This is a genomic window from Streptomyces sp. DSM 118878, assembly GCF_052936595.1.
In genome coordinates this window covers 2039689-2096430 of the sequence record NZ_CP193622.1, presented here as the reverse complement: position 1 = coordinate 2096430, position 56742 = coordinate 2039689, and the positions used below count along the sequence as shown (strand labels likewise).

The 56742-nt window shown below is 71.6% G+C and carries 55 protein-coding genes and 1 pseudogene (2 of these 56 cut by a window edge); 45 read left to right on the top strand and 11 right to left on the bottom strand.

Annotated elements, in window-relative coordinates; genetic code table 11:
* From dop to prcA, 5 genes and pseudogenes are all read left to right on the top strand, one after another.
* On the top strand, positions 1-83 hold the final stretch of the coding sequence (dop, locus tag ACRAKF_RS09000; RefSeq protein ID WP_447036404.1) for a depupylase/deamidase Dop. Its footprint begins 1429 nt before the window's first position; only the last 83 of its 1512 coding nucleotides appear in the window; its start codon lies off the left edge, out of view; its stop codon occupies positions 81-83.
* Positions 84-206: 123 nt separating this feature from the next.
* Positions 207-425 (top strand): ubiquitin-like protein Pup, encoded by a 219-nt coding sequence (locus ACRAKF_RS08995; protein ID WP_447036403.1) that lies wholly within the window; start codon positions 207-209, stop codon positions 423-425.
* Between the two features lie 76 nt (positions 426-501).
* A pseudogene (locus ACRAKF_RS08990) lies at positions 502-939 on the top strand (endonuclease VII domain-containing protein); the annotation flags it as partial.
* Entirely contained in the window at positions 891-1739 is an 849-nt protein-coding gene (prcB, locus tag ACRAKF_RS08985; RefSeq protein ID WP_447036402.1) for a proteasome subunit beta, read from the top strand. The pseudogene ACRAKF_RS08990 and the gene prcB, both read left to right, overlap by 49 nt.
* A 49-nt stretch (positions 1740-1788) precedes the next feature.
* The gene (prcA, locus tag ACRAKF_RS08980; RefSeq protein ID WP_447036401.1) at positions 1789-2556 is read left to right on the top strand and encodes a proteasome subunit alpha; all 768 of its coding nucleotides are present in this window, start codon (positions 1789-1791) and stop codon (positions 2554-2556) included.
* A 71-nt stretch (positions 2557-2627) separates the two neighbouring features.
* Here prcA and ACRAKF_RS08975 read toward each other — a convergent pair whose 3' ends face one another.
* Positions 2628-3653: a LacI family DNA-binding transcriptional regulator gene (locus tag ACRAKF_RS08975; protein ID WP_447036400.1), complete on the bottom strand. Its 1026-nt coding sequence runs from the start codon at positions 3651-3653 to the stop codon at positions 2628-2630.
* A 130-nt stretch (positions 3654-3783) separates the two neighbouring features.
* Here ACRAKF_RS08975 and ACRAKF_RS08970 point away from each other — a divergent pair, with 130 nt between their 5' ends.
* The 16 genes from ACRAKF_RS08970 to ACRAKF_RS08895 all read left to right on the top strand — a co-directional run bounded on the left by ACRAKF_RS08970 (position 3784) and on the right by ACRAKF_RS08895 (position 20014).
* On the top strand, positions 3784-5043 hold the full coding sequence (locus ACRAKF_RS08970) for an MFS transporter (RefSeq protein WP_447036399.1): 1260 nt from the start codon (positions 3784-3786) through the stop codon (positions 5041-5043).
* Positions 5044-5052: 9 nt separating this feature from the next.
* Complete coding sequence (pafA, locus tag ACRAKF_RS08965; protein ID WP_447036398.1) at positions 5053-6414, top strand: Pup--protein ligase; 1362 nt, start codon at positions 5053-5055, stop codon at positions 6412-6414.
* A gap of 150 nt (positions 6415-6564) precedes the next feature.
* Positions 6565-7563 carry an FKBP-type peptidyl-prolyl cis-trans isomerase gene (locus tag ACRAKF_RS08960; RefSeq protein WP_447036397.1) on the top strand — a complete coding sequence of 333 codons (999 nt, stop codon included), beginning with the start codon at positions 6565-6567 and terminating at the stop codon, positions 7561-7563.
* Between the two features lie 58 nt (positions 7564-7621).
* On the top strand, positions 7622-7996 hold the full coding sequence (locus ACRAKF_RS08955) for an FKBP-type peptidyl-prolyl cis-trans isomerase (RefSeq protein ID WP_447036396.1): 375 nt from the start codon (positions 7622-7624) through the stop codon (positions 7994-7996).
* 214 nt (positions 7997-8210) lie between these two features.
* Positions 8211-9164 (top strand): helix-turn-helix transcriptional regulator, encoded by a 954-nt coding sequence (locus ACRAKF_RS08950; protein WP_447036395.1) that lies wholly within the window; start codon positions 8211-8213, stop codon positions 9162-9164.
* Positions 9165-9179: 15 nt separating this feature from the next.
* Positions 9180-10172, top strand: coding sequence for a helix-turn-helix transcriptional regulator (locus ACRAKF_RS08945; protein ID WP_447036394.1), 993 nt, complete (start codon positions 9180-9182; stop codon positions 10170-10172).
* 11 nt (positions 10173-10183) lie between these two features.
* On the top strand, positions 10184-10444 hold the full coding sequence (locus tag ACRAKF_RS08940; protein WP_447041882.1) for a hypothetical protein: 261 nt from the start codon (positions 10184-10186) through the stop codon (positions 10442-10444).
* A gap of 9 nt (positions 10445-10453) precedes the next feature.
* The gene (locus ACRAKF_RS08935; RefSeq protein ID WP_447036393.1) at positions 10454-10651 is read left to right on the top strand and encodes a hypothetical protein; all 198 of its coding nucleotides are present in this window, start codon (positions 10454-10456) and stop codon (positions 10649-10651) included.
* Between the two features lie 205 nt (positions 10652-10856).
* Entirely contained in the window at positions 10857-11141 is a 285-nt protein-coding gene (gene tatA, locus ACRAKF_RS08930; RefSeq protein WP_062780053.1) for a Sec-independent protein translocase subunit TatA, read from the top strand.
* Positions 11142-11230: 89 nt separating this feature from the next.
* Positions 11231-12124 (top strand): twin-arginine translocase subunit TatC, encoded by an 894-nt coding sequence (gene tatC, locus ACRAKF_RS08925; protein WP_447041881.1) that lies wholly within the window; start codon positions 11231-11233, stop codon positions 12122-12124.
* Positions 12125-12218: 94 nt separating this feature from the next.
* On the top strand, positions 12219-15029 hold the full coding sequence (locus ACRAKF_RS08920) for a DEAD/DEAH box helicase (protein WP_447036392.1): 2811 nt from the start codon (positions 12219-12221) through the stop codon (positions 15027-15029).
* A gap of 383 nt (positions 15030-15412) precedes the next feature.
* Positions 15413-17056, top strand: coding sequence for an ATP-binding protein (locus ACRAKF_RS08915; protein ID WP_447036391.1), 1644 nt, complete (start codon positions 15413-15415; stop codon positions 17054-17056).
* Positions 17053-17460 (top strand): roadblock/LC7 domain-containing protein, encoded by a 408-nt coding sequence (locus ACRAKF_RS08910; RefSeq protein WP_447036390.1) that lies wholly within the window; start codon positions 17053-17055, stop codon positions 17458-17460. Before ACRAKF_RS08915 ends, ACRAKF_RS08910 begins: the two co-directional genes overlap by 4 nt.
* Positions 17457-17867, top strand: a complete 411-nt coding sequence (locus ACRAKF_RS08905; protein WP_447036389.1) for a DUF742 domain-containing protein — start codon at positions 17457-17459, stop codon at positions 17865-17867. The genes ACRAKF_RS08910 and ACRAKF_RS08905 overlap by 4 nt, the downstream gene beginning before the upstream one ends.
* The gene (locus tag ACRAKF_RS08900) at positions 17848-18462 is read left to right on the top strand and encodes a GTP-binding protein (RefSeq protein WP_447036388.1); all 615 of its coding nucleotides are present in this window, start codon (positions 17848-17850) and stop codon (positions 18460-18462) included. Before ACRAKF_RS08905 ends, ACRAKF_RS08900 begins: the two co-directional genes overlap by 20 nt.
* Before the next feature lie 37 nt (positions 18463-18499).
* Entirely contained in the window at positions 18500-20014 is a 1515-nt protein-coding gene (locus ACRAKF_RS08895; protein ID WP_447036387.1) for a cytochrome P450, read from the top strand.
* On the opposite strand, the gene ACRAKF_RS08890 is transcribed toward ACRAKF_RS08895, so the two are convergent.
* Positions 20008-20970: an RluA family pseudouridine synthase gene (locus tag ACRAKF_RS08890; protein WP_447036386.1), complete on the bottom strand. Its 963-nt coding sequence runs from the start codon at positions 20968-20970 to the stop codon at positions 20008-20010. The genes ACRAKF_RS08895 and ACRAKF_RS08890 overlap by 7 nt on opposite strands.
* A gap of 100 nt (positions 20971-21070) precedes the next feature.
* On the opposite strand from ACRAKF_RS08890, the gene ACRAKF_RS08885 reads away from it, so the two are divergent.
* Positions 21071-21664, top strand: a complete 594-nt coding sequence (locus ACRAKF_RS08885) for a GNAT family N-acetyltransferase (protein WP_447036385.1) — start codon at positions 21071-21073, stop codon at positions 21662-21664.
* Between the two features lie 170 nt (positions 21665-21834).
* Here the strand turns inward: ACRAKF_RS08885 and ACRAKF_RS08880 are convergent, their stop codons facing one another.
* On the bottom strand, positions 21835-22671 hold the full coding sequence (locus ACRAKF_RS08880; protein WP_447036384.1) for a siderophore-interacting protein: 837 nt from the start codon (positions 22669-22671) through the stop codon (positions 21835-21837).
* A gap of 50 nt (positions 22672-22721) precedes the next feature.
* Positions 22722-23660 (bottom strand): 5'-3' exonuclease, encoded by a 939-nt coding sequence (locus ACRAKF_RS08875; RefSeq protein WP_447036383.1) that lies wholly within the window; start codon positions 23658-23660, stop codon positions 22722-22724.
* A 269-nt stretch (positions 23661-23929) separates the two neighbouring features.
* On the opposite strand from ACRAKF_RS08875, the gene ACRAKF_RS08870 reads away from it, so the two are divergent.
* The 5 genes from ACRAKF_RS08870 (at position 23930) to ACRAKF_RS08850 (ending at position 30284) form a co-directional block, all read left to right on the top strand.
* A complete protein-coding gene (locus tag ACRAKF_RS08870; RefSeq protein WP_447036382.1) occupies positions 23930-25063 on the top strand; it encodes a quaternary amine ABC transporter ATP-binding protein in 1134 nt (377 codons plus the stop codon).
* Positions 25056-27665: an ABC transporter permease/substrate binding protein gene (locus ACRAKF_RS08865; protein WP_447036381.1), complete on the top strand. Its 2610-nt coding sequence runs from the start codon at positions 25056-25058 to the stop codon at positions 27663-27665. Before ACRAKF_RS08870 ends, ACRAKF_RS08865 begins: the two co-directional genes overlap by 8 nt.
* A gap of 152 nt (positions 27666-27817) precedes the next feature.
* A complete protein-coding gene (locus tag ACRAKF_RS08860; RefSeq protein WP_447036380.1) occupies positions 27818-28822 on the top strand; it encodes a hypothetical protein in 1005 nt (334 codons plus the stop codon).
* 150 nt (positions 28823-28972) lie between these two features.
* Positions 28973-29548: a helix-turn-helix domain-containing protein gene (locus ACRAKF_RS08855; protein ID WP_447036379.1), complete on the top strand. Its 576-nt coding sequence runs from the start codon at positions 28973-28975 to the stop codon at positions 29546-29548.
* A complete protein-coding gene (locus ACRAKF_RS08850) occupies positions 29535-30284 on the top strand; it encodes a helical backbone metal receptor (RefSeq protein WP_447036378.1) in 750 nt (249 codons plus the stop codon). Before ACRAKF_RS08855 ends, ACRAKF_RS08850 begins: the two co-directional genes overlap by 14 nt.
* Here the strand turns inward: ACRAKF_RS08850 and ACRAKF_RS08845 are convergent.
* Positions 30211-31395, bottom strand: a complete 1185-nt coding sequence (locus ACRAKF_RS08845) for a TDT family transporter (RefSeq protein ID WP_447036377.1) — start codon at positions 31393-31395, stop codon at positions 30211-30213. The two genes, ACRAKF_RS08850 and ACRAKF_RS08845, sit on opposite strands and share 74 nt — an antisense overlap.
* Positions 31396-31465: 70 nt before the next feature.
* Here ACRAKF_RS08845 and ACRAKF_RS08840 point away from each other — a divergent pair, with 70 nt between their 5' ends.
* Entirely contained in the window at positions 31466-32431 is a 966-nt protein-coding gene (locus ACRAKF_RS08840) for a LysR family transcriptional regulator (RefSeq protein WP_447036376.1), read from the top strand.
* 21 nt (positions 32432-32452) lie between these two features.
* On the opposite strand, the gene ACRAKF_RS08835 is transcribed toward ACRAKF_RS08840, so the two are convergent.
* The 4 genes from ACRAKF_RS08835 to ACRAKF_RS08820 form a co-directional block, all read right to left on the bottom strand.
* Positions 32453-32920 (bottom strand): DNA-binding protein, encoded by a 468-nt coding sequence (locus tag ACRAKF_RS08835; protein WP_447036375.1) that lies wholly within the window; start codon positions 32918-32920, stop codon positions 32453-32455.
* Between the two features lie 114 nt (positions 32921-33034).
* Positions 33035-33718: a gamma-glutamyl-gamma-aminobutyrate hydrolase family protein gene (locus tag ACRAKF_RS08830; protein ID WP_447036374.1), complete on the bottom strand. Its 684-nt coding sequence runs from the start codon at positions 33716-33718 to the stop codon at positions 33035-33037.
* 71 nt (positions 33719-33789) lie between these two features.
* Positions 33790-35250 carry an ethanolamine permease gene (gene eat, locus ACRAKF_RS08825; protein ID WP_447036373.1) on the bottom strand — a complete coding sequence of 487 codons (1461 nt, stop codon included), beginning with the start codon at positions 35248-35250 and terminating at the stop codon, positions 33790-33792.
* A 122-nt stretch (positions 35251-35372) separates the two neighbouring features.
* The gene (locus tag ACRAKF_RS08820; RefSeq protein WP_447036372.1) at positions 35373-36146 is read right to left on the bottom strand and encodes a FadR/GntR family transcriptional regulator; all 774 of its coding nucleotides are present in this window, start codon (positions 36144-36146) and stop codon (positions 35373-35375) included.
* 75 nt (positions 36147-36221) lie between these two features.
* Between ACRAKF_RS08820 and ACRAKF_RS08815 the strand changes: the two genes are divergently transcribed.
* The 6 genes from ACRAKF_RS08815 to ACRAKF_RS08790 all read left to right on the top strand — a co-directional run bounded on the left by ACRAKF_RS08815 (position 36222) and on the right by ACRAKF_RS08790 (position 42367).
* A complete protein-coding gene (locus ACRAKF_RS08815; RefSeq protein ID WP_447036371.1) occupies positions 36222-37592 on the top strand; it encodes a glutamine synthetase family protein in 1371 nt (456 codons plus the stop codon).
* Positions 37593-37599: 7 nt separating this feature from the next.
* Complete coding sequence (locus tag ACRAKF_RS08810) at positions 37600-38967, top strand: aldehyde dehydrogenase family protein (protein ID WP_447036370.1); 1368 nt, start codon at positions 37600-37602, stop codon at positions 38965-38967.
* Between the two features lie 6 nt (positions 38968-38973).
* A complete protein-coding gene (locus tag ACRAKF_RS08805; protein ID WP_447036369.1) occupies positions 38974-39753 on the top strand; it encodes a 3-oxoacyl-ACP reductase in 780 nt (259 codons plus the stop codon).
* Positions 39754-39844: 91 nt separating this feature from the next.
* Complete coding sequence (locus ACRAKF_RS08800) at positions 39845-40111, top strand: hypothetical protein (RefSeq protein ID WP_447036368.1); 267 nt, start codon at positions 39845-39847, stop codon at positions 40109-40111.
* Positions 40084-41382, top strand: a complete 1299-nt coding sequence (locus ACRAKF_RS08795; RefSeq protein WP_447036367.1) for a haloacid dehalogenase-like hydrolase — start codon at positions 40084-40086, stop codon at positions 41380-41382. Before ACRAKF_RS08800 ends, ACRAKF_RS08795 begins: the two co-directional genes overlap by 28 nt.
* Before the next feature lie 28 nt (positions 41383-41410).
* A complete protein-coding gene (locus ACRAKF_RS08790) occupies positions 41411-42367 on the top strand; it encodes a DUF2510 domain-containing protein (protein WP_447036366.1) in 957 nt (318 codons plus the stop codon).
* Between the two features lie 22 nt (positions 42368-42389).
* Here the strand turns inward: ACRAKF_RS08790 and ACRAKF_RS08785 are convergent, their stop codons facing one another.
* On the bottom strand, positions 42390-43592 hold the full coding sequence (locus ACRAKF_RS08785) for an amino acid deaminase/aldolase (protein ID WP_447036365.1): 1203 nt from the start codon (positions 43590-43592) through the stop codon (positions 42390-42392).
* A 170-nt stretch (positions 43593-43762) separates the two neighbouring features.
* On the opposite strand from ACRAKF_RS08785, the gene ACRAKF_RS08780 reads away from it, so the two are divergent.
* The 3 genes from ACRAKF_RS08780 to ACRAKF_RS08770 are packed head-to-tail and all read left to right on the top strand — an operon-like array spanning position 43763 to position 47570.
* The gene (locus tag ACRAKF_RS08780) at positions 43763-45550 is read left to right on the top strand and encodes a hypothetical protein (RefSeq protein WP_447036364.1); all 1788 of its coding nucleotides are present in this window, start codon (positions 43763-43765) and stop codon (positions 45548-45550) included.
* Positions 45551-45552: 2 nt separating this feature from the next.
* Positions 45553-46824, top strand: coding sequence for a type VII secretion-associated serine protease mycosin (gene mycP / locus ACRAKF_RS08775; protein ID WP_447041880.1), 1272 nt, complete (start codon positions 45553-45555; stop codon positions 46822-46824).
* Positions 46825-46835: 11 nt separating this feature from the next.
* Positions 46836-47570 (top strand): SseB family protein, encoded by a 735-nt coding sequence (locus ACRAKF_RS08770; RefSeq protein ID WP_447036363.1) that lies wholly within the window; start codon positions 46836-46838, stop codon positions 47568-47570.
* Between the two features lie 42 nt (positions 47571-47612).
* Here the strand turns inward: ACRAKF_RS08770 and ACRAKF_RS08765 are convergent, their stop codons facing one another.
* Positions 47613-47990, bottom strand: coding sequence for a DUF1844 domain-containing protein (locus ACRAKF_RS08765; RefSeq protein ID WP_447036362.1), 378 nt, complete (start codon positions 47988-47990; stop codon positions 47613-47615).
* Positions 47991-48384: 394 nt separating this feature from the next.
* On the opposite strand from ACRAKF_RS08765, the gene infC reads away from it, so the two are divergent.
* The 8 genes from infC to ACRAKF_RS08725 form a co-directional block, all read left to right on the top strand.
* Positions 48385-49050, top strand: a complete 666-nt coding sequence (gene infC, locus ACRAKF_RS08760) for a translation initiation factor IF-3 (RefSeq protein ID WP_447041879.1) — start codon at positions 48385-48387, stop codon at positions 49048-49050.
* Between the two features lie 108 nt (positions 49051-49158).
* Positions 49159-49353: a 50S ribosomal protein L35 gene (gene rpmI, locus ACRAKF_RS08755; RefSeq protein ID WP_007829094.1), complete on the top strand. Its 195-nt coding sequence runs from the start codon at positions 49159-49161 to the stop codon at positions 49351-49353.
* Positions 49354-49450: 97 nt separating this feature from the next.
* The gene (rplT, locus tag ACRAKF_RS08750; protein ID WP_447036361.1) at positions 49451-49837 is read left to right on the top strand and encodes a 50S ribosomal protein L20; all 387 of its coding nucleotides are present in this window, start codon (positions 49451-49453) and stop codon (positions 49835-49837) included.
* Between the two features lie 178 nt (positions 49838-50015).
* Complete coding sequence (locus tag ACRAKF_RS08745; RefSeq protein ID WP_447036360.1) at positions 50016-50861, top strand: TrmH family RNA methyltransferase; 846 nt, start codon at positions 50016-50018, stop codon at positions 50859-50861.
* A 155-nt stretch (positions 50862-51016) separates the two neighbouring features.
* Complete coding sequence (locus ACRAKF_RS08740; protein WP_447036359.1) at positions 51017-52159, top strand: ATP-binding protein; 1143 nt, start codon at positions 51017-51019, stop codon at positions 52157-52159.
* A gap of 149 nt (positions 52160-52308) precedes the next feature.
* A complete protein-coding gene (pheS, locus tag ACRAKF_RS08735; protein ID WP_447036358.1) occupies positions 52309-53469 on the top strand; it encodes a phenylalanine--tRNA ligase subunit alpha in 1161 nt (386 codons plus the stop codon).
* Positions 53469-55979: a phenylalanine--tRNA ligase subunit beta gene (gene pheT, locus ACRAKF_RS08730; protein ID WP_447036357.1), complete on the top strand. Its 2511-nt coding sequence runs from the start codon at positions 53469-53471 to the stop codon at positions 55977-55979. The genes pheS and pheT overlap by 1 nt, the downstream gene beginning before the upstream one ends.
* Before the next feature lie 192 nt (positions 55980-56171).
* Positions 56172-56742 carry the 5' portion of a PP2C family protein-serine/threonine phosphatase gene (locus ACRAKF_RS08725; protein WP_447036356.1) on the top strand. It continues 515 nt past the right edge of the window, so the window shows 571 of its 1086 coding nt (coding positions 1-571); it begins with the start codon at positions 56172-56174; its stop codon lies beyond the right edge, outside the window.

Below are 56742 nucleotides of genomic sequence, written 5' to 3'. Positions count from 1 at the left end.
GCGGCACCAGGAACCACGTCAAGGAGCTCTTGGACCGCTGCCGCTCGGCGGAGGATCTGGTTCGGGTCCTTTCCGGCGGCTAAAGGTCATCGACGAGGGAATCACAGAGGTGGGTCCCGTACGTTGCACCAAGTGCGGGGCCGATGTCGGACCCGGATTGTAGGGTCTGATCAAGAACGTCTAACCGAGCGAGCGGGGTGAGGTAGATGGCGACCAAGGACACCGGCGGCGGACAGCAGAAGGCGACGCGCAACACCGAGGAGACCGAGGAGCAGGCGCCGGAGGCGCAGGGCTCCGAGGACCTCAAGGAGCGCCAGGAGAAGCTCAACGACGACGTGGACTCCGTTCTGGACGAGATCGACGACGTCTTGGAGGAAAATGCCGAGGACTTTGTCCGGAGTTTCGTGCAAAAGGGCGGACAGTGACGAATGTCCGAAGTGGGCATCGGGAAGAAGTGCTCCGCTTGTCAGCAGACTCTTCCTGTCCGCGCCTCCGCGGCGAACAGCTCGCGGGAAGGTAGACGTTCCCGAGGGGCGCAAGCTCTGCCGCACGTGCGGCGAGGTCACACCTCATGCCGAGTGGCACCGCAATGGAACCGCCTCGGATGGCCTGTCGACGCGCTGCAAGGCGTGCCGGGCCATCCAGGGGCGGGAGGGGCACCTGAAGCGCCAATACGGCATGACCGAAGCCGAGCGCGACGAGGTGATCGCCTCCCCAACGGGGCTCTGCGTGATCTGTCTCAGTGCCCCCGCAGTCCATGTGGATCACTGCCACGAAACGGGTAGGGTCCGTGGCGTACTGTGCTTCAACTGCAATTCGGCCATCGGCAAGTTGGGAGACGATCCCGACACAGTTCGTCGGGCTGCTGCCGCCTATTTGGAGGGATCCTCGTGGAAGCCAACACTCGTAGCACCGGGCGTCTGCCAGCTGCCTTCCTGACGCCCGGTTCGTCGTCCTTCATGGATTTCCTGACCGAGCATCAGCCCGAGATCCTGCCGGGTAACCGTCAACTGCCGCCCCTCCAGGGCGCGATCGAGGCGCCGCACGGCACGACCATCGTGGCCGTCACGTTCCCCGGCGGCGTGGTCCTCGCCGGTGACCGGCGGGCGACGATGGGCAACATGATCGCGCAGCGCGACATCGAGAAGGTCTTCCCGGCCGACGAGTATTCGGCGGTGGGCGTCGCCGGCACGGCGGGCCTGGCCGTCGAGATGGTGAAGCTCTTCCAGCTGGAGCTGGAGCACTTCGAGAAGGTGGAGGGCGCCACGCTCTCCCTGGAGGGCAAGGCGAACCGGCTCTCCACGATGATCCGGGGCAACCTCGCCATGGCCATGCAGGGCCTGGCCGTGGTGCCGATCTTCGCGGGGTACGACGTGGACCGCGAGAAGGGCCGCATCTTCTCGTACGACGTCACGGGTGGCCGCTCCGAGGAGCACGTCGGGTACGCGGCGACCGGTTCCGGTTCGGTCTTCGCCCGCGGCGCCATGAAGAAGCTGTACCACGGTGGTCTGACCGAGGACCAGGCGACGACTCTGGTGATCCAGGCGCTGTATGACGCCGCGGACGACGACTCGGCGACCGGCGGCCCCGATGTGGGGCGGCGGATCTATCCCATCGTCACGGTCATCACCGACGACGGTTTCCGCAGGCTGACGGACGACGAGTCCGCGGCGATCGCGCGTTCGATCCTGGAGAGGCGGCTGGAACAGCCCGACGGCCCGCGTGCCGCGCTGCTCTGACCGTCCCGAATTCGCCGCCAGCAGTTTTTGACAGAAAGGGACGGATCCGGTGTCGACGCCGTTCTATGTATCACCTCAGCAGCAGATGGCCGACCGTGCGGAATACGCCCGGAAGGGCATCGCGCGCGGCCGCAGCCTGGTCGTACTGCAATTCACCGATGGCATCGTGTTCGTCGGCGAGAACCCGTCCCGGGCGCTGCACAAGTTCAGTGAGATCTATGACCGCATCGGTTTCGCGGCCGCCGGCAAGTACAACGAGTACGAGAACCTGCGTATCGGTGGTGTCCGGTACGCCGACCTTCGCGGCTACACCTACGACCGCGACGACGTGACGGCGCGTGGTCTGGCGAACGTGTACGCGCAGACGCTGGGCACGATCTTCTCCAGCGCCGCCGAGAAGCCCTACGAGGTGGAGCTGGTCGTCGCCGAGGTGGGTGTCACCCGCGAGGGCGACCAGATCTACCGCCTGCCGCACGACGGTTCCATCGTGGACGAGCACGGTTCACTGGCCGTCGGCGGTAACGCCGAGCAGATCAGCACGTATCTGGACCAGCACCACAGCGACAGCATGACGCTGGCCGAGGCGCTCAAGCTCGCGGTGCGCGCGCTGTCGCGGGACACCAACGGCAGTGAGCGGGAGATTCCCGCCGAGCGCCTCGAGGTGGCGGTGCTCGACCGGACGCGGCCGCAGCAGCGGAAGTTCAAGCGGATCGTGGGACGGCAGTTGTCCCGCCTCCTTGACGAGGGCGGTTCGACGGACGCCCCGTCCGACACGGAGCCCGAGGCCGAGCCCGAGACGGAGGCCGACGGCGAGTAGTCCGTCCCGCGTGCGCCCCGTGCTCCCGGCAGTCCGCCGGGGGCGCGGGGCGTTCGTGCGTGCGGGGCCGGTCAGCGGGCGGGCCCTGTCGAGTCCCGTACGACGAGTTCGACGGCCAGGGGTGTGGAGTCGGGGGTGCGTCCTTCGAGGACGGCGACGAGGGACTCCATGCCGCGCTCACCGAAGTGTTCGGCGGGCAGGCGGACGGTGGTGAGTTCCGGTTCGACGGCGGTGGCGAGGGTGAGGTCGTCGAAGCCGGTCACGGAGAGGTCTTCGGGGACGCGCAGCCCGAGCCGCCGGGCCGCTTTGCAGACGCCGGCGGCGAGGAAGTCGTCGTCGCAGATGACCGCGGTGGGCCGGGGCCCGGGCGCGGCCAGGGCGGTCTCCGCGGCGGTGCGGGCGGCGTCGACGGTCAGGGGCGCGGCCACGCGCCGCAGCGCGGTGCCGGTGCCGCTGAGGGCCGTGGCGAGGGCGTCGGCGCGTACGTCGAAGGTCCAGGAGTCGATGTCGGCGGCGAGGTGCAGGAAGTCGCGGTGGCCGAGGGCCAGCAGGTGCCGGGTCACGCGGCGCATGCCGTCGGCGAGGTCGAGGTTGACGGTGGCGGCGCCGAGGCTGCGGGCGGGGTCGCTGTCGAGCATGACCAGGGGCAGGTCGTCGCCGCGGATGGCGGCGAGCGCGTGGGAGGCCATGGAGGAGGCGAGGACGCCGTCCAGTGAGGCCCGCGCGGAGTCGAAGGGGTCGCGGGCGGGTCCTGTGCCGTCGGGGGAGAGGTAGAGGACGACACCGAAGCCGTGCCGGGCGGCGACGCGGGCGGCCCCGGTGTGGACGTGGGCGAAGAACTCGTTGGTGAGGGCGGGGACGACGAGCAGCGCGGTCCTGGTTCTGCCGAGGCGGAGGTTGCGGGCGGCGAGGTTGGGCCGGTAACCGAGCTCGCGTGCGGTGGCGCGGACGCGTTCGGCGGTCGCCTCGGCGACGCGGCCGTGCCATTTGTCGCCGAGCACCAGGGAGACGGTCGCCTGTGAGACACCGGCCACACGTGCGACGTCGCGGCTGGTGGGCGGCCGGGGGCCCCCGGTCTCCTGTTGTGGCCCGGCCACGGTTACCTCCCAGATCGTGGTCCGCGGGCGGGCATGCGGTGGCCCCGTGGACAGCGCTCATGGTACGTATGGCGCTCGAAGTTATACGTAAAACCCCGGCCGTGGCGGCGTGGGGGAAGGGCAGGCGGACATGGCTGCGGGATATGCGGAGATCCTCCGGACGCGGTATGCGACACGGCTGCTCGCCGGGACGCTGGTGGGCCGGCTGCCCAACGCCACGGCGGCGATCGCGATCGTGCTGTTCATCCGCGCGGAGGGCGGCAGCTACAGCCTGGCCGGGGCGCTGGCCGCGGTGTACGGCGTGGCCAACGCGGTGGGGCAGCCGCTGCTGGGCCGGCTCGTGGACCTGCACGGCCAGCCGCGCGTGCAGCTTCCCGCGGCCCTGCTCTCCGCGCTCGGCATGGCGGCCTTCGCCTTCACCGGGCCCGACCGGCTGGCCCTTGCGTACGTCTCGGTGGGCGCCGCGGGGCTGTTCACGCCGCCCCTGGAGGGCGGCCTGCGGGCGCTGTGGCCGAGCGTCCTCGGCAAGGAGGAGCGGATCCACACCGCGTACGCGATGGACGCCATCGCCCAGGAGGTGATGTTCACCGTCGGCCCGCTGCTCGTGACCGGCTGCGTGGCTCTCTGGTCGGAGCAGGCCGCGCTGCTCGTCGTGAACGCGATCGGCGTGCTGGGCGCCCTCTCCGTGGTGATGTCCCAGCCGTCACGCGCGTGGCGCTCGGCGCCCCGCGAGGCGCACTGGCTGGGGGCGCTGCGCTCGCCCGGGCTCCTCGCGCTCCTCGGCGCGTTCCTCTTCATCGGCATGGCGCTCGGCTCCATCACCGTCGCCGGAGTGTCGTACGCGGACGGGCACGGCGGTGACGCGGTCTACGGCTGGATGATGGCGGCGCTCGGTCTCGGCGCGCTGATCGGCGGCTCGGTGTACGGCGCCCGGCAGTGGCACGGCGTCCCGGAGCGGCGGCTGAGCGTCCTGGTGGCTCTTCTCGCGGTCTGCTACGTGCCGTTGACGCTGGTGCCGGGCGCGCTCGCCATGACGGCGCTGACCGCGCTGGCGGGGGTCTTCCTCGCGCCCGCGCTCGCCTGCGCGTTCATCATCGTGGACCGGCACGCCCCGCGGGGCACGGTCACCGAGGCGTTCTCGTGGCTCGTCACGACGTTCACGGTCGGCGCCTCGCTGGGCACGGCCGCCGCGGGTCCCGTGGTCGAGTGGGGCGGGACGGCAGGGGGGTTCGCGGTGCCGGGACTCGCTGGTGGAGCGGCTCTCGTGGTTTTGCTGGCCACCGCGCGGGTAATGGTGACACCCGGGGAAACGGGGGTCGTTGCGGGTTCATCGGAAAATGATCGAAACGGTGCCGTCGAACCCGGTTTCAGTGCCGGGCATCAGGCGTAATGTTCAGTCATGGACCGCCGCATTTTCGGGCTGGAGAACGAGTACGGCGTCACGTGCACGTTCAGGGGACAGCGCCGGCTGTCGCCTGACGAGGTGGCGCGCTACCTCTTCCGCCGTGTTGTGTCATGGGGCCGCAGCAGCAACGTCTTTCTGCGGAACGGCGCCCGCCTCTATCTTGACGTGGGATCACATCCGGAATACGCAACACCCGAATGTGACAACGTGACCGAGCTGGTCACCCACGACAAAGCCGGCGAGCGCATTCTGGAAGGCTTGCTCGTCGACGCAGAACGTCGCCTTCACGAGGAGGGAATCGCGGGCGACGTCTATCTCTTCAAGAACAACACCGACTCGGCCGGAAACTCCTACGGGTGCCACGAGAACTACCTGGTGGCCCGGCACGGAGAGTTCTCGCGGCTCGCGGACATCCTCATCCCGTTCCTCGTCACCCGCCAGCTCCTGTGCGGCGCGGGGAAGGTGCTGCAGACTCCGCGCGGCGCCGTGTACTGCGTGAGCCAGCGCGCCGAGCACATCTGGGAGGGCGTGTCCTCCGCGACCACCCGATCCCGTCCGATCATCAACACCCGCGACGAGCCGCACGCGGACGCCGAGCGCTACCGCAGGCTGCACGTCATCGTCGGTGACTCCAACATGTCCGAGACGACCATGCTCCTCAAGGTCGGCGCCACCGACCTGGTGCTGCGCATGATCGAGGCGGGCACGGTCATGCGGGACCTGACGCTGGAGAACCCGATCAGGGCCATCCGCGAGGTCAGTCACGACATCACGGGCCGCCGCAAGGTGCGTCTGGCCAGCGGCCGCGAGGCGTCCGCCCTCGAAGTGCAGCGCGAGTACTACGAGAAGGCGGTGGACTTCGTCGACCGCCGCGGCATCCGCACCGGCACCGTCGAGCAAGTGCTCGAACTGTGGGGGCGGACGCTGGACGCGATCGAGGCCGAGGACCTCGACCGCATCGACACCGAGATCGACTGGGTCATGAAGTACAAGCTCATCGAGCGGTACCGCGCCAAGCACAACATGACCATGTCGCATCCGCGGGTCGCGCAGATAGACCTCGCCTACCACGACATCCACCGCCGTCGCGGGCTCTACTACCTCCTGGAGAAGAAGGGCCAAGCCGCCCGCATCTGCAACGACATGAAGATCTTCGAGGGCAAGTCGGTGCCCCCGCAGACCACCCGCGCGCGGCTGCGCGGCGACTTCATCCGGCGCGCCCAGGAGCAGCGCCGCGACTTCACGGTCGACTGGGTGCACCTCAAGCTCAACGACCAGGCACAGCGCACGGTGTTGTGCAAGGACCCCTTCCGGTCGGTCGACGACCGTGTGGAGAAGCTGATCGCCGGTATGTGACCCCGGCCCGCCGGGATGTGACCCCGGTGAGGCCAGTGGCGTTGTGGGAACGCAACGCGGGCGCCGTACGTTCCTCGTACGGCGCCCTTCTCACGCCGTAGAGTTGCGCGCACGACAATCCACAAGATCGACCGATACGAGGCCCCCACCGTGCGCCGACGCTCCCTCCTCCTTGCCGTCCCGGCCGGCCTGCTCACGCTCGCAGGCTGTGGTGACGACAAGCCCGACAAGGCCAAGCCCAAGACCAGCGAAGCCCCGACCAACTCGCCGTCGGCCGCCCCGAAGGCGAAGATCGTGGGCGGGCCCGTGCCCGAGATCACCAAGGGCGACAAGTTCGGCAAGAAGCCGACCGTCGCCAAGGGCTCCGGCAAGCCGTCCTCCGACCTCGCGGTCAAGACCCTGATCGAGGGCAAGGGCAAGGAGGTCGCCAAGGGGGACTATCTCCAGGCGCACTACCTCGGCCAGATCTGGGCGACGGCCAAGGTCTTCGACAACTCCTACGACCGGGGCAACCCCACGGTCTTCCCGATCGGCGTCGGCCAGGTCATCCCGGGCTGGGACCAGAGCCTCGTCGGCAAGAAGCTCGACAGCCGCATCGAGCTCGCCATCCCGCCGGAGCTGGGCTATGGCAAGCAGGGCAACAAGGAGGCGGGCATCAAGGGCTCGGACACCCTCGTGTTCGTCGTCGACCTCGTGGACACCTTCAACGCCAAGAGCTCGTCGAAGGGCAAGGAGGTCGCCCAGTCCAACAAGGACCTGCCGAAGGTCGGCACGGACACGGACGGCAAGGCCCCCTCGATCGACATCCCGAAGACCGACGCGCCGGGGAAGCTCGTCTCCTCGTACATCCTCGAGGGCGACGGCGACGTGATCAAGGAGACCGACAGTCTCCTGTGCCAGTACAAGGGCGTGCTCTGGGAGGACGGCAAGGAGTTCGACTCCTCGTACAAGCGCAAGCAGCTCGCCCAGTTCCAGCTCGCGCAGGTCGTCAAGGGCTGGGCGCAGGGTCTGACCGGCAAGAAGATCGGCAGCCGCGTCCTCATCGTCATCCCCCCGAAGCTGGGCTATGGCGACAAGCCGCCGCAGGGCAGCTCCATCAAGAAGGACTCCACCCTCGTCTTCACCGTGGACATCCTCGCGAAGTCGTGAGCTCCCGGGGATGTAAGACTGTCCGCGCTGACTTTCCGTACCAAGCAGGAGCATTTTCGTGAGCATTGAAAAGCCCGAGGTCGACTTCCCGGGCGGCGAGCCGCCGACCGAACTGCAGAGCAGGGACATCTGGGAGGGCGACGGCCCGGTCGCCAAGGCCGGCGACTTCGTCAAGGTCCACTACGTGGGCGTGGCCTTCAGCACGGGCGAGGAGTTCGACGCGAGCTGGAACCGCGGCAACCCGCTGGAGTTCCAGCTCGGTGCCGGTCAGGTCATCTCCGGCTGGGACCAGGGCGTGCAGGGCATGAAGGTCGGCGGCCGTCGTGAGCTGATCATCCCCGCCCACCTCGCGTACGGCGACCGCGGCGCCGGTGGCGGCCGCATCGCCCCGGGCGAGACGCTGATCTTCGTCTGCGACCTCGTCGCGGTCTGAGGCCCGGATGACCGGGTCGCGGGCCTTTCGTCCCGCGACCCGGCCCGCGACCCGCCCCGCGCGTCGCGTCCGCCGAGGGCCCATGCTGTCCGGCATGGGCCCTCGGCTTTTGCCGCGACACCCCGGGGCGGTACGGTCATCGGTCGGAAGCATTGTGTGCTCGTCAGCGTTGTGTGTTCGAGAAGCATGTGTGTAAGGCCGAGAAAGGGCGTCAATGGCCATTGCCAAGGCCGAGCGGCTGATGAATCTGGCGTTGTGCCTGCTCGGGACGCGTAGGCCGCTGAGCAAGCGTGAGCTGCGCGAGTCCATCGAGGCCTACCTCGAAGCGGGCTCGGACGACTCCTTCAACCGGATGTTCGAGCGGGACAAGGACGATCTGCGCGAGCTCGGCCTGGTCATCGAGACCGTGGAGAACCTCGACGGTGACGTCGGTTACCTCGCACGGCGCGACAGCAACCGCCTGCCGCCCATCACCCTCGACGCCGAGGAGGCCGCCGCTCTCGGCCTCGCCGCCAAGGTCTGGCAGCAGGCCCGCCTCGCCGGAGCCGCCAGCGGCGCCCTGCAGAAGCTGCGCGCCGCCGGGCTGCCCGAGGAGATGGACCCGTACGGGGCGCACAGCGCCCTGGAGCCCCGCATCCCCGCGCACGAGGCGTCCTTCGAGCCGCTGATGCTCGCCTGCCGCGACCGCCGCCCCGTCGTCTTCGACTACCGCAAGGCCACCGCCGCGCGTCCCGAGCAGCGGCACGTCGAGCCGTGGGCGCTCGAGTGCTGGCGCGGCCACTGGTACCTCGCGGGCTGGGACCGCGACCGGGGCGCCGAGCGCGTCTTCCGGCTCTCGCGGATCACCGGCAAGGTCCGCGCCCGCGCGGGCAAGTACACCGTCGACGTCCCCGACGTCGTCACGGTGCGTGAGACCGTGGCGAGCTGGGCGGGGGAGTCCGCCGACCGCACGGCCCGCATCAGGCTCCGCGCGGAGGCCGGCTATCCGCTGCGGGCCAAGGCGGGCTCGCTGCGGGAACTGGGCGACGGATGGGACGAGTTGGAGATTCCGTACGGGCACGGGCTCGACGCCTGGCTGGTGGAGTTCGGGCCCGACGTGGTGGTCCTCGAGCCCGCCGAGCTGCGGGCCGACGTCATGGACCGGCTGCGCGCCGTGGCCAAGGGCTGAGGGGACGGAAGACCAATGGCCTCGAACGCCATCGACCAGACACGACGGATGCTGTCGCTCGTCACCTATCTGCGCGAGCGGCCCGGCGCGCACGTGGAGGACGTCGCCCGCGCCTTCGGCATCACCCCCGACGAACTGATCTCCGACCTCGACGTGCTGCCCCTGTGCGGCACCAGCTTCCGCGGCGGCGACCTGCTGGACATCGACACCGACGGCGACCGCATCTGGTGGCACAACCCCGACGACGTCGCCGCCCCGCTGCGGCTCGCCGCCGACGAGGCGACCGCGCTGCTGGTGGCCGCCCGCGCGGTGGCCACCCTGCCCGGCCTGCGCGAGAGCGACCGCCTCGCGCTGCTGCGCGCCACCGCGAAGCTGGAGACCGCGGCCGGTGAGACGGCGGGCGCCAGCGCCCGGCTCTCGGTGACCTTCGAGTCCGAGGGCGGCGTCTTCGCCGACGTCGACCGGGCCATCTCCGAGCGGCGCAGGCTCTGGATCCGCTACTACTCACCGGCCCGCGACGAGCTGACCGAGCGCGAGATCGACCCGATCCGCCTGGTCAGCGTCGGCCACACGTACGTGGAGGCGTGGTGCCGCCGCTCCGAGGCGCGCCGCACCTTCCGCCTCGACCGCGTCGCCGAGATCAAGATCCTCGACGAGCCGTCCGCGCCGCCCGAGGTCGAGCTCCGCGATCTCTCCGAGGCGCTCGTGCAGCCCGCCGCCGAGGACCCCGAGGTCGTCGTCGAGGTCGGCCCCGGCGGCCGCTGGGTCGCGGAGTACTACCCGCACGACAGTGCGGACGAGCTGCCCGACGGTGGCCTCCGCATCACCCTGCGCACCCCCGACCCCACGTCACTGCGCCGGCTCGCGCTGCGGCTCGGCGGGGACGGGCGGATCGTCTCCCCCGTACAGCTCGCGGACAGCGCACGGCAGGCCGCGCGGGAAGCCCTCGCGGCCTACGATGAGCAGCCGTACGCGCAGGCATATGAACGGCAGGAGCAAGGGCGTTGAGCACACCGACCATGTCCGGGCTGCCGGGAGTGCCGGCCCAGGCCAGGCCCGCTCCCGTCCTCTTCACGGCCGCCTGCCCGGACTGCCGCGCCCGCTTCGAGCTCTCCGCGGGGGCGCTGCGCCTGGTGATCGGCGCCAGTGACCGCACCACCTTCTACTCCTTCACCTGCCCCGAGTGCGGGGTGTCGGCCCGCAGGCCGGCGGGCGAGCGCATCGTCGAACTGCTCACCGGCGGCGGGGTGCGGACTCTGCGTCTGCACTCGACCGTCTAGGCTCGGCGCATGTTCTGGGCGATGCTCGCGATCGCGGCGGGCTTCTTGGGCCTCGCCGTCCTCGGCGTACTGGCGGTCAAGGTGTTCGTGGAGGCGCAGCGCCTCGCGCACCAGGTGAACCGGACCACACAGCGGATCAACCGGGCGGCCGAGGACCTGGAGAAGGCCGCGGCGGCAGTGGCGCGTGCGGGTGAGGGGACTCCGTAGCATCCGCGGCCTGTCACCTGCCGGAGGTGGGCGGGTACGCTGCGATGACGGCCCGGATCGAGGCGGGGGGCCGTACTCGGAGTATGCGCGGGGATTGCCGAGCGTTTACCCCGGGGGGTTACGATCGCTGCCAGCGTGGAGATCGGATGTATGTCCGGTCTACGCGTACCAGACTCCTGTCGCCTCGGTGAAGAAGGTATTAGCTATGGGTAGGCTCGGCCCCACCGAGATCGTTCTCATCCTCGTCATTGTCGTGCTGCTGTTCGGCGCCAAGAAGCTGCCGGACATGGCGCGCTCCCTCGGCAAGTCCGCCCGCATCCTCAAGAGCGAGGCCAAGGCGATGAAGTCCGAGAGCAAGACCGACGACGCCGCTCCGGCCGACCCCCCGAGCGACCCCGCCGTCCAGAAGCGCACGATCCAGGCTGCCCCCGGCGACGTGACCAGCTCCCGCCCGGTCACCGAGCCGACCGACCGTACGACGCAGCGCTGATCCAAGGCCGGCACAGGCCGGCCTGCCGCACGAGATGAGGACGTGGGTTGCTCAAGTCTGCCCGCAAGGACAAGGACCCCGAGGGGCGGATGCCCCTCGGGGAGCATCTGCGCGAGCTCCGCAACCGGCTCGCGAAGGGCATGTTGGCGATCACGGTCGTGTCGATCGTGGCGGCTTTCTTCAGCCAGCAGCTGATGGAGTTCCTGGCTGATCCGGTGCCCCGCTGCAAGCCGGGCATGGACCCGACCGGCGGCCATTGCGCGAGGGTGACGTTCAACGACCTGCTGTCACCCTTCACCACCACGGTGAAGGTCAGCCTCATGGTCGGCATCATCGTGTCCAGCCCGGTGTGGCTGTACCAGCTGTGGGCCTTCGTCGCGCCCGGCCTGCACAAGCACGAGCGGAAGTACACCTACTGGTTCGTCGCTGCCGCCGTGCCGCTCTTCTTCGGGGGCGCCTGGCTGGCGTACACGATCCTGCCGATCAGCATGCGTGTCCTGATCAGCATCACGCCCGACCAGGCCGAGAACCTCCTCGCGATGGACAAGATCCTCGACTTCACCGTCAGGATGGTCCTCGTCTTCGGCGCCTCCTTCGAGATGCCGCTGCTCCTCGTGATGCTCAACATGACCGGCATGGTGACCGGGCGCCGCATGCTCACCTGGTGGCGCGGCGTGGTCATGGGTGTCTTCGTCTTCGGCGCGGTGGCGACCCCGACCACGGACCCCGTCGGCATGATCGCCCTCGCCGGGCCGATCGTCCTCCTCTACTTCCTCGCGGTCGGCATCTCCTTCCTGAACGACAGGCGCCGACGCCGCAACAACCCCGACGCCGGACTCGACGACGACGAGGCGTCCGACCTCGACCTCACGCCCGAGGCCGTCGGAGACGTCGAGGCCGTCTCGACGCCGAAGGCGCTGCCCGAGCAGGCGAGCACGGGACGGTCGGACCAGCGGGTGAACGGTTTCGATGACGTGACCTGACGTGACCTGACGCGACCCGTCGATCCCACCGCGGGCCGCGGCCCCCGATAATGATCGTCCGTTGTCAGTGGTGGCCGGTAGTCTCGAAAGCACGATGACAGAGGACCTCTCACCGGCCGAGCGGTATGCGGCAGCGCGCAAGCGCGCTGTCGAGCAGGCCACCGCACTCGCGTCCTTCCGCGAGATGTACGAATTCGGCCTCGACCCCTTCCAGATCGAGGCCTGCAAGGCGCTGGAGGCGGGCAAGGGCGTGCTCGTGGCCGCCCCCACGGGGTCGGGCAAGACGATCGTCGGCGAGTTCGCCGTGCACCTCGCCCTGGGCCAGGGCAGGAAGTGTTTCTACACCACGCCCATCAAGGCGCTCTCCAACCAGAAGTACGCCGACCTCGCCAGGCGGTACGGCGCGGACAAGGTCGGCCTCCTCACCGGCGACAACAGCGTCAACTCCGACGCGCCGGTGGTCGTCATGACCACCGAGGTCCTGCGGAACATGCTCTATTCGGGCTCGCAGGCGCTGGTCAACCTCGGCTATGTGGTCATGGACGAGGTGCACTACCTCTCCGACCGCTTCCGCGGCGCCGTCTGGGAGGAAGTGATCATCCACCTCCAGGAGTCGGTCACGCTCGTCTCCCTGTCGGCCACGGTGTCGAACGCCGAGGAGTTCGGCGACTGGCTCGACACCGTGCGCGGCGACACCGAGGTGATCGTCTCCGAGCACCGGCCCGTGCCGCTCTTCCAGCACGTGCTCGCCGGGCGCCGGATGTACGACCTCTTCGAGGAGGGCGAGGGCCGCAAGAAGGCGGTCAACCCCGACCTGACCCGCATGGCCCGCCTTGAGGCCACCCGCTCGTACAACCCGCGCGACCGCCGCAAGGGCAAGATGATCCGCGAGGCCGACCGCGAGCGGGAGCGCAGACAGCGGTCGCGGGTCTGGACGCCGGGCCGCCCCGAGGTCATCGAGCGGCTCGACTCCGAGGGCCTGCTGCCCGCGATCACGTTCATCTTCAGCCGCGCGGCCTGCGAGGCGGCGGTCCAGCAGTGTCTGTACGCGGGACTGCGGCTGAACGACGACGAGGCCCGGATGAAGGTCCGCGAGATCGTCGAGGAGCGCACGGCCTCGATCCCGCACGAGGACCTCCACGTCCTCGGGTACTACGAATGGCTGGAGGGCCTGGAGCGCGGCATCGCCGCGCACCACGCGGGCATGCTGCCCACCTTCAAGGAGGTCGTGGAGGAGTTGTTCGTGCGCGGCCTCGTGAAGGCCGTCTTCGCCACCGAGACCCTCGCCCTCGGCATCAACATGCCCGCGCGCAGCGTGGTGCTCGAAAAGCTCGTGAAGTGGAACGGCGAGCAGCACGCCGACATCACCCCCGGCGAGTACACCCAACTGACCGGCCGGGCCGGGCGCCGCGGCATCGACGTCGAGGGCCACGCGGTGGTGCTCTGGCAGCGCGCCATGAACCCGGACCACCTGGCCGGACTCGCGGGCACGCGCACGTATCCGCTGCGGTCCAGCTTCAAGCCGTCGTACAACATGGCGGTGAACCTCGTGGAGCAGTTCGGGCGGCACCGCTCGCGCGAGCTGCTCGAAACGTCCTTCGCACAGTTCCAGGCGGACAAGTCGGTCGTCGGGATCTCCCGCCAGGTCCAGAAGAACGAGGAGGGCCTGGAGGGCTACAAGGCCTCCATGACCTGCCACCTGGGCGACTTCGAGGAGTACGCGCGGCTGCGCCGGGAGCTCAAGGACCGGGAGAACGAGCTGGCCAAGCAGGGCGCGGTCCAGCGCAGGGCCGCGGCTGCCGCCTCCCTGGAGAAGCTCAAGCCGGGGGACGTCATCCACGTACCCACGGGGAAGTACGCGGGGCTCGCGCTCGTCCTCGACCCGGGGCTGCCCGCCGGGCGGGCCAACGGCCACCGCGGCTTCGACCACGTCGACGGGCCGCGCCCGCTGGTGCTCACCGCCGAGCGGCAGGTCAAGCGGCTGGCGGCCATGGACTTCCCGGTGCCGGTCGAGGCCCTGGAGCGGATGCGCGTCCCGAAGTCGTTCAACGCCCGCTCGCCGCAGTCCCGCCGTGACCTGGCGTCCGCGCTGCGCACCAAGGCCGGGCACATCGTTCCCGACCGGCACCGCAAGGGCCGCGCGGCGGCCGCCGACGACCAGGAGATCGCACGGCTGCGCACGGAGCTGCGCGCGCACCCCTGCCACGGCTGCGACGAGCGCGAGGACCACGCGCGCTGGGCCGAGCGGTATCAGCGCCTCATGCGCGACACCACGCAGCTGGAGCGCCGTATCGAGGGGCGGACGAACACCATCGCCCGCACCTTTGACCGCATCGTCGCCCTGCTCAGCGAGCTGGACTACCTGCGGGGCGACGAGGTCACGGAGCACGGGAAGCGCCTCGCCCGGCTCTATGGGGAGCTCGACCTGCTGGCCAGCGAATGCCTGCGCGCCGGAGTGTGGGAGGGGCTCGGCCCCGCCGAACTGGCGGCGTGCGTCTCGGCGTTGGTGTACGAGTCGCGGGTCGGCGACGACGCGCTCGCGCCCAAGGTGCCGTCCGGCGCGGCGAAGGCGGCGCTGGGGGAGATGGTGCGGATCTGGGGCCGGCTCGACGCCCTGGAGGAAGAGTTCAAGATCAGCCAGACGGAGGGCGTCGGCCAGCGCGAGCCGGACCTGGGCTTCGCCTGGGCCGTGTTCATGTGGGCGAACGGCAAGGGTCTCGACGAGGTGCTGCGCGAGGCGGAGATGCCGGCCGGTGACTTCGTGCGCTGGTGCAAGCAGGTCATCGACGTCCTCGGCCAGATCTCCGCGGCGGCCCCGCGCGGGGGAAGCACGGTGGCGAAGAACGCCCGCAAGGCGGTGGACCAGGTGCTGCGCGGAGTCGTGGCGTACAGCTCGGTCGGCTGACGGCTGACGGCTGACGGCTGACGGCAGTCACTGTTGCCCGTCGGGTGCCCTGATCAAGGGGGCGCCCGGCGGGCATCGCTGTTTCCGGGATCGTTACGCCATGCGTTCGAATGATCGCCATGCGTGTAAATGGGCGAGTGTATGCCGTCACCCGCGGCCGTCGCAGAGGGTTGTCAAATATTACTTCGTGCTGTTTTCGGCGCACTAAGCTCGCCCGGAGCGCGGCGAGTTCACACGAGTTGCGGCAGATTCGCGCGCTTGTTCCCGAAACGTTCGATAGTTCGCTCGACTCCCCTGGCGTCAACCGCGTACTTCCCGTACATACCCGTACTTTCCCGTACTTTCCCGACCCTTTCCCCAAGACGAGTGTTCAGAGGGCATACATGGTGAGTGTTCAATCGCCTCCCGGTGGCCGAGAAATCCCTTACGCCCGCGCCCTGTTGCTGCCCGCCATGCTGATGGCCGCGGCGACCGGAGCCGCCGTCGCCGCCGTGACGGAACCCGCCCGGCACGCCGTCATCTGGTGCGGCGCCGTCGCGACCCTCCTGGTCGTCCTGGTCGGCGCGGAAGTCGTGCGGCGCGGCCGCACCATCAGGGGGCAGCGCGCGCAGTACGCACAGCGGCTCGCCCACCTGGAGCGGCGCATCGCGGCCCACGACGCCGACACCGTACGCCTGGGCCGGGACATCCTGCCCGAGGCGCTCTGGCGGCTCCGGCAGAACGAACCGCCCGCCGAAGTGATCCGCAACGTCGTCGACAACGACGAGACGCTCCGTGATCTGCCCGACGTGCAGCGCCAGTTGCTCCGCAACGTTCTGGAGACCCTGGACTACGAGGGGGCGTTGCGCGACTCCGCACAGCGCGCCTTCGTGAACATCGCGCGCCGCGTCCAGTCGATCGTCCACCAGCAGGCCGCGGAACTGCGCGAGATGGAGGAGTTCCACGGCCGCAACCCCGAGGTCTTCGACGACCTGCTCCGCATCGACCACGGCACCGCCCTGATCGGCCGCCTCGCCGACTCCATCTCGGTGCTCGGCGGCGCCCGGCCCGGCCGCCAGTGGCCCAAGCCCGTACCGCTGTACAGCGTGTTGCGCGGCGCGATGTCCCGCATCCTCGACTACCCCCGCATCGAGCTGCACTCGATCGCCAAGGTCGCGATCCACGGCACGTCCGTCGAGCCGCTGATCCACGCCTGCGCCGAGCTGCTCGACAACGCGACGCGGTACTCGCCGCCGCAGACCAAGGTGCACGTCACCGCCGTCGAGGTGCAGACCGGCATCGCCGTGGAGATCGAGGACGGCGGCGTCAGCCTCAGCGAGGAGGCCCGCGAACGTGCCGAGAACATGCTGGCGCAGGCGCAGGCCGGCTTCGACCTCAACGACCTGGGTGACAGCCCGCGCCTCGGCATGGCCGTCGTGGGCCGCCTGTCGCGGATGTACAACATGCAGATCTCCCTGCGGCAGTCCGCCTACGGCGGCGTCCGCGCGGTGCTCATCGTGCCGCACGAGATGATCACCACGGGCCCGGCGCCCGGACTCGCCCACGGCATCGGCGCCTCCGCGGTGCCCCGCGTGGACGACAGCGGCAACCTCATCGAGGAGCCCGAGCGCAACATCCGCCGCAAGAAGCCCCGCGTCGTCACCGCGGGCCCGCCGCTGCGTTCACCGCTCACCGCGGCCATGGAGGACGAGGTCCCCGAGGTCACCGAGTGGACGGAGGGCGGCCTGCCGCAGCGCCGCAGCCGCGTCACGATGTCGCTCAGCGAGCGGTACGCCATGGAGGCCGAGGCCCAGCGCGCCGCCGAGGCCCACGCCGCCGCCACGGCGTCCCCGGCGGTCCCCGCGCAGAAGAAGGAAGAGCGCGAGCCCGGCCTGTGGGTCGAGGCGTTCATGAAGGGCATCAAGGGGGACCCCGCCGCTCCCGGCCAGGAACCGCCGCAGGGCACCGATCCATCGCAGGGGCCCGACCCTGCGCAGGAATCCCACCGGAACAACCACGGCATCGCCGACGAGGGGGGCTGGCAGTGATCCAGCAGCGCGCCAATTTCGACTGGATGCTGAAGGAGCTGGCCGACGGCGTCCCGCAGACCCGGCAGATCGTCGTCCTCTCCGCGGACGGCCTGCGCATCGCACGCTACGGCGGCGACCCCGACGCGGCCGACCGCATCGCCGCCGCCTGCGCGGGGCTCCAGAGCCTGGCCGCCGCCGTGGCCACCGAGATCCCGCACAGCGACGGCGGCATGAAGATGGTCATCATCGAGATCGACGGCGGCTACTTCTACCTGATGGCCGCGGGCGCGGGCGCGTATCTCGCCGTGCTCGCCGACCAGACCGTCGACGCGGGCCTCGTCGCCAACCGCATGCGCGACCTCGTCGTACGGATCGGGGCCCATCTGACGAGCCCGCCACGCCGCGACGGGCAGGCCGTATGACTCCTCCGCAAGGACCTCCGCACGGCCCCTCCCGCGGGGAGGAGCCGGGAGGAGAGGCACCCCCTCAACGTGAGCGCCGCGATCCGAGCAACCCCGAACGGCTGTACGTCCTGACGGGTGAGGACTCCGAGCGGGCCCCCCTCGACCTCGTCACGCTCATCGTGGCGCGGGGCGAGGCGGCCCCGACGGCGCAGCCCGAACACTCCGCGGTGCTGCGGCTGTGCACGACCCCGATCTCCGTCGCCGAACTGTCGGCCTACCTGGCGCTGCCGTTCAGCGTCGTGACCGTCGTCCTGACGGAGCTCCTCGGGTCCGAGCTCGTCCAGGCGCGCGCCCCCATCGTGCGATCCGCGCTGCCCGACCGATCCCTTCTCGAAGCGGTGATGCATGGACTTCAAAAGCTCTGACACGATCACCGGCCCCCGCAGCGAGGACGTCCTTCCGCACACGGCCACGGCCGCGGTCAAGGTCGTGATCGTCGGCGGCTTCGGGGTCGGCAAGACCACGATGGTCGGCTCGGTGAGCGAGATCCGCCCGCTGACCACCGAGGAGACGATGACCCAGGCGGGCATCGGCGTCGACGACAACTACGGCTCGGAGAGCAAGACGGCGACCACCGTCGCCATGGACTTCGGCCGGATCAGCATCTCCGAGGAACTGGTCCTCTACCTCTTCGGCACCCCGGGTCAGGAGCGCTTCTGGTTCCTGTGGAACGGGCTCTTCGAAGGCGCGCTCGGCGCGGTCGTGCTCGTCGACACTCGCCGCCTCGAAGTCAGCTTCGACGTGATCGGCCGCCTGGAGGAGCGCGGCGTGCCGTTCGTCGTCGCCGTCAACGACTTCCCCGACGCGCCCCACCACGGCATCGAGACCCTGCGCAGGGCCCTCGACCTGGAGCCGCAGGTGCCGATCATGCCGTGTGACGCGCGCCGCAGGGAGTCGAGCAGGGACGTCCTGATGACCTTGATGCGCTATCTGCACTCCCTGACCGCGACCCGTGCCTGACCGCACCCCAGACCGCCCTACACCCGGAGCGACGACCGTGACGACTCCCCATCCCACCTGGCCGAGCGCCGACGACCCCGTGGCGCCCCCTCCCGGCTGTCCCGCGCACGGCTTCGGAGCCGGCGGTCTGCGCCGCCTCCACGGCCCCGAGGCGGAGGCCGACCTGGCAGGACTGTACGAGAGGCTGCGGGCCGAGCACGGCCCGGTGGCGCCCGTACTGCTCCACAACGACGTGCCGATCTGGGTGGTCCTCGGGCACAGCGAGAACTTCCACATGGTCCGTACGCCCTCGCAGTACACCCGCGACTCGCGCATCTGGCGCGCCGTGCGGGACGGCAGCGCGGGCCCCGACCACCCGCTCGCGCCCGTCTTCACCTGGCAGCCCATGGCCTCCTTCGTCGAGGGCGACGAGCACCAGCGGCTGCGCGGCGCGGTCACCGGCGCCATGTCGAGCATCGACCACCGAGGCCTCAGGCGCTACATCAACCGCTACACGAACCTGCTGATCAACGACATCTGCCTGGAGGGTGAGGCGGAGCTGGTCAGCCAGTTCGCCGAGCACCTGCCCATGATGGTGATGTGCCACATCCTCGGCATGCCCGAGGAGTACAACGATCGGCTCGTGCAGTCGGCCCGCGACATGATCAAGGGCACCGAGACGGCCATCGCCAGCAACGCGTACGTCATGGAGGTCCTGATGGGCCTCGTGGCGCGGCGGCGCGCCAAGCCGGAGGAGGACTTCACCAGCAACCTCATCGCGCACCCGGCGCAGCTCACCGACGACGAGGTGGGCGCCCACCTGCGCCTGGTCCTCATCGCCTCCTACGAGGCCACCGCGAACCTCCTCGCCAACGTCCTGCGCATGGTCCTCACCGACCCGCGTTTCCGGGCCCAGCTCAACGGCGGGCAGATGACGGTACCCGAGGCGGTCGAGCAGTCCCTGTGGGACGAGCCGCCCTTCAGCGCCATGGTCGGCTACTTCGCCAAGCAGGACACCCAGCTCGGCGGGCAGCGCATCCGGGCGGGCGACGGGCTGATCCTCGGCATCGCGCCGGGCAACGTCGACCCGGTCGTACGCCCCGACCTCGCCGCGAACATGAGGGGCAACCGCTCGCACCTCGCGTTCAGCGGTGGGGCGCATGAGTGTCCCGGCCAGGACATCGGCCGCGCCATCGCCGATATCGGCGTCGACGCACTCCTGTTGCGCCTGCCGGACGTCGAACTCTCCATCGACGAGAGCCGGTTGCGGTGGACGTCGACGATCCTCTCGCGGCATCTGGTGGAGCTGCCGGTGTATTTCGCGCCGCGGCCGCCGCAGGACGTCATGGCCCGGCCGTCCGCGCACGCGCCGAGGCCGCGGGGTGACTGGCACGTCTCTTCGCCGCCGATCCAGCCGCCCGCCGCCCCGGCCCCGCCGGCCCCGCCGTCGCGGAGGGCCGCGACAGCCGCGACCGCCGCGCGGACTGCCCCGCGGACACCGGCCCCCGCGGCCGGACAGGACCGAGGCCAGGGGGCCTGGCAGCGGTTCCTCACCTGGTGGCGCGGCTACTGATCCCCATCGGCGTACGCGGCCCAGTCGTCGTACGCCGCCCAGGCGTCCAGCGTCCGCCCGCTCACGAAGCGGTGCGCGACGCCCGTGACCGGGTCGGTGAACGCGAGGACGCGCGCCAGGAGCTGGAGTGGCCGCCGGAAGTCGTCCGGCGCGGCGGGGGCGGCCACCTCCGGGTAGAGCGGGTCGCCGAGGATCGGCAGGCCCAGCGTGTTCATGTGGACGCGGAGCTGGTGGGTGCGGCCGGTGTGCGGGGTGAGCCGGTAGCGGCCGAGGCCGCCACGGCGCTCGACGAGTTCGACACGGCTCTCGCTGTTCGGCTCGGCGCCCTCCACCTCGTACGCGGCGATGACCCCGCGCTCCTTCACGATGTGGCTGCGGACGGTGCGGGGGAGCGGTATGCCGGGGGAGTACGGGGCGACGGCCTCGTACTCCTTGTGTACGCGCCGGTCGCTGAACAGGGTCTGGTAGGCGCCGCGTTCCTCCGGGCGCACGGTGAACATGAGCAGCCCGGCGGTCAGCCGGTCCAGGCGGTGCGCGGCGCCCAGCGCCGGTATGCCGAGCTCCGCGCGGAGGCGGGCGAGGGCGGTCTGCGTGACGTGGCCGCCGCGGGGCATGGTGGCGAGGAAGTGCGGTTTGTCCACGACCACGATGTGCTCGTCCTGGTGGACGACGTCGATCGTGAACGGCACGGGGACCTCGGCGGGGAGGTCCCGGTGGAACCAGACGAAGGCTCCGGCGGCATAGGGGGTGTCCGCCGCGATGGCCGCGCCGTCCGCGCCGACGACCTTGCCCTCACGGACCATCGCGTCGATGACACCGGGGCCGGCCGCGAGCCGCTCGACCAGATGGTCACGGACGGTCGGCCACCTCGTCTCCTGGGGCAGTCTGACCCGGACGGGGTCGACGCCGTCGCGCTGGGGCAGCGGGGAGGGCGGGATGCGGGGCTTGCGTCTCATCAGGGGGCCAGCGTAAGCCTGGCCGGGGGCCTCGCGGTGACGGTGGCCTCCCGGTGGAAATTCGCTGCCCTCTTCCTGGCGCCGCTGCCACGATGAGGCCATGCCCTACAAGATCTCCGACGTGGTCGCACCCGGCACCCTCGCCCGGCGGGAGCAGCCGGTGCTCTCCGTCCCCGGCGGGCTCGTCATCCGCCCTTGGCTGCCGGCGGACGCGCCTTCTGTGTACGAGGCGTTCCAGGACCCCGCGTTGCAGCAGTGGCACGCGCGCGTGGCCGACTCCGAGAGTGAGGCGCGCGGCTGGATCGAGGACTGGCGCGCGGCCTGGGCGGGGGAGCGTGACGCGTACTGGGCGATAGCCGACGCGGAGACGGACGTCCTGGTCGGCCGGATCGCCCTGAAGCTGATCGTCCTCGCGGACGGCCAGGCGGAGGTCGCGTACTGGACGGTACCGGCGGCCCGCGGCCGCGGGGTCGCCCCGAGAGCCGTGGAGGCCCTGTCCCGCTGGGCCTTCGAGGAGGTGGGCCTCCACCGCCTGGAACTGACCCACGCGACGGCCAACGAGGCGTCCTGCCGCGTGGCCACGAAGTCCGGCTTCGCGACGGAGGGCACGAAACGGAGCGCGGTGCTGCACACGGACGGCTGGCACGACATGCACCTGCACGCCCGCATCGCGGGACCGGCCGCGCCGGCGTGACGGCGGCTTGGCGGCCACCGGCGGCGGCCGGGCCCGGAGCGCGGCCGGCGCCGCGTACGCCTGGAGGCGGCGCTCGGGAGCGGGCTGCCGTCTGCCGCACCGCTCAGGTCAGGCGCAGCCGGCGGCCGTTGAAGTCGTCGCGGGGTTGCACCGTTCAAGCCGGCGCCGCGTTACGCCGGGGATTCCTGCTCCGCTTCCACCTCCGCGTTCCAGTCCCTCTTCGATGCCTGCCAGCCGTCCTCGTTGTGGCCAAGGCGCCAGTAGCCGGAGATCGAGAGGTGTTCGCGGGGGATCTCGCGTTCCACGCGGAGGTAGCGGCGGAGCTCCTTCACGAAGCCCGCCTCGCCGTGGACGAAGGCCTGCGGGGTGCCCTCGGGGAACTCCAGGGCGCGCACCGCCTCGATCAGCGCCTGGCCGAGCGGGCGGCCCGCGCGGTGGAGCCAGACGATCGGGACGTGCGTCTCGATCTTCTGCTCCTCCTCGGGGCCCTCGACCTCCACGAAGACGTGCGCGGTCGCGCCCTCGGGCAGCGCCTCTGCCGCGGCGGCGATCGCGGGCAGGGCGCTCTCGTCGCCCGCCATGAGGTGCCAGGCCGCGTCGGCGCCGGGGGCATAGCCGCCGCCGGGGCCCTGGAAGCGGATCGTGTCGCCGGGCCGGGCGTCGCGCGCCCAGGGTCCCGCGAGGCCCTCGTCGCCGTGGACCACGAAGTCCACGGTGAGCTCACGGGCCTCGGGGTCCCAGCGGCGCACCGTGTACGTACGGGTCACGGGCCACTGCTCGCGCGGGAACTCCTCGCGGACGCGCTGAAGGTCGAACGGCTCGGGATAGGTGACGCCCTCGGCGTCGAAGAGCAGCTTCACGTAGTGATCGGTGCAGTCGCCCGCCGTGAACTCGGCGAGACCCTCTCCGCCGAGGACGACGCGCTGCATGTGCGGGGTAAGCCGCTCGGAGCGCACGACGCGCCCGACGTGAGCCTTCGGTGCTTTGCGTGCCGGACGTTCTGCCATGGCGACGGCCTCCCCTTCAACAGCTACTTAGGTTTACCTAAGCTAACACCTCAGCCCTGAAGCGTGCCGACGAGGCGATGCAGCGAGCCCCCCAGATTCCACTGCGCGGCCAGCTCGTCCAGCGTGGCGGGGTCGCGCGGCTCGCGGGGCAGCGCCACGTCGACCTCGGGCAGCGGCACGTCACCGGCGACCCGGACGACCTTCGGCGCGACCGCCACGTACGCCCGCGCCTCGTCGAGCCGCTTGCGCTGCGACGGCGTCAGCCGCGACTTCGGGTCGTCGACCGCGGCCATGATCCCGGCCAGGTCGCCGAAGGCGTCCAGGAGCTTCGCCGCCGTCTTCTCCCCGATGCCGGGCACGCCCGGCAGGCCGTCGCTCGGGTCGCCGCGCAGCAGGGCGAGGTCGACATAGCCGGGGCCGTCGACGCCGTACTTCTCGCGCAGCCACGCCTCGTCCGTGAGCTGGAGGCTGCCGACGCCCTTGAGGGGGTACAGGACGCGGATGCCCCGCTGGTCGTCGACCAGCTGGTAGAGGTCGCGGTCGCCGGTGACGATGTCGACCGGGCCCGTCGCGCGGGCCGCGAAGGTGCCGATCACGTCGTCCGCCTCGTACGCCTCCACGCCCACGCGCGCGATACCGAGCGCGTCCAGGACGGCCTCGATCACCGGCACCTGGGGCGCGAGCGTGTCGGGGACCTCCTCGGCGTCCGGGCCCCGCGGCGTCTCCTCGGCGACGCGGTGCGCCTTGTACGAGGGGATGAGCTCGACCCGCCACTCCGGGCGCCAGTCCGCGTCCATGCAGGCGACCAGGTCGTCCGGGCGGTGGTCCTGGACGAGGCGGGCGATGAAGTCGAGGAGTCCGCGCACGGCGTTGACCGGGGTGCCGTCCGGGGCCTTCACGGATTCCGGCACACCGAAATACGCCCGGAAGTACAGGGAGGCGGTGTCGAGAAGCATGAGCCGTCGTGTTCGCTGAGTCACGTTGCGCATCATGCCGCACGGCACTGACAGTGGCCCGGACGGCGTGGAGGGTGGGAGAGAGGCGCGTTGCGCATGGCGGCTCTTGATGCCGAGAGCGCAACACATGTGAACTGGATCACTCTTGTGTTTGGTGTGAATAAGTGTGGGCAGGCGCGCAGCCGGAGCGAAGCCGGTCGCGTTTTCAACATTTCGATCGGGCAAGTGGCCCGAAGCCACCCACGCTCCACGGCCCGCCGGCGGGGGAGGCGGGCCGTCTTGGTTCAACCCGAGAGGTGTATGTGTCCAGGCTGCAAGCCGAACACCTGTACAAGGTATTCGGCAGACGACCCGCTGACGCGGTGGAGAAACTCCGCCACGGAACCGACCGGGAGGAGCTGCGCGCCGACGGCACCACCGCCGCCGTGATCGATGCCTCCTTCGAGGTAGAGCCGGGCCAGATCTTCGTCGTCATGGGTCTCTCCGGATCCGGCAAGTCCACGTTGCTGCGCATGCTCAACGGGCTGTCGGAGCCGACGGCCGGTCACGTCCGTTTCGACGGCCAGGACCTCACCGAGCTGAGCGCCCGCGAGATGCGCGAGGTGCGCTCCAAGAAGATCAGCATGGTCTTCCAGCACTTCGCGCTCTTCCCGCACCGCAGCGTGATGGAGAACGCCGGCTACGGCCTGGAGGTGCAGGGCGTCCCGCGCGCCGAGCGCGAGAAGCGCGCCACCGAGGCGCTGGAGCTCGCCGGGCTCAAGGGCTGGGAGAAGTCCTGGCCCGACGAGCTGTCCGGCGGCATGCAGCAGCGCGTGGGCCTGGCCCGCGCGCTCGCCACCGACGCCGACCTGCTCCTCATGGACGAGTCGTTCAGCGCGCTCGACCCGCTGATCCGCCGCGACATGCAGGACCAGCTCCTGGTCCTCCAGAAGCGGCTGAAAAAGACCATCGTCTTCATCACCCACGACCTGAACGAGGCCATGCGCCTGGGCGACCAGATCGCCGTCATGCGCGACGGCCGCATCGTCCAGATAGGCACCTCCGAGGACATCCTGGTCACCCCGGCCAACGACTACGTCGCCGCGTTCACGCAGGACGTCGACCGCTCCCGGGTCCTCACGGCGGGCGCGATCATGGCCGACCCCGATGACGGTTTCGTGCAGGCCGACGCGCCCGCGACGGTCACCGGGGACACCCCGATCATCGAGCTGTTCACGCCCTGCTCCACCAGCGTGGTGCCGGTGGCCGTGACCGACGAGGACGGCAAGCTCATCGGAGTCGTGCCGCGCTCCAGGCTGCTCGCCGTGCTCGGCGAGCCGATGGAGTCCGAGCCGCAGCCGCAGGACGCGGCCGTGGCCCTCGGCGAGGACTCGGCGGAGAAGACCGCGCAGGACAACGGCGGCAAGAGCGTGGGCAAGGTGAGCAGCGGTGCCTAGGATTCCTTTCGGCGACTGGGTCAATGACTCGGTCGAGTGGCTGAGAACCCACATGGACTGGCTGTTCTCGTTCATCAAGACGATCTTCCAGAACATGTGGGACGGCGTCTTCGACGTCCTCTCCGGCCCCGAGCCGCTGCTGATGGCCGGCATCCTCGCCATCATCGCGTTCTGGCTGCGCGGCCTGCTCGGCGGTGTCCTCTCCTTCGCCGGCTTCGCCTTCATCGTGTCCCTGGAGCTGTGGGACAACGCGATGATGACGCTGGCCCTGGTGCTCGTCGCGACGTTCGTGGCGCTGGTCATCGCCGTGCCGGTGGGCATCTGGGCGGCGCGCTCCAAGACGGTCAGCGGCGTCGTGCGGCCCGTCCTGGACTTCATGCAGACGCTGCCCGCGATGATCTACCTCATCCCGGCGCTGCTGTTCTTCCGGATGGGCGCCCCCGCGGGCATCGTCGCCACGATCGTCTTCGCGCTCGCCCCCGGCGTGCGCATGACCGAGCTGGGCATCCGCCAGGTCGACAAGGAGCTGGTCGAGGCCGCCGACGCGTTCGGCACCACGCCCCGCAACACCCTCTTCCGCGTCCAGTTGCCCCTGGCACTGCCGACGATCATGGCCGGTGTCAACCAGGTCATCATGCTCGGCCTGTCCATGGCGGCCCTGACCGGCATGGTCGGCACCCCGGGTCTCGGCGCCGACGTCAACGCGGCCATCGGCCAGCTCGACGTCGGTCTCGGCGCGGAGGCGGGCGTCTCCATCGTGATCCTCGCCATCTACCTGGACCGTGTCACCAGCGGTCTCGGCGGCCAGGTCTCCCCGCTCGGCCGCCGCGCGCTCGCCAAGCTGCGGGCCGCGCAGGGCCTGAACCTGTGGAACTACCGTCCCCGGCCCGTCGTCGCGGGCGTCGGCGTCGTCATCCTCGCGCTCGTCGCGGGCGGCATGGGCATCTTCACCGATGACAAGACCGAGTCCGTGGCCGACTCCAAGAACGTCGGCCAGGGCAAGGAAATCAACATCGGCTACATCAACTGGGACGAGGGCATCGCCTCCACCTTCCTCTGGAAGGAGATCCTGGAGCAGCGCGGCTTCAAGGTGAACGCCAGCCTCCTGGACGCGGGACCGCTCTACACCTCGCTCGCCCAGGGCGACGTCGACTTCCAGACGGACTCGTGGCTGCCGACGACGCACGCCACGTACATGAAGAAGTACGGCGACAAGCTGGAGGACCTCGGCGCCTGGTACGACAAGACGTCCCTTGAGCTGACCGTCCCCGCGTACATGAAGGACGTGAACTCCCTCGCCGACCTCAAGGGCAAGGGCGACACGTTCGACGGGAAGATCACCGGCATCGAGCCGAGCGCCGGTGAGATGCAGCTCCTGAAGAGCAAGATCCTCAAGGAGTACGGCCTCGACAAGGAGTACAAGGTCGTCGACGGCTCCACCACCGCGATGCTGTCCGAGCTGAAGGCGGCGTACGACAAGAAGGAGCCGATCGTCGTCCCGCTCTGGTCACCGCACTGGGCGTACAACGACTTCGACCTGAAGAAGCTCAAGGACCCGAAGGGTGCCTGGGGCAAGGGCGACGGCGTGCACTCGCTGGCGCGCAAGGGCTTCTCGAAGGAGAACCCGCAGGTCGCCAAGTGGCTGAAGAACTTCTCGATGGACGAGAAGCAGCTCACCAGCCTCGAAGCAGAGATCAACAAGGCCGGCAAGGGCAAGCAGCAGGACGCCGTCCGTGCCTGGCTGAAGGAGAACCCCAAGGTCGTCGACGCGCTCGCCCCGCTGCCGAAGAACACCGGCAGCGAGGAGAAGAAGCGTCCGCTGAAGGCCGCGTACTTCGCCTGGGACGAGAACATCGCCGTCACCAACCTGTGGAAGCGCGTCCTGGAGAAGCGCGGCTACACGATGGAGCTGACGCCGGCCGACGTGGGCCCCGCCTACACCGGTCTCGCGCAGGGTGACATCGACCTCAACCTCGACGCCTGGCTGCCCACCGCCCAGAAGACGTACTGGGACAAGAACAAGGCGAACCTCAAGGACCTCGGTTCCTGGTACAGCCCGACCTCCCTGGAGGTCGCCGTCCCGTCCTACGTCAAGGACGTCAAGTCGCTCGCCGACCTCAAGGGCAAGGGCGACAAGTTCAAGGGCAAGATCATCGGCATCGAGCCGGGCACCGGCGTGATGCAGGCGCTCAAGGACAAGGTCCTGCCCGGGTACGGCCTGGAGGACGAGTACGAGATCGCCGCGGGCTCCACCCCGGCGATGCTCACCGAGCTGAAGGCCGCGTACGCCAAGAAGGAGCCGGTCGCGGTCCTGCTCTGGTCGCCGCACTGGGCGTACAGCGAGTACAAGCTCACCAAGCTGAAGGACCCCAAGGGCGGCTTCGGCAAGGGCAACACGATCCGCATGCTCTCCGGCAAGGACTTCCCGAGCCAGTACCCGCAGCTCACGAAGTGGCTCAAGGACTTCAAGATGAGCGAGAAGGAGCTGGCGAGCCTGGAGAACGAGATCAACAAGGCGGGCAAGAACAACGAGCCCAAGGCCGTTGACGCCTGGCTGAAGAAGAACCCGGGCTTCGAGGAGAAGATGGTCTCCGCGAAGTAGTTCCACCGCAGCACCCTCTGGAGGGGTGGGTCTCGCCTTGTGGCAAAGCCCACCCCTCCCGGCGTTCCCGCGGGCCGTCCCGGTGCCTAATCTCGACTGGGCCCGCCCCATCCGGAACCGGCCCGTCCGGAACAGAACCGAACGAACGTGACGTGAGCCCCGTGAACGCCAGGCAGCCAAGGACGGCCCGCCTCTACCTCGCCGCCGCCCTCGCCCTGGCCGCCTCCCTGCTCGTCGCGCAGTTCGCGCGGGCGGAGGCCGCCCCCGCGTCCGCGGCCACCGCGCGCCTCGCCGCGCTCGCCGGGGACGTCACCGCCGCCGACGGGCACCGCTACGACCTGCGGGACCACACCGGGCGCACCATGGACGCCGCGCAGATCGAGCAGGCCCAGGACGGTGGCTATCTCGCCGTCTACCACACGCTCCTGGCCGACGGCCGTTTCCACGCGGCGGTCGCCACCTCCACCGACCTGCTCCACTGGCAGCGCCGCCACGACTTCGGCCCCGGCACCCACCAGGCCTCGCTCGCCCACGACGGGCGCGGCGGCTACGTCCTCGCCCACGAGAAGGACCCGCGCAACCACATCGCCGTGCGGTCGTACGAGGATGTCGCGGCGCTCCTCGCGGGCCGCGCCCGGCAATCCTTCGACGCGCCGCTGACCCTGTCGCGCTGTGCCGAGGGCACGCCGAGCATCACCGCGGTGCGCGGCGCGACCGTCCACCTCACCGGGCACTACCGCGCGGGCTGCGACACCGACCGCCAGCTCAGGGCCACGCTCACCGGCTTCCGGCACTGGCACGCCGAGCCGGACCGGCGGCTCGACCGGGCCGTGCGGTCCCTGGGCAACGGCGGCAACATCGGGGACCGCGCGCCCGTCGAGCTCGGCGGCCGGCGGGTGGTCCTCGTCGAGGGACAGGGGCGGCGCGGGGACTTCGGGAGCTGGGCCACGTACGCCTACGATCCCCCGAGTGGGCGCGCCGACCGCCTCGACATCCGCACCCACGGCGGCAGCCGCGCCTTCGCCAACCCCTCCGCCACGCTGCTGACCGACCCGCGGGGCGAACCGGCTCTCCTCGTGAGTCTGTTCGTGCCCGCCGAGGGTTCCGCGCCGGGCGAATCCGGACAACTGCTCTACTGGCGCGCACTCGGGAAGTAAGGTCGGCGCCCGGAGCCTTTCCGTATCCGCGGCGGAAGGCGGGGAACGGGCGGTCCCGGCAACGGGGCAGAACCGTCCGGCGAACATGCGTAGGGTGCAGACAACCCCTCAGGGTTGAGAGTGGGTGATGCGCTGAAGGGAGCCGAGGCGATGGACGAGCACAAGGAGACCCTCCGGGTGGGCTCGGCCGTGCGGCGGCGCCGCAGGCAGCTCGAACTGACCCTCGCCGTCGTCGCCGAGCGCAGCGGCCTCTCCGTGCCGTTCCTCAGTCAGATCGAGAACGAGCGCGCCCGGCCCAGCATGCGCTCCCTGCAACGGGTCGCCGACGCTCTGTGCACCACCGACGTGGAGCTCCTCGCCGCCGCCGACCCGGCCCGCACCGTCGAGGTCGTGCGCGCGCACGACGACACGGACCTGGACCACTCGACACCCGAGGCGCGCGTACGGGAACTGGCGCGCGGCCACCATCAGCTGCACGCCCTGGAATTCATCGGCGACCACGACGAGGGCCGCGAATTCCAGCACCGCAACGACGAGTTGATGTACGTCATCGAGGGCGCCGTCGAGATGGAGGCGGAGAGCCGCGCCTACCGCCTCGGACGCGGCGACTGCCTCTTCCTCACCGGCGGCGTGCGCCACCGGTGGCGGGCCACCGTGCCGGACACCCGGGTCCTGGTGGTCGCCGTCGGGGACCACATCGAGGCCGTGGACGATGGGGGGCGCTGACGTGCCGCGCGGCCCGCTGCGGGTCGTCTCCCTCGTACCCTCGCTGACCGAGGCGGTCGCCGCCACGGCGCCGGGGGCGCTGGTCGGGGCGACGGAGTGGTGCACCCACCCGGCGGACCTCGACGTCACCCGCGTGGGCGGCACGAAGAACCCGGACGTGCCCCGCGTCGTGGCTCTTGCGCCCGACCTGGTGATCGCCAACGAGGAGGAGAACCGCGCCCCCGACCTGGCGGCGCTGCGGGCCGCCGGCGTGGAGGTCCTGGTGACCGAGGTGCGGACGCTGCCCCAGGCCTTCGTGGAGCTGGAGCGGGTCCTCGCGGCCTGTGGCGCCGGGCGCCCCCGCTGGCTCCGGGAGGCCGAGACCGCGTGGCGGAACCTGCCGCCCCCCACGGCCCGGCTGCGGGCGGCCGTCCCCGTCTGGCGGCGGCCGTGGATGGTCCTCGGCCGCGACACGTTCGCGGGTGACGTCCTGGCGCGCCTGGGCGTCGACAACGCGTACGCCGCTCACGCCGAGCGCTACCCGAAGGTCCCCGTCGAGGAACTGCGGAGCCCGGACCTGGACCTGCTGGTCCTGCCCGACGAGCCCTACCGCTTCACACCCGACGACGGCCCCGAGGCGTTCCCGGACTCCCCGTCGATCGCCCTGGTCAGCGGCCGGCACCTCACCTGGTACGGGCCTTCGCTGGCCCGGGCTCCCGCGGTGCTCGGCCCGGCGCTGCGAGCAGCGAGCCGTTGAGGACGCCGCGCACGGTGTGCGCGAGGGCCACGGCGCAGGCGACGACGAGGGCGGCGAAGAGACCGGCCGCGAGCCAGTCGTAGGCGGCAAGACCCGTGTGCCGGGCGAGGCCCTCGGCGCCCGTCACACAGGTGCCGACGGGAAAGGTGAACGCCCACCAGGTCATCGCGAAGCCCATGCCCTCACGCCGGGCGCGCAGCACCATGGCTGCCGCGAGGGCCAGCCAGAGCAGGGCGAAGCCCATCACGGGCACTCCGTAGAGCACGGCGAAGGCGAGGAAGCCGCGCTCCAGCGGGGCGGCGATGACGCCCGGCGCGACGTCCGCGAACTTGTCGGCGGCGGTCGTCGACTGCCCCAGGGGGCCGAGCACCAGCAGGAGCGTGGGGGTCAGGGCGGTCGGCAGCGGGCCCGCGGTCACCAGACGGGCGAAGATCACCGGCAGCATCACCAGGGTGGCGAGCAGGCTCAGGCCAAACATCGCGAAGCAGGCGTACAGCAGCGTCTGCTGCGGCTGGCCGGCGGGCAGATGCGGGACGAGCAGCGGGCCGACGGCGGCCGACACCATCGGCGCGACCACGGGCAGCAGCCAGACCGGCGACGCCTGGTCGGCGGTGATGCGGTGCCTGACCACCATCAGGTAGGGGATGGCGACGGCCGCGGCGAGGCCGATGGCCGTGCCGAGGGTGTACAGGACGGTGTCGAGCGCGAGCGCCGCGCCGCTGCCGATCCAGTCCTCGCCCACGAGCAGCGCGCCCGCGCCGACCGAGAGCAGGGCCATCGACAGACAGCCGTAGAACGGCGCGACGGCCGGGTCGAGGAGGTGGGCGCGGGCCTGGTCGCGGTGGTGCACCCAGTGCGCGGCGCGGGCGGCGAGCAGCACGGCGAGCATCACCAGCGACAGCGCCCAGACAGCGGTGCAGGCCGTGCGCGTCCCGGGGAGCCGGTAGGGGAGGGCGGCGCCCGCGTTGGCGACGATGGCGGTGCCCATGACGCAGGCGTACCAGTTGGGCCCGAGGTGGCGGACGCCTGCCGCTCGGGCCCCGGCTCCGGGGGCCTGACCTGCGGCTGCGCCGGACGACGCGGTACGAGAGGGTGGGACGGCGGTGACCATGACCTCACCTTCGTACGGAGCGGTGGCCGTCACCAGGAGCCCTGTTCCTATGGGCACATAAGCTGGCTTTATGAGCTCGTCCCCCGTACCGCCTTCCCGTCCCTTCGACCCCGCTTCGCCACAGGCCTCACTCGCCCACCGGGTCCCCGACCTCGGGGCGCTCCAGCTCCTGCTCGCCGTGGCGCGGCTCGGCAGTCTCGGGCGGGCCGCGCGGGAGCTGGGCATCACCCAGCCCGCCGCGAGCAGCAGGGTCCGCGCCATGGAGCGGCAGCTCGGCGTGGCCCTCGTGGACCGGTCGCCGCGCGGCTCGCGCCTCACGGACGCCGGGGCCCTGGTGACCGACTGGGCGGGGCGGGTCGTGGAGGCGGCGGAGGCCTTCGACGCGGGGGCGCAGGCGCTGCGCGACCGGCGGGACTCGCGGCTCAGGGTGGCGGCGAGCATGACCATCGCCGAGTATCTGCTGCCGGGCTGGCTCATCGCCCTGCGCACCCAGCGGCCCGACACGGCGGTGTCGCTGCTCGCGGGCAACTCCGCGGCCGTGGCGTCCCGGCTCCTCGCCGGCGAGGCGGACCTCGGCTTCGTCGAGGGCCTGACGGTGCCGGGCGGCCTCGACGACGTGGTCATCGCGCACGACCGCCTGGTCGTGGTGACGGCCCCTTCGCACCCGTGGGCGCGCCGCGACAAGCCGCTCGACCCCGCGGAGCTCGCTGCCACGCCCCTGATCCTCCGCGAGGAGGGCTCCGGCACCCGCCAGGTACTCGACGCGGCGCTCGGCGGCCTCGCGCGCCCGCTGATCGAGCTCTCCTCCACGACGGCCGTCAAGGCATCGGCGGTCAGCGGCGCGGGCCCCTCGGTCCTGAGCGAGCTGGCGGTGGGCGAGGAACTGGCCGCCCGCCGCCTGGTGGAGATCCCCCTGCGGGACGTGCGCCTGCGCCGCGAACTGCGAGCGGTCTGGCCGACGGGCCACCGCCCGGCGGGCCCGGCGCGGGACCTGCTGACCCTGACGAGGAACGGCCCCGGCACGCGCGCGGCGTGAGCGACGGCCCCTCAGCCGCGGTCAGCCCCGCGCCGCCCGGTCCGAGTCGCCCGTATCCGTACGGGACGCCAGCCGCTCGTACCGCTGCCGGGCGGCCTGCGGGGTGCCGAGGCCGAGGCCGAAGGCGATCTCCGGCCAGGTCATGCCGCGGCCCCGCGCCATCTGGAGCAGCCCGGTCTCCAGCTCGTCCAGCTCGCCGCGGACCAGCGGCAGCAGGGTCAGCGCCGCCGTGATGTCGGCGTGGTCCACCTCCGGCTCGCCGTCCATCGGCTTCGCGGCGCCGCTGAGCAGGAACGACACCAGCCTGACCGCTTCGTGGGGGCCGAGAACCGTGGGGTGTGCCTGCCTGCGCCGCTGCTCGTCATCGGCGCCGTGCCGTTCGGCGACGCGCATCAGCGCCGCGTAGACCCGCTGGGCGCGGGCCTGCTCCGGGTGGGGGGCGGTGAAGGGGTCGGCGGCGTCGGCGGGCCGCTCGGGAGTGGCTGTCATGAGATCAGCGTGCGCCCGCGCACGAGACGCTGTCAACCTTTCGTTGTGAACAAAGTGTTTTCTAGGAGGGGGCGGGAGACCCGGGACTCCGGACGGCGGTGGCCCCGGGGCGGCTCAGGACGCGGCTCTGACCAGCGCCTCCATCACCCGCGTGTCGTCCCCCATCTCCGGATGCCACTGGACGCCGAGTGTCCAAGCGGGGCCGGGGAGTTCGATGGCCTCGGGGGTGCCGTCCTCCGAGTGGGCCGAGACGACGAGGTTCTTGCCGAGGCGGTCCACCGCCTGGTGGTGGTAGGTCGGGACGCCCGTGGAGGCGTCCGGGGCGATCGACGCGTAGAGCGTCCCCGCGACCGGCCGCACCGCGTGGGTGCCGAACGCGCCCACCTGCTCCGAGTGGCCGTCCAGGTGCTGGACCAGCGTCCCGCCCAGCGCCACGTTCAGGAGCTGCATGCCCCGGCAGATGCCCAGCAGGGGAGTCCCGGACTCCAGGGCCGCCTCGATCAGGGCCAGCTCCCAGGCGTCCCGCCGAGGTGCGGGCGGGCCCGTGCGCTCGTCCCGTTCGGCGCCGTAGCACGCGGGATCGACGTCCGGGCCGCCCGCGATCACCACGCCGTCGAGCCGGGCGACGGCCGACGCGGCCCTCTCCGGGCCGTCCGGCGGCAGCATCGCGGCGAGGCCGCCCGCCGCCTGCACCAGGAGCGGGTACCCGGCGGGCAGCAGGGCCGCGGGCAGCTCCCAGCCGCCCCAGCTCGCGCTCGACACCCAGTACGTACTGACTCCGATCAGTGGCCTGTTCACTGGACTCCCCTCGGTATGTGATGTTCAGAGCCTGTGTCATAACCGCCATCGCCACCGCCGCGTCGCGGCGGTCAGTCGCGTGCCAGCTCCGCCTCGGCCGCCGCCAGCGCCGCGAACTCCTCCTCCGGGGCGCGGGCCACCAGGTGCTTGCGGCTGTAGAGGCCGAAGTAGGCGAGCGCGACCACGTACACCCCGAGCGCGATGAACGCCGCCGTCACGTCCACGAGGAACGTCGCGACCAGCGCCGCGCAGGCGAGGACCAGCGCGACGGAGGAGGTGAGGACGCCGCCGGGGGTGCGGTAGGGCCGCTCCAGGCCCGGCTCGCGGCGGCGCAGCACGATGTGCGAGAGCGACATCAGGGCGTACGAGATGGTGGCGCCGAACACCGCGACGTTCAGCATGCGGGCGCCGTCCCCGGTGGCCGCCGCGAGCCCGAAGCCGATCGCGCCGGGGACGATGAGGCCGAGGTAGGGCGCCTTGCGGCTGCTGGTCAGGGAGAGGAAGCGGGGGAGGTAGCCGGCCCGGGAGAGCGCGAAGAGCTGGCGGGAGCCCGCGTAGATGAGGGAGAAGAAGGAGGCCACCAGGCCCGCGAGCCCCGCGTAGTTGATGACGCGGCTCAGGCCCGTGGCCTTGCCGTCCGGCTGCAACGCCTCGACCAGCGGGTTGCCCGCCGACTGGATGGCCGCCGAGCCGCGCGCGCCCGCCGAGGCGAAGAAGGTGAGCAGGGCGAGGAAGACCAGGATGGCCAGCGACCAGCGGATCGCCCTCGGCAGCGTGCGCGCCGGGTCCTTGGTCTCCTCGGCGGCCAGCGGCACGCCCTCGACCCCCAGGAAGAACCACATGCCGAACGGGAACGCCGCCCAGATGCCCAGCAGGCCCAGTGGCAGCCACGAGTTGGAGCCGAGGGCGTCCGCGTCCACGGGGATGTCATTGAGCCGGGAGGCGTCGAAGTCCGTGAACGCGCCGACCGCGAAGACGAGCAGTGCCACCACGGCGATGCCGGTCACGACGAAGCTGAACCGCAGCGCCTCGCCGACGCCCCAGAGGTGGATGCCGATGAAGACGACGAAGCAGGCGAGATAGACCGGCCAGCCCGAGGTCAGACCGAAGAGGCCGAGCGACTCCACGTAGTCGCCGATGAAGATGGAGATCGCGGCGGGCGCCAGGATGTACTCGATGAGGATGGCCGTGCCGGTCAGGAAGCCGCCCCAGGGGCCGAGCGCCCGGCGCGCGAAGCCGTAGCCGCCGCCGGCCGTGGGCAGTACGGAGGAGAGCTCGGCCAGCGAGAAGACCATGCAGGCGTACATCACGCCCATGAGCGCCATGGCGATGCCGAGACCGCCGAACCCCCCTTCCGCGAGGCCCGAGTTCCAGCCCGAGAAGTCGCCGGAGACGACGTAGGCGACGCCGAGGCCGGTGAGCAGCACCCAGCCCGCGTTGCCCCGGCGGAGCGTCCTGCGCTCCAGGTAGTCGTCCGCCGGGTCGGCGGGACGTGGTTCGGCGGGACCCGGATCGGAGGATTCCACGGTCATGGCACGGCTCCTATGCGGCGGCGGCACTGCGACGGGCGACTTAATGGAACGGAGCCATACCTTTGCCGCCCCGGACGGCGGAAATCAAGACCCGTGCGTTACCGCGTGGTTAATGTGTGCCCTCACGTCAAGAATCCCCGCAACAGCGCCGCCGTACCCGCGCAGTGCTCCCGCATCATCTCCCGCGCCCCGTCCGCGTCCCCGTCGAGCACCGCGTCGACGAGCGCGGTGTGCTGACGCTGGGAGTGCTCCAAGTTCCGTACCAGCAGCGGGATGCAGTCCAGGAGGTCGTTCACGGTCGCCCGCACCGCCGCGTACTGCGCGGTCAGCGTCGGCGATCCGCAGAGCTCGGCGAGCGTCAGGTGCAGCAGGGTGTCCAGGCGGCGGTACTCCGCGAGCGGCGCGTCATGCGTCCGCGCCAGAGCCTCCCGCAGCCGGTCCGCCTGCCCCGCGTCGAGACCGTGCGCCGCGCAGAGCCCGGCCGCCCCGACCTCCAGCACCTCGCGGAAGCGCAGCGCGTCCTCGACGTCCACGTCCACGACCCTGCGGCGCAGCTCGTCCTCGCCCGCCGCCCCGGGGCGCGGGCGCACGAAGGTGCCGCCGTACCGCCCGCGCCGCGACTCGACGAGGCCCTGGTCCTGGAGCACCTTCAGGACCTCGCGCAGCGTGACGCGGCTGATGCCGAGGCGGTCGGCGAGCTCCCGCTCCGACGGCAGGCGCTCACCGCCGGGCACGAGGCCCAGGCGTACGACCTGGAGGATCTGCTCCAGGGCCTCCTCGAAGCCGTTGCCCGCGCGCACCGGACGCAGCACCGGGGTCAGCCGGTCGCCGTCCCGCGGCGACCGCACGCTCTCCACGCCCCGCACGAGCGAGGTGCCCTCTTCCGTGTGCGACATGCCCGCACCCCCTTCCCAAGCAAAGGTTCTCCGCAATACCTTATGGCCCTCGGCTGACCCAAGGAGGCTTTTCCCGTGGCAGACCGCACACCCCCGCTCGCCGTCGAGGAGCTCAAGGCCCTCGTCGCGAGCGGCGAGATCGACACTGTCGTCCTGGCCTTTCCCGATATGCAAGGGCGGCTCCAGGGCAAGCGGTTCGCCGCCCGCTTCTTCCTCGACGAGGTCCTCGAACACGGCACGGAGGGCTGCGACTACCTCCTCGCCGTCGACCCGGAGATGAACACCGTCGACGGATACGCGATGTCCTCCTGGGACCGCGGCTACGGCGACTTCGCCATGCACGCCGACCTCACCACCCTGCGGCGCGTCCCCTGGAACGAGGGCACCGCCATGCTCGTCGCGGACCTCGCCTGGAGCGACGGCTCGCCCGTGGTCGCCGCGCCCCGGCAGATCCTGCGCCGCCAACTGGAGCGCCTCGCCGAACTGGGCCTCAGCGCCCACGTGGGCACCGAGCTGGAGTTCATCGTCTTCAAGGACACCTACGAGCAGGCGTGGGACGCCGGGTACAAGAACCTGACCCCGGCCAACCAGTACAACGTCGACTACTCCGTCCTCGGCACCAGCCGCGTCGAACCCCTCCTGCGCCGCATCCGCAACGAGATGGCGGCGGCCGGCCTCGTCGTCGAGTCCGCCAAGGGCGAGTGCAACCCCGGCCAGCACGAGATCGTGTTCCGCTACGACGAGGCCCTCGTCACCTGCGACCAGCACGCCATATACAAGACCGGCGCCAAGGAGATCGCGGCCCAGGAGGGCGTCTCGCTCACCTTCATGGCCAAGTTCAACGAGCGCGAGGGCAACTCCTGCCACATCCACCTCTCGCTCCAGAACGCCGACGGCGACAACGCCATGGCCGGGTCACCGGACGACCCCGGAGGCATGTCGCCCCTCATGCGGCACTTCCTCGCGGGCCAGCTCGCGGCGCTGCGCGACTTCTCCCTGCTCTACGCGCCCCACATCAACTCCTACAAGCGGTTCGTGCCCGGCTCCTTCGCCCCCACCGCCGTCGCCTGGGGCCAGGACAACCGCACCTGCGCCCTGCGCGTCGTCGGCCACGGCCGCTCCCTGCGCTTCGAGAACCGGCTGCCCGGCGGTGACGTGAACCCGCACCTCGCGGTCGCCGGCCTGGTCGCCGCGGGCCTGTACGGGGTGGAGCAGAAGCTCGAACTGCCCGAGGAGTGCACGGGCAACGCCTACTCCGGCGAGTACGCACACGTCCCCACCACCCTGCGCGAGGCCGCCGAGCTCTGGGAGAACAGCCCTGTGGCGAAGGCCGCCTTCGGCGACGAGGTCGTCGCGCACTACCGCAACATGGCGCGGGTCGAGCTGGACGCCTTCGACTCCGCGGTGACCGACTGGGAGCTCCGCCGCTCCTTCGAACGCATGTGAGGCAGCCTTGCCCGACGTACTGAACCTCGACGTACTGAACCCGGCGACGGAAGAACTCGTCGCGACCGTCCCCGCCGCCACCCCCCAGGACATCGACGCCGCCGTCACCCGTGCGGCGCGGGCCCAGGAACAGTGGTCCGCGGCGGCCCCCGCCGACCGCGCCCGACTGCTTCGCCGCTTCGCCGCCCAGGTCGACGACCACCTGGAGGAGCTGGCCCGCCTGGAGGTGCGCGAGGCGGGGCACGTCATCGGCAACGCCCGCTGGGAGGCCGGCAACGTCCGGGACCTCCTCGACTTCTCGGCCGGGGGAGCCGAGCGGCTGAGCGGCCGGCAGATCCCCGTACCCGGCGGCCTGAACGTCACCGTCCTGGAGCCCCTCGGCGTCGTGGGCGTCATCGCCCCCTGGAACTTCCCGATGCCGATCGCCGCGTGGGGCACGGCCCCCGCCCTGGCGGCGGGCAACGCGGTGATCCTCAAGCCGGCCGAGACGACACCGCTCACCGCGCTCCGCCTCGCCGAACTCGCCCTGGCGGCGGGGCTGCCCGAGGGGCTCTTCCAGGTCCTGCCCGGCGAGGGTGGCGTCGCGGGCAGAGCGCTGGTCGAGCACCCCGGCGTCGCCAAGATCGTGTTCACCGGCTCCACCCGTGTCGGCAAGCAGATCATGGCCACGTGCGCCGACCGGGTGAAGCGGCTGACCCTCGAACTAGGCGGCAAGAGCCCGAACATCGTCTTCGCCGACGCCGACGTGGAGGCGGCGGCCCTCGCCACCCCCATGTCGTACCTCGACAACTCCGGCCAGGACTGCTGCGCCCGCACCCGCGTCCTCGTGCAGCGTTCGGTGTACGACCGCTTCATGGAGAGGGTGGCGCCCGCGGTCGAGTCCGTCGTCGTGGGCGACCCGTCCGACGAGAAGACCCAGATGGGCCCGCTGATCTCCCGGACCCAGCTCGACCGCGTCCGCTCCTACGTCACCCCCGGCGACGGCATCCACGGGACGGCCCCCGAGGGCCCCGGCTTCTGGTTCCCGCCGACGCTGCTCACCGACGTCGATCCGCGGGCCCCGGTGGCCACGGAGGAGGTCTTCGGCCCCGTCGCCGTCGTCATCCCCTTCGAGGACGAGGCCGACGCCGTGCGTCTCGCCAACGCCGGCGACTACGGCCTCTCCGGCTCGATCTGGACCCGTGACGTGGGCCGCGCGCTCCGCGTCTCGCAGGCGGTCAAGGCGGGGAACCTGTCCGTCAACTCGCACTCCAGCGTGCGCTACTGGACCCCCTTCGGCGGCTACAAGCAGTCCGGCCTCGGCCGCGAGCTCGGCCCGGACGCCCTGCACGCCTTCACGGAAACCAAGAACGTCTTCATCAGTACGGAGGCCTGAACCCCTATGTCAGAGAACATCTGCCGCCGCCTCGTCGGCCGCACCGCCGTCATCACCGGCGCCGGCAGCGGCATCGGCCTCGCCACCGCGCGGCGCCTCGCCTCCGAGGGCGCCCACGTCGTCTGCGGCGACATCGACGAGGCCGCGGGCAAGAAGGCCGCCGAGGAGGTCGGCGGGCTCTTCGTCCCGGTCGACGTCACCGACGCCGAGCAGGTCGACGCGCTGTTCCGGACGGCCTTCGACACCTACGGCTCCGTCGACATCGCCTTCAACAACGCGGGCATCTCGCCGCCGGACGACGACTCGATCCTCGACACCGGCCTCGACGCCTGGAAGCGCGTCCAGGAGGTCAACCTCACCTCCGTCTACCTGTGCTGCAAGGCCGCCATCCCCTACATGCGCCGCCAGGGCAAGGGCTCCATCATCAACACCGCCTCGTTCGTGGCCCGGATGGGCGCCGCGACCTCGCAGATCTCCTACACCGCGTCCAAGGGCGGCGTCCTCGCCATGTCCCGTGAGCTCGGCGTCCAGTTCGCCCGCGAGGGCATCCGCGTCAACGCGCTCTGCCCGGGCCCCGTCAACACCCCGCTCCTCCAGGAGCTGTTCGCCAAGGACCCCGAGCGCGCCGCGCGCCGCCTCGTGCACATCCCCGTGGGCCGCTTCGCCGAGGCCGACGAGCTCGCCGCCGCCGTGGCGTTCCTCGCCAGCGACGACTCCTCGTTCGTCAACGCCACCGACTTCCTCGTGGACGGCGGCATCTCCGGGGCGTACGTGACCCCGCTGTAGGCACAGCGCGCAGTTCACGCAGCAGCCACCCGGGCGTCGGCCGGGCGTCGCACGACGCCCGGCTGACCTGCGTAGACACGGGAGTGTGTTCGTGAACCTCAAGCGCCGCGCCGCCGCGGCCGCCGCCGTACTCGCCGTCGCCGCAGCCGGTCTCCTCGCCGTCCAGGCCACCGCAGAGGCCACCCAGCCCAAAGCCGCCCACGGCCGGTCGCTGACCTGCCCCGACCTCACCGCCTCCCAGGGCTGGTACGGCGAGAACAGGGCACGGCTCCAGCACACGCGCGCCGAATCCGTCGTCGGGTCAGCAGGACTGATGTACGGTGCACTCACATGCGTACCAGACACCTTGTGGCGCTGACGCTGGCCACGGCCGCCTCCCTGGCGGCCCTGCCCGCAGCTTCCCCCGCGGCCGCCGCCACGCCCGCGAACTCCCGTACCAGCGACGCGCACTGTCCGCGGCTCTCGAAGAAGCTGACGTGGCACGGTGACAACCGCGCCAAGCTCCAGCGGATGATCGACGAGCGCGGACGCTGCTCGGACCCGCGTCTCGGACACGGCGGGAAACGCCCGGTCGCCGCCTTCGACTGGGACAACACCATCACCAAGAACGACGTGACCGACGCGACCATCGCCTGGTCCCTGCGGCACGACAAGATCCTGCGCCCCAAGAGCTGGAAGTCCACCAGCAAGTGGATGACCGACGCCGCGGACCGCGCCCTGACCAAGGCCTGCGGCACGAAGGTCCCCGTCGGCGAGCCGCTGCCCACCTCCACCGACACCGCCTGCGCCGACGAGATCTTCGAGGTCCGCGAGGACGGGAAGACGATGAGCGGCGCCGGCGCCTTCGCCGGGAAGTGGGACCACCGCCACACCGTCCCGCAGTACGCCTGGGTACCGCAGATCTTCGCCGGCCACACCGTCCCCGAACTGGAGTCGTACGCCGCGAAGGCCCGCAAGGAGGCGCTCGCCGCCCCCATAGGAACCCAGCAGACCGTCGGCACGCACAAGATCCCCGGCTACGTGCGCTACTACGACCAGCAGCGCGACCTGATCCGCACGCTCAAGAAGGCCGGGTTCGACGTCTACATCGTCTCGGCGGGTTCCGAGCCGGTCACCGAGGTCTGGTCCAAGAGCGTGGGCATCGACCGCGCGCACACCGTCGCCATCCGTTCCGTCCTGGACCGCGAGGGCCGCATCACCACCTGGAACCAGGGCTGCGGGGGAGTGCCCGTCAACAAGGGCGAGGTCATCCCGTACATCGACGGCAAGCGGTGCTGGATCAACCAGGAGATCTACGGGGTCAAGGGCAAGGCGGCCTGGCAGAAGCAGGACCGCGCCCACCGCATCGCGCTCGGCGGCGGTGACGCCGACACGGACGTGACCTTCGTCGGCGACGCCACCGGAGCGCACCTCGTGCTCAACCGCAACAAGGCCGAGTTCATGTGCCGCGCGTACGATGACGCCGACGGCCGCTGGGTCGTGAACCCGATGTTCATCGAGCCGCTGCCGCGCAAGAGCGGCGCCTACCCGTGCTCGACCGCCGCGTACAACGAACACGGCGGGGACAAGGGCCCGGTCCTGCGCGCCGACGGCTCGGCCGTGCCCGACCAGCGGGACTCGGTGTACTGATCTTCGCGCCACGTCCTACAGTGCCGGGATGAGCATGTCGCCACCACCCGGCTGGTATCCGGACCCGCAGCAGCCCGCCGTCGAGCGCTGGTGGGACGGAACAGCGTGGACCGAGCACCGGCGCACTCCCGAGACCGCTCAAGCGGCCCCGGCGCCCCAGGGCTTCGGCCCGGCGCCGGACCCCGCCGTGACGACGGTGATGGCCCCGGTGCCCTCCGGCGGCGGCCGCGCGAAGATCCTCGCGCTGGTCGCCGCCGGAGTCGTGCTCGTCGCGGCGATCGTCACGGGCGTCGTCGTCCTCGGCAAGGACGGCGACGACCCGGGGACCGTGGCCGCGCCGAGCACGGAGGCCGAGACGAGTCCCACGGCGACCGCCACGGAGCAGGAGTCGAAGTCCCCGACCGCCGACCCCGACCCGGACACCCTGGTCGACGACCTCAACGGCATCACGCTGCCCGTGCCGAAGGGCTGGGAGAAGGACGACGACAGCGTCGGCGGCGGCGCGACGATCCAGACGCCCGACATCGTCGACTGCCCCGGTGACTCCGGCAACTGCCGCCACGGGACGGTCACCTCCAGCACGGCCACCGGCACCGACGAGACCGACCCCAAGGCCCTCGCCCTCGGGGACATCAAGGACGCGGCGGAAGCCGCCTACGACAAGGACGTGCTCGACCGGCAGCCCTACGGCGGCATGACCGGCCACGAGCAGGTCGAGGCCGGCCAGGTCGCGGTCGCGGGGCGCGCGGGCTACTACGTGCGCTGGCGCGTCCACACGGCGAAGGGCCCCGGCGGCTACGCCCAGTCCCTCGCGTTCGCCTCCAGCGTCGGCTCCGAGTCGATGGTCATCGTCCGCTTCGCCGTCGGCGCGGGGGACGGGGCGCCGCCGGTCTCGGACATGGACGAGATCACGAGAGGCATCCGGTCCGTGGACGACAGCGAGTCGAGCGGCGGCGTGGGAAGCGGCGTCACGCCCACGGGGTGAGGCCCCGTCACCCGGGGCCCGGTCAGAGGAAGGTGTGTCCCTCGCCCCGGTAGGTCGGGACGCTCGCCGTGACCGTGTCGCCCACCACCAGCCGCAGGGTGGCGAAGCGTTCGCACAGCTCCCCGGCCTTGGCGTGCCGGAACCACACCTTGTCGCCGATCCGCAGATCGTCCGCCGGCGGTCCGAGCAGCGGGGTCTGCACCTCGCCCGCGCCCTCCAGCGGGTCGTACCGCAGCCCTTCGGGCAGGTACGGCACCGGTGAGCGGTCCGGGCCCGCAGCACCCGACGCGGGGTAGCCGCCGCCGAGCACCGTCACGGTGCCCGGCGCCGGCCTGCGCACCACGGGCTGCGCGAAGAGGGCGGCCGGACGCCCCCGGAAGGACGTGTAGTTGTCGAAGAGCCGCGGTACGTAGAGACCCGACCCCGCGGCGATCTCCGTCACCGCCGGCTCGGCCGCGGTGTGCTGCACGCTGCCCGTGCCGCCGCCGTTCACGAACTCCAGGTCGGGAACGGCCGCACGGACCGCCGCGATGGTCCGCGCCCGGCGCTCCGCCAGCTCCTTGCGGGCCGCCGCCTGCATCAGCCTGATCGCCCGTGAGCGCGCCGGACGCCCCTGGACCGCGTCACCGACGCCGGCCACATGACCCTCGTACGCCATGACGCCCACGAGCCGGAACCCGGGCCGCCGGGCGATGGCGCGGGCCAGGGCGGCGACCTGCTCGGGCGAGTGCAGCGGCGAACGCAGGGCGCCGACGCGCACGTGGCCGCCGAGTGCCCGCAGGGAGGTGTCCAGCTCCAGGCAGACCCGGATCTCCTCCTTCCCGCCGCCCCTGGCCCCGTCGATCAGCCGGAGCTGGGCGGGGTCGTCGACCATCACGCTGACGTTCGCGGCGAGCTTCGGATCGGCGGCGAGCTCGGCGAACGCGGCCCGGTCCGCCGAGGGGTAGGCGAGCAGCACGTCGTCGAAGCCGGAGCGGGCCAGCCACAGGGACTCGGCGAGCGTGAACGACATGACCCCGGTGAAGCCGTCACGGGCCAGGACCCGTTCGAGCAGGGCCCGGCAGCGGACGGACTTGCTCGCGACGCGGATCGGCTTGCCGCCGGCGCGGCGCACCAGGTCGTCGGCGTTGGCGTCGAACGCCTCCAGATCGACGATCGCGACGGGGGCGTCGAGGTGTGCGGTGGCCCTGTCGTAGCGGGCCCTGTCCGCGGCGGGGGCAGTCATGGCCGAAGCCTGCCAGACACGATTACCCGAGGGTAGGGGGATGATCCGGGCAGATCGCCCGGGGGCACGATCCGGGTTCCCGCGCGACCTGCGTCTGCCCGTAGAGTGACGCGCACGGAGCCTCGCCGGGCCGAGCGCTCCGGCACCGGAGTGCGAGGAGACGGGGGAGCATGAGCACGGAGGCGCGTCGCACCCCGATCCCCCCGAGGCCCGCCACGCCGCCCCGCCCCACACTCCCGCCGCCCCGCCCGACACTCCCGCCGGACCCTCCGCCGCCCCCGTCGGCCCGCTTCCCCGACGTGCGCCCCCCGGTGGACGAGGACTGGCTCCTGACCGACCCACACCCCACCCGCCCCACCACCACCGCCCCTGAGCACCCTTCAGCTCCCGGCGCCTCGAAGGCCCCTGAGGACCCCCGGGCCTCCGGTGCCTCGACCGCCCCTGAGGACCCCCGGGCCTCCGGTGCCTCGACCGCCCCTGAGGACGCCCGGGCTTCCGGCGCCTTGACCGCCCCTGAGGACCCCCGGGCCTCCGCCGCCTCGACCGCCCCTGAGGTCACCCGGGTCCCCGGCGCCTCGACCGCCCCTGAGGACCCTTCAGCTCCCGGCGCCTCGAACGCCACCGCCGCCCGCCCGGCCGCCATGGAGGCCGGCCCGGCTCCCTCGGTTCGGTCTTCCGGTGCTCGTACGTCGGGCGGTGAGGGGCTGTCCCCTGACGGTCCGCGGGCGGCCGCCGGTGCCGAGGAGGAGTCTGACCGGGCGGCCCGCATAGAGGACCTCCTCGCTCCCTTCGAGCGTGCCCGTACGCCACGCGAGGTACCGCCCCCGCCCCCGGCGTCGGCACGGCTGCCCGACACGCCCCCCAAGGCGCCCGCGCGGCCCGCCGCCGTGCCGCCGCAGCCCTCCGCCCCGCCCGTCGAGGCCACCCCGCCCGCCCCGGCGGACGAGCCGCTCCCGCGGCAGGCGCCCCCCGAGGCCGAGGCGCCCGAAGAGATCACCACTGCGCCGCGGCCCACCCCCGACGCCCCGCAGGCCCGGACGGCGGAGACCCACGTGGGCCCACGCGGCGACGCGCCCCGCGCCACGGCCGCCCGGCGTGCCGTCGGGACCGTCGATCTGACGCCCGGACCGGGAGCGGGGCGACCCTTCGTCGTGTTCGCGCCGCCCGCCCTGTACGACGACACCACCACTCGGCTTCGCCGCGTCGGCGCCTGGGCGCGCCCCCGCGTGGCCGCCGCCGCGGCCTGCGCGGTCGTCGGGCTCGGCCTCATCGGCGGCGCGGCCACCGGCAGCTGGCTGACCGGCGAGTCCGCGGCGAGCGGCGCCCGCAGCGCGTACGAGGTCACCGGCGCGCTCTGGCACAGCGTCCCCGTGGACCGGCTCTTCCCGCGCACCCTCAAGGGCGGCGGCGCGGGCCCCGGCGGCGCCGACCGCGCCTGGACCCGCGTCGCCGTCGCCCCGGACAGCAACTGCCGGGCCGCCTTCGACCCGCTGCTGGCCAAGGCCCTGGCCCCCGCGGGCTGCCTGCGGCTGCTGCGCGCCACGTACACCGACGCGACCCGCAGCCACGTCACCACGGTGGGCCTGATGTTCGCCAAGGCGGACGCCGACGCCATGCGGGCGCTGCGGAACCGCATCACCGAGGAGGGGCTCGACCGGCGCACCGACCTGATGCCCCGCGCCTACGCCGCCGACGGCACGGTCGCCGAGGACTTCGGGGACGCCCAGCGCGCGGCCTGGACCCTGTCCGTGCTGCCGGACGCGCCCGTCATCGCGTACGCCGTGTCCGGCTTCGCCGACGGCAGGGCCGTCACCGACCCCGAGCCCGCGGCCGAGGCGATGGACGGCAACGACTCCGCCCCCGCCCAGTCCGGCCTCGGCCACGAGGCGAAGGGCATAGCCGACCGCGTCGAACGCGGCCTGCGCAAGACCATCGCGGACGCGGAGAAGAACGCGTGAGGATCACGAGGGCCACGAGGGCCACGAGGGCCACGAGGGCCACGGAGGCCGCGAAGGCCCGGCAGGGGCGACCCCGGGGGCGGAGGGCCCTCGTCGCCGTGCTCGGCGCCGCGCTGGTGCTCGCCCCGGCCGCCACCGCCCGCGCCGACGACGGCATCCGCGTCCAGCAGTGGGGCCTCGACGCCATGCACACCAGCCAGGTCTGGCAGACCACCAAGGGCAGGGGCGTGACCGTCGCCGTCCTGGACACCGGCGTGGACGACCGGCACCCGGACCTCGCCGGCAACGTCCTCGAAGGCAAGGACATGGTCGGCTTCGGCGCCTCCCGCGGCGACCGCCCCTGGGCCCGGCACGGCACCGCCATGGCCGGCATCATCGCGGGCCACGGCCACGGCGAGGCCCGCGGCGACGGCGTGCTCGGCATCGCGCCCGCAGCGCGGATCCTGCCGGTCCGCGTGATCCTGGAGGACGGCGACCCCGCCCGCAAGAAGGCCCGCAACACCCGCGGCAACGCCCTCGCCGACGGTATCCGCTGGGCCGCCGACCACGGCGCGGACGTCATCAACCTCTCCCTCGGCGACGACTCCAGGTCCGCCCACCCCGAACCGTCCGAGGACGCCGCCGTGCAGTACGCCCTCAAGAAGGGCGTCGCCGTCGTCGCCTCGGCGGGCAACGCCGGCGAGCGCGGCGACCACATCTCCTATCCGGCCGCCTACCCCGGCGTGATCGCCGCGACGGCCGTCGACGAGAACGGCGCCCGGGCCTCCTTCTCCACCCGCCGCTGGTACGCCACCGTCGCCGCGCCGGGCGACGACATCGTCATCGCCGACCCCGACCGCAAGTACTACGAGGGCTGGGGCACCAGCGCCGCCGCCGCCTTCGTCTCGGGCGCGGTCGCCCTGATCCGCGCCGAGCACCCGGGCCTCGCGCCCGCGCAGATCAAGCAGCTCCTGGAGGACACCGCCCGCGACGCCCCGTCCGGCGGCCGTGACGACTCCCGCGGCTTCGGCCTCATCGACCCCGCGGCGGCCCTCGCCCGCGCCGGAAAGCTCAAGCCGGACGAGCTGCGCGCCACGGCGTACGGAGAGACGTACTTCGGCCCGGGCCCCGACGCGGACAAGGGAACCACCGGCCCCGCGGCCTGGACCGGCCCGACCGCGGCCGCCCTCGGCGTGGCCCTGCTGGCGGCAGCGGTCCACCTGTGGCGCACCAGACGCCCCACCCGCCGGGTGACCGTCCCACCTGCCGCCAAGGCCCCCGGCCCGCCTCTGTAGGGTCGGGGACCGTGGCGAACAAGAACATTCCCGACCCCGGTTTCTCCGACGACGACGGGTCGGCCGACCCCGCGCTCGCCGCGGCGCTCACCGCCTGGGCCGGGGACCGCACGGCCCACGGCCCCGTCCTCGCGGCCCTGGCCGGCGCCCGGCTCCTCGTCCCCGTCGTCGCCGTGCTCGGCGAGGTCGAGGAGGACGAGAACGGTCTGCGTCGCGAGAAGACCAGCGACATGGCGGTGCCCACCCTGAAGGCAGGCGACCGCAAGGCCCTGCCCGCCTTCACCTCCACCGAGGCCCTCGCCCTGTGGGACCCGGCGGCCCGCCCGGTCGCCGTGCCCCTGCACCAGGCGCTCCAGGCCGCCGCCCACGAACAGGCCGACACGATCGTCCTGGACCTCGCGGGCCCCGTCCCCTACGAACTGGGCAGGGCCGCGCTGCTCGCCCTCGCCGAGGGCCGCGCCGACGCGGACCCGCTGGCCGACCCCGCCGTGCGCGAGGCCGTGCGCGCGGCCGTCGCCGCCGAGCCCGCGGTCGTCAGGGCCCACCTCGGTGCCGGCTCCGCCGACGGCACCCTGGCACTGGTCCTCGACGTTTCCGCCGACCCGGCCGAGGCCGCCCAGCGCGTGGCGCGGACCATCGCCGCCGACGAAACGCTGAGGGCCCGCCTGGTGCGCGGCCTCGACCTGGCACTCCTGCCGGCCGAGGCGACGCCACCGGGCGAGCCCCTCTACGTACGTACGGCCTGATCCAGCGCTCAGTCTCAGCCTGATCCAGCGCTCAGTCCCAGCTCAGCCGAAGACCGGGCCCGTGTACTTCTCGCCGGGGCCCTGACCGGGCTCGTCCGGCACGACCGACGCCTCGCGGAACGCGAGCTGGAGGGACTTCAGGCCGTCCCGCAGCGGCGCCGCGTGGAAGGAGCTGATCTCCGTGGCGCTCGCGTCCATCAGGCCGGCGAGGGAGTGGATCAGCTTGCGGGCCTCGTCGAGGTCCTTGTGGCCCTCGCCGCCCTCGGCGAGGCCGAGGTTCACGGCGGCGGCACTCATCAGGTGGACCGCCACCGTGGTGATCACCTCGACCGCGGGGACGTCCGCGATGTCACGGGTCATGGTGTCGAAACTGGGGGAGTCACCCGCGGGGGACTCGGGGGTGGGGGTCGTGTCGCTCATGTCCCACACGATAAGCCGCGCCCGTCCGGTGCCGGGCGCCGGGCGCCGGGGCGCCATGGGTTCGCTCCACCCCGGTGGAGCTGCTAACCTTGTGTAACGACCGGCCGGACACCGTGTGCCAACACGCGAGGATCCGGCCCACAAGTGGAGGCTCCGTTCTCCCACCTGACCGCTCCCCGGAGCGGCGGGTCACCGGTCAGGCGGCCGAAGTCCATGGGGCTTCGGGTCGTCCGATGTGCGCCCCGCGATCACCGCGGAGGTGCTCCGGTAGTACATGGAGCCCCTTCAGTGTGATCGGTCGGGGCATTTTTTGTGGCCTCGCTCGGTTGGTCGAGTTAACAGACGTAACGCGGCTGTCCGCCAGACGGTCGCGTGGTGCTACCGAGGAGGATCCATCAGCGCCGAGCCCCGCATCAACGACCGGATTCGCGTTCCCGAGGTGCGACTTGTCGGCCCCAGTGGCGAGCAGGTCGGAATTGTTCCGCTTGCCAAAGCCCTGGAGCTCGCGCAGGAGTACGACCTTGACCTGGTCGAGGTCGCGGCGACCGCCCGGCCGCCCGTGTGCAAGCTCATGGACTACGGGAAGTTCAAGTACGAGTCGGCCATGAAGGCCCGTGAGGCGCGCAAGAACCAGGCGCACACGGTCATCAAGGAGATGAAGCTCCGGCCGAAGATCGACCCGCACGACTATGACACCAAGAAGGGTCACGTCGTCCGGTTCCTCAAGCAGGGCGACAAGGTCAAGATCACGATCATGTTCCGTGGTCGCGAGCAGTCCCGCCCCGAGCTGGGTTTCCGACTGCTTCAGCGCCTCGCTTCGGACGTCGAGGACCTTGGGTTCATCGAGTCGAACCCGAAGCAGGACGGCCGAAACATGATCATGGTTCTCGGTCCGCACAAGAAGAAGACCGAGGCGATGGCCGAGGCCCGTGAGGCCCAGGCGGCCCGCAAGGCGGACGCGAAGGCCAATCCGGGCCGTTCGCAGAACTCCGCCGAGGGGGAGGAGCTCGACGAAGAGGCTCCCGCCGAGGCCCCGGCCGAGGCTCCCGCCGAGGCCTGATCCTCCCGGACGCGAGTCCAGGGGATCGCCAACTGACACATATGGCTTCCGGATGCCCGGTTTCACGACCGGGCATCGGAGTGCTACTGACGAGGAGAGAACGGCGCTATGCCGAAGAACAAGTCGCACAGCGGTGCCAGCAAGCGCTTCAAGGTCACCGGCTCCGGCAAGGTGCTCCGTGAGCGTGCCGGCAAGCGCCACCTGCTCGAGCACAAGTCGTCCCGTCTGACGCGTCGCCTCACCGGCAACGCCGAGATGGCCCCGGGCGACGCCAAGAAGATCAAGAAGCTTCTCGGCAAGTGAGCCGGGGCGCGCACCGCGCGCCCTGAGCTCTGACCGGGACCCAATCGATATCGGGCCGTGTGACTCCCACCACGGCCCCGCTGCAAGGAGTTAACAAGTGGCACGCGTCAAGCGGGCAGTCAACGCCCACAAGAAGCGTCGGGCGATCCTCGAGGCGGCCAAGGGTTACCGCGGCCAGAGGTCGCGCCTGTACCGCAAGGCCAAGGAGCAGGTCACCCACTCCCTGGTCTACAACTACAACGACCGCAAGAAGCGCAAGGGCGACTTCCGTCAGCTGTGGATCCAGCGCATCAACGCCGCTGCCCGCGCCAACGGCATCACCTACAACCGCTTCATCCAGGGTCTGAAGGCCGCCAACGTCGAGGTGGACCGCAAGATCCTCGCGGAGCTCGCCGTCAACGACCAGAACGCGTTCGCCGCGCTGGTCGAGGTCGCGCAGAAGGCGCTGCCGTCGGACGTCAACGCGCCCAAGGCCGCCGCCTGAGCCGTGCGTCTCTGAGCGCCCCCCCGGACCCGTAGGCCACGTGTGGCTTACGGGTCCGTGTGCGTCCGCCGTCTTTTTCCGCGGGCCGCTGGGAGCTTCTCGCGCAGTTCCCCGCGCCCCTGACGGGGCCCTCCTGCCCGCGCCCCTTACGGGGCCCCACATCCCCGAAGGTGAGTTCATGACCGCCGCCCCCGAGTTGATCTCCCCCAAGTCGCCCCGCGTCAGTGCCGCGCGGCGGCTGGCCAAGCGGAATTTCCGGGGCAAGGAGCGGCTGTTCCTCGCCGAGGGGCCGCAGGCCGTACGGGAGGCCGCCGGGCACGCGGAGACGCTCGTCGAGCTGTTCGCCACCGTCGACGCCGCCGAGCGGTACGCCGACATCGTGGGGGAGGCGCGCGCCGCCGGGGCGCGGGTGCACCTCGCCGACGAGGACGTCATCGCCGACATCTCCACCACCGTGACGCCGCAGGGGCTCGTCGGGGTCTGCCGGTTCCTCGACACCCCGTTCGCGGAGATCCTGGCGGCGCGGCCGAAGCTCGTCGCCGTCCTCGCCCACGTACGCGACCCCGGCAACGCGGGGACCGTGCTGCGCTGCGCCGACGCGGCGGGCGCCGAGGCGGTGATCCTCACGGACGCCTCCGTGGACCTCTACAACCCGAAGTGCGTACGGGCCTCCGTCGGGTCGCTGTTCCACCTTCCGGTGGCCGTGGGCGTGCCCGTGGAGCAGGCCGTACGGGGGCTCAAGGACGCGGGCGTGCGCATCCTCGCCGCCGACGGCGCGGGCGAGGACGACCTCGACACGGAGCTCGACAAGGGCACCATGGGCACCCCCAGCGCCTGGGTCTTCGGCAACGAGGCCTGGGGCCTGCCGGAGGAGACCCGCGCGCTCGCCGACGCCGTGGTGCGCGTCCCGATCCACGGCCGGGCCGAGAGCCTCAACCTCGCCACGGCCGCCGCCGTGTGCCTCTACGCGTCCGCCCGTGCACAGCGCGCCGCCGGAGGGTGCCGCTCCGTCACATCGAGCTAGTAGTGTGACGGGCTCGGGGGCCCTCCCCATCTCGCGGTCGCTCCCCCCATGTTCTCGGTTCCGCTCGCAGGTTCCCGGTTCCGCTCGAACACATAGGGGCACCACTGAGCAGGGAGGCACCCGCACCGGAAGTGCGAGAGGCGGGGTACGGGGAAATGAGCGTCGGCACGAGCAGAGCACCGGGAGCACCGGACGTCGTCCGTGCCCGCGCGGACCATGGCGGTCCCGGTGACCTCGGCGGCCTCGGACTCGACCCGGACGAACTGCCCGACGGGCTCGTCGTGGCGGACGAGACGGGCCGGATCATCTGCTTCAACGCGGCGGCGGCGCGCATCACCGCCGTCCGTGCCGACGAAGCCATCGGAGCGCCCCTCGAACGCGTGCTCCCCTTAGAGGACCTCGAAGGCCGCCGCTGGTGGCAGCTGACCGATCCCTACGGAGGCCTCGCCATCCGCGTGGGCCAGCCCGAGCGCAACCTCCTGCTCCCCGGTGGCCGCGAGGTCCTGGTCTCCGCCCGCTATCTGCGTACCCACCGCACCGGGCCCGTGCGCCGCGTCGTCGTCTCGCTGCGGGACACCGAGGCCCGCCGCCGCACCGAGCGCAGCCACGCCGAGCTGATCGCCACGGTCGCCCACGAGCTGCGCTCGCCCCTCACCTCCGTCAAGGGCTTCACGGCGACGCTGCTCGCCAAGTGGGAACGGTTCACCGACGACCAGAAGAAACTGATGCTGGAGACCGTCGACGCCGACGCGAACCGCGTCACCCGGCTGATCGCCGAGCTCCTCGACATCTCCCGCATCGACTCCGGGCGCCTGGAGCTGCGCCGTCAGCCCGTCGACATCGGCGCTGCCGTCGGGCGGCACATCCAGTCCCATGTCGCGTCCGGCCAGGACGCGGACCGCTTCCTCGTCCGGGTGCAGCAGCCGCTGCCCGACTGCTGGGCCGACCCGGACAAGATCGACCAGGTGCTCGGCAACCTGCTGGAAAACGCGGTGCGGCACGGCGAGGGAACCGTCACCATTGGGGTGGCGCCCTCCTCCTCGCCGCGCGAGCGGGGCGGCGCCGAGACCGCCGTGACCGTGAGCGACGAGGGTCCCGGCATTCCGGAGGAATCGATGGGCCGCGTCTTCACCCGCTTCTGGCGGGGCAGCAAGCGCGGCGGCACGGGACTGGGGCTGTATATCGTGAAGGGCATCGTGGAGGCGCACGGCGGGACGATCACCGTCGGCCGCGCGCCCGGCGGCGGCGCCCAGTTCCGATTTACGTTGCCCGTGGGGGCCCCGGCGTATCTCCAGTAAGGACGCCGTGAGCAGCCCACGGGCTCATTCGTTCACCACACCCCCGTTAGACTCGGTCGTTGGCACTTTGTGTCCCCATGTCTGGGACAGCTTGTCTCCGAGTTGTTGACGGGGACCCATCCGCCAGCCAATCGGAAGCACGGGAAGAGATGTCGGCACCGAACAAGTCGTACGACCCTGTTGAGGTCGAGGCACTGAAACCTGAAGAGATCGAGCGCATGCGGGACGAGGCGCTCGCCGCCTTCGCCGCCGCGGACACGCTCGACGCGCTCCAGGAGGCCAAGGTCGCGCACACCGGCGGCACCTCGCCGCTGGCGCTCGCCAACCGCGAGATCGGCGCGCTGCCCCCGCAGGCCAAGGCCGAGGCGGGCAAGCGCGTGGGCATGGCCCGCGGCGCCGTGAGCAAGGCGCTGGCCGCCCGCCAGGCCGCTCTCGAGGCCGAGCGGGACGCCCGGGTCCTGGTCGAGGAGGCGGTGGACGTCACACTGCCCTACGACCGCACCCCGGTCGGCGCCCGCCACCCGCTGACCACGTTCATGGAGCGCGTCGCGGACGTCTTCGTCGCCATGGGCTACGAGGTCGCGGAGGGGCCCGAGGTCGAGGCGGAGTGGTTCAACTTCGACGCCCTGAACTTCACCCCGGACCACCCGGCACGGCAGATGCAGGACACCTTCTTCGTCCAGGGGCCCACGGGTACCGACGGTGGGGGCACCTCCCAGGCTTCCGGCTCCGGGGGAGAGTCCGGTGTCGTCCTGCGGACGCACACCTCGCCCGTGCAGGCCCGCGCGCTGCTCGAACGCCGTGAGCCGCCGGTCTACATCGTCTGCCCCGGCCGCGTGTACCGCACGGACGAGCTGGACGCCACGCACACCCCGGTCTTCCACCAGATCGAGCTGCTCGCCGTGGACGAGGGCCTGACCATGGCCGACCTGAAGGGCACCCTCGACCACATGGTCCAGGCGCTCTTCGGCCCGGACATGAAGACCCGGCTGCGGCCGAACTACTTCCCGTTCACCGAGCCGTCCGCCGAGATGGACATGGTGTGCTACGTCTGCCGCGGCGAGTCCGTGGGCAACCCCGACCGCCCCTGCCGCACCTGCGGCAGCGAGGGCTGGATCGAGCTCGGCGGCTGCGGCATGGTCAACCCCAAGGTCCTCACCGCCTGCGGCGTCGACCCCAAGAAGTACAGCGGATTCGCCTTCGGGTTCGGCATCGAGCGGATGCTGATGTTCCGCCACAACGTCGAAGACATGCGAGACATGGTCGAGGGTGACATCCGGTTCACCCGGCCGTTCGGGATGGAGATCTGATGCGGGTCCCGCTTTCCTGGCTGCGGGAGTACGTCGACCTCCCCGCCACCGAGACCGGCCGTGACGTGCAGGCCAAGCTCATCGAGGTCGGCCTTGAGGTCGAGACCGTCGAACAGCTCGGCGCCGGCCTGAAGGGCCCGCTCGTCGTGGGCAAGGTCCTCACCATCGAGGAGCTGGAGGGCTTCAAGAAGCCCATCCGCTTCTGCACCGTCGACGTGGGCTCCGCCAACGGCACCGGTGAGCCGCAGGAGATCGTCTGCGGCGCCCGGAACTTCGCCGTCGGCGACAAGGTCGTCGTGGTCCTGCCCGGCGCGGTCCTGCCCGGCGACTTCGCCATCGCCGCCCGCAAGACGTACGGCAAGACCTCGCACGGCATGATCTGCTCCGGCGACGAGTTGGGCATGGGCGACGACGGCAGCGGCGGCATCATCGTGCTGCCGCCCGAGCACGAGGTCGGCACCGACGCCATCCAGCTGCTCGAACTGGTCGACGAGGTCCTGGACATCGCCGTCACCCCCGACCGGGGCTATGCCCTGTCGATGCGCGGCGTCGCCCGCGAGACCGCCATCGCCTACGGCCTGCCGCTGCGCGACCCGGCGCTCCTCGACGTCCCCGCGCCGAACTCCTTCGGCTACCCGGTCAAGATCAACGACCCGATCGGCTGCGACCGCTTTACCGCGCGCACGGTCACGGGTCTGCGGCCCGAGGCCCGCTCCCCGATCTGGCTCCAGCGCCGTCTTCAGAAGGCCGGCATGCGCCCGATCTCCCTCGCGGTCGACGTCACCAACTACGTGATGATGGAGCTCGGCCAGCCCCTGCACGCCTACGACCGCTCCCGCATCCAGGGCACGATCGGTGTGCGCAGGGCCGAGCAGGGCGAGAAGTTCACCACGCTCGACGGTGCCAAGCGCGTCCTGGACGCCGAGGACCTCGTCATCACCGACGACCGCGGTCCCATCGGCATCGCGGGCGTCATGGGCGGCGCCAACACCGAGATCGCGGACCACGAAGCGGCCGGTGGCACCACCGACGTCGTCATCGAGGCCGCGCACTTCGACGCGCTCTCCGTGGCCCGCACCGCGCGCCGCCACAAGCTGGGCTCCGAGGCCGCCAAGCGCTTCGAGCGCGGCGTCGACCCGCAGGCCGCGTCGGCCGCCGCGCAGCGCACCGTCGACCTGCTCGTGCTGCTCGCGGGCGGCACCGCGGAGGCGGGCGTCACGGAGGTCATCGCGCCGACCGCGCCGCGCACGATCACCATGCCCGCCGACCACCCCGACAAGGTCGCCGGTGTGGAGTACGGCCGCGAGACCGTCGTACGCCGCCTCCAGCAGGTCGGCTGCGACGTGTACGGACAGGACGACCTGACCGTCACCGTGCCGTCCTGGCGCCCCGACCTCGCCGAGCCGAACGACCTCGCCGAAGAGGTCATCCGCCTGGAGGGGTACGAGAACCTGCCCTCCACGCTGCCCAAGCCCCCCGCGGGCCGCGGGCTCACCGAGCGGCAGCGGCTGCACCGCAGGGTCGGCCGCGCGCTCGCCGGGGCCGGGTACGTCGAGGCGCTGAGCTACCCCTTCATCGGGGAGAGCGTCTTCGACCAGCTCGGCCTCGACGCGGACGACCCCGCGCGCCGCGTCGTCAAGCTGGCCAACCCGCTCTCCGACGAGGAGCCCGCTCTCCGTACGACGCTGCTGCCGGGGCTGCTCTCCGCGCTGCGCCGCAACGACGGACGCGGCAGCCACGACCTGGCGCTTTTCGAGACCGGGCTGGTCTTCCTGCCCCGGCAGGAGCTCAAGGTCGCGGTGCGCCTGCCCGTCGACCGGCGTCCCACCGACGAGGAGATCGCCTCCCTCACCGAGGCGCTGCCCGTCCAGCCCCGGCACGCCGCCGTCGTCCTCGCGGGCGCCCGCGAGCAGGCCGGCTGGTGGGGCAAGGGCCGCCCCGCGGACTGGGCGGACGCCGTCGAGGCGGCGCGTTCCGTCGCCCGCGAGGCCGGCGCCGAGCTCATCGTCGACCAGGGGCAGTACGGCCCCTGGCACCCGGGCCGCTGCGCGGAGCTGAAGGTCGTCGTCGACGGCGACATCGTCTCCGTCGGGCACGCCGGTGAGCTGCACCCGCGCGTCGTCAAGGCGTTCGGCCTGCCCGCGCGGACCTGCGCGATGGAGCTGGACCTGGACCGCGTGGAGCAGGCCGGTGAAGGCACCCTCCGGGCGCCGCGGATCTCCACCTACCCGGTGGCGACCCAGGACGTCGCGCTGGTCGTCGACAAGGAGGTGCCGGCCGCCGTGGTCGAGCACCACCTCACCGGCGGCGCGGGCGACCTGCTCGAGTCCATCCGGCTGTTCGACGTCTTCGAGGGCGAGCAGATCGGCGCGGGCAAGAAGTCGCTGGCGTACGCGCTGCGCTTCCGCGCGGCCGACCGCACGCTGACCGTCGACGAGGCGTCGGCGGCCCGTGACGCGGCCGTCGCCCTGGCCGCCGAGCGCACGGGCGCCGTGCTGCGCGGAGCGTAGTCACCGCGAGTAGGCGAGAACAGGCGCACAAGAGGCGCAAAGAGGGGCTTGTCCGCACCGCCGGGCAGGCCCCTCACTCGTTCGAGTGGCTGGAGAAGTCACTATGGCCCGATAGGCCCATCCGATGGTCAGAATCGTTCCGGCCGTGGGGGCCTACCTGCGCGCCGTACACGGTCCTGAGGGGGCGTCGGCATGATGCGGATCAAGGCTGGGGCTCCCTGCCGGAGGCTGCTCCGGGCCGGCGCGAGAGGGGCACGGCTGCGGCTGGTCCCGGGTCTGGGCCTGCCCCTGGGCTGGGGCGCCGTCGCCGCCACGTACAAACTGGCCTGTCCGCTCGCGCAGCAGGACAGTCTGGAGGCGCGGCTCGTCAGCAGTGCCGTCTTCCTCGCCGTGGGGACCGGACTCGTCGTGCACGTCCGCAGGGCGCTGCTGCGGGAGCTGCGGCAGCTCCGCGAGGTCGCGGGCGCCGCGCAGGACGTGCTCCTGCGGCCGCTGCCGGCCCGCGTCGCCGGGCTCGCCCTCGCCGCGGGACGCCTCTCCGCCTCCCGGGGTGCCACGGTCGGCGGTGATCTGTACGAGGTGGCCGCCACCGAGCACGGTGTCCGCGTCGTCATGGGGGATGTCCGCGGCCATGGCCTCGCCGCCATCGGGACCGTCGCCGCCGTCCTCGGCAGCTTCCGCGAGGCCGTGCACGACGAACCCGAACTGTCCCTGGTGATGCGGCGGCTGGAGCGGACCCTCGGACGCCACCTGCGGGAGCGGG

Coding starts and splice junctions, on each gene's coding strand:
- ACRAKF_RS08850 (WP_447036378.1), top strand. CDS start 29,535: ATGGGGGGCGCTGACGTGCCGCGCGGCCCGCTGCGGGTCGTCTCCCTC.
- ACRAKF_RS08745 (WP_447036360.1), top strand. CDS start 50,016: ATGACCGCCGCCCCCGAGTTGATCTCCCCCAAGTCGCCCCGCGTCAGT.
- ACRAKF_RS08795 (WP_447036367.1), top strand. CDS start 40,084: ATGCGTACCAGACACCTTGTGGCGCTGACGCTGGCCACGGCCGCCTCC.
- ACRAKF_RS08845 (WP_447036377.1), bottom strand. CDS start 31,395: ATGGTCACCGCCGTCCCACCCTCTCGTACCGCGTCGTCCGGCGCAGCC.
- ACRAKF_RS08765 (WP_447036362.1), bottom strand. CDS start 47,990: ATGAGCGACACGACCCCCACCCCCGAGTCCCCCGCGGGTGACTCCCCC.
- tatC (WP_447041881.1), top strand. CDS start 11,231: ATGCCCCTCGGGGAGCATCTGCGCGAGCTCCGCAACCGGCTCGCGAAG.
- ACRAKF_RS08785 (WP_447036365.1), bottom strand. CDS start 43,592: ATGACTGCCCCCGCCGCGGACAGGGCCCGCTACGACAGGGCCACCGCA.
- ACRAKF_RS08885 (WP_447036385.1), top strand. CDS start 21,071: ATGCCCTACAAGATCTCCGACGTGGTCGCACCCGGCACCCTCGCCCGG.
- ACRAKF_RS08835 (WP_447036375.1), bottom strand. CDS start 32,920: ATGACAGCCACTCCCGAGCGGCCCGCCGACGCCGCCGACCCCTTCACC.
- ACRAKF_RS08890 (WP_447036386.1), bottom strand. CDS start 20,970: ATGAGACGCAAGCCCCGCATCCCGCCCTCCCCGCTGCCCCAGCGCGAC.
- ACRAKF_RS08940 (WP_447041882.1), top strand. CDS start 10,184: ATGTCCGGGCTGCCGGGAGTGCCGGCCCAGGCCAGGCCCGCTCCCGTC.
- eat (WP_447036373.1), bottom strand. CDS start 35,250: ATGACCGTGGAATCCTCCGATCCGGGTCCCGCCGAACCACGTCCCGCC.
- rpmI (WP_007829094.1), top strand. CDS start 49,159: ATGCCGAAGAACAAGTCGCACAGCGGTGCCAGCAAGCGCTTCAAGGTC.
- ACRAKF_RS08780 (WP_447036364.1), top strand. CDS start 43,763: ATGAGCACGGAGGCGCGTCGCACCCCGATCCCCCCGAGGCCCGCCACG.
- ACRAKF_RS08880 (WP_447036384.1), bottom strand. CDS start 22,671: ATGGCAGAACGTCCGGCACGCAAAGCACCGAAGGCTCACGTCGGGCGC.
- ACRAKF_RS08805 (WP_447036369.1), top strand. CDS start 38,974: ATGTCAGAGAACATCTGCCGCCGCCTCGTCGGCCGCACCGCCGTCATC.
- ACRAKF_RS08790 (WP_447036366.1), top strand. CDS start 41,411: ATGAGCATGTCGCCACCACCCGGCTGGTATCCGGACCCGCAGCAGCCC.
- ACRAKF_RS08900 (WP_447036388.1), top strand. CDS start 17,848: ATGGACTTCAAAAGCTCTGACACGATCACCGGCCCCCGCAGCGAGGAC.
- pheS (WP_447036358.1), top strand. CDS start 52,309: ATGTCGGCACCGAACAAGTCGTACGACCCTGTTGAGGTCGAGGCACTG.
- ACRAKF_RS08905 (WP_447036389.1), top strand. CDS start 17,457: ATGACTCCTCCGCAAGGACCTCCGCACGGCCCCTCCCGCGGGGAGGAG.
- ACRAKF_RS08995 (WP_447036403.1), top strand. CDS start 207: ATGGCGACCAAGGACACCGGCGGCGGACAGCAGAAGGCGACGCGCAAC.
- ACRAKF_RS08915 (WP_447036391.1), top strand. CDS start 15,413: ATGGTGAGTGTTCAATCGCCTCCCGGTGGCCGAGAAATCCCTTACGCC.
- ACRAKF_RS08875 (WP_447036383.1), bottom strand. CDS start 23,660: ATGCGCAACGTGACTCAGCGAACACGACGGCTCATGCTTCTCGACACC.
- ACRAKF_RS08920 (WP_447036392.1), top strand. CDS start 12,219: ATGACAGAGGACCTCTCACCGGCCGAGCGGTATGCGGCAGCGCGCAAG.
- ACRAKF_RS08740 (WP_447036359.1), top strand. CDS start 51,017: ATGAGCGTCGGCACGAGCAGAGCACCGGGAGCACCGGACGTCGTCCGT.
- ACRAKF_RS08855 (WP_447036379.1), top strand. CDS start 28,973: ATGGACGAGCACAAGGAGACCCTCCGGGTGGGCTCGGCCGTGCGGCGG.
- pafA (WP_447036398.1), top strand. CDS start 5,053: ATGGACCGCCGCATTTTCGGGCTGGAGAACGAGTACGGCGTCACGTGC.
- ACRAKF_RS08950 (WP_447036395.1), top strand. CDS start 8,211: ATGGCCATTGCCAAGGCCGAGCGGCTGATGAATCTGGCGTTGTGCCTG.
- tatA (WP_062780053.1), top strand. CDS start 10,857: ATGGGTAGGCTCGGCCCCACCGAGATCGTTCTCATCCTCGTCATTGTC.
- ACRAKF_RS08935 (WP_447036393.1), top strand. CDS start 10,454: ATGTTCTGGGCGATGCTCGCGATCGCGGCGGGCTTCTTGGGCCTCGCC.
- ACRAKF_RS08840 (WP_447036376.1), top strand. CDS start 31,466: ATGAGCTCGTCCCCCGTACCGCCTTCCCGTCCCTTCGACCCCGCTTCG.
- ACRAKF_RS08970 (WP_447036399.1), top strand. CDS start 3,784: ATGGCTGCGGGATATGCGGAGATCCTCCGGACGCGGTATGCGACACGG.
- pheT (WP_447036357.1), top strand. CDS start 53,469: ATGCGGGTCCCGCTTTCCTGGCTGCGGGAGTACGTCGACCTCCCCGCC.
- ACRAKF_RS08945 (WP_447036394.1), top strand. CDS start 9,180: ATGGCCTCGAACGCCATCGACCAGACACGACGGATGCTGTCGCTCGTC.
- ACRAKF_RS08820 (WP_447036372.1), bottom strand. CDS start 36,146: ATGTCGCACACGGAAGAGGGCACCTCGCTCGTGCGGGGCGTGGAGAGC.